The organism is Pseudoflavonifractor sp. (assembly GCF_050943825.1).
Taxonomy (GTDB): domain Bacteria; phylum Bacillota; class Clostridia; order Oscillospirales; family Oscillospiraceae; genus Pseudoflavonifractor.
The window spans coordinates 1-56,112 of sequence record NZ_JBMNPX010000013.1 but is presented as its reverse complement, the minus strand read 5'-3'; the positions used below and the strand labels follow the sequence as shown (position 1 = coordinate 56,112).

General features: G+C 62.0%; 55 protein-coding genes (1 of these 55 only partly in view). 14 read left to right on the top strand and 41 right to left on the bottom strand.

What is annotated here, in order from left to right; genetic code table 11:
- Window positions 1-50 carry the end of a hypothetical protein gene (locus ACOX7T_RS10975; RefSeq protein ID WP_433442683.1) on the top strand. Its footprint begins 835 nt before the window's first position, so 50 of the gene's 885 nt are visible here — the last part of the coding sequence; its start codon lies beyond the left edge, outside the window; it ends in the stop codon at window positions 48-50.
- A 188-nt stretch (window positions 51-238) separates the two neighbouring features.
- Here ACOX7T_RS10975 and ACOX7T_RS10970 read toward each other — a convergent pair whose 3' ends face one another.
- From ACOX7T_RS10970 to ACOX7T_RS10945, 6 genes are all read right to left on the bottom strand, one after another.
- Complete coding sequence (locus ACOX7T_RS10970) at window positions 239-1,597, bottom strand: uroporphyrinogen decarboxylase family protein (protein WP_433442681.1); 1,359 nt, start codon at window positions 1,595-1,597, stop codon at window positions 239-241.
- 69 nt (window positions 1,598-1,666) lie between these two features.
- A complete protein-coding gene (locus tag ACOX7T_RS10965) occupies window positions 1,667-3,202 on the bottom strand; it encodes a sodium:solute symporter family protein (protein WP_433442679.1) in 1,536 nt (511 codons plus the stop codon).
- 3 nt (window positions 3,203-3,205) lie between these two features.
- On the bottom strand, window positions 3,206-3,442 hold the full coding sequence (locus tag ACOX7T_RS10960) for a hypothetical protein (RefSeq protein WP_294519895.1): 237 nt from the start codon (window positions 3,440-3,442) through the stop codon (window positions 3,206-3,208).
- 129 nt (window positions 3,443-3,571) lie between these two features.
- Window positions 3,572-5,029, bottom strand: a complete 1,458-nt coding sequence (locus tag ACOX7T_RS10955; RefSeq protein ID WP_433442677.1) for a trimethylamine methyltransferase family protein — start codon at window positions 5,027-5,029, stop codon at window positions 3,572-3,574.
- A gap of 63 nt (window positions 5,030-5,092) precedes the next feature.
- Entirely contained in the window at window positions 5,093-5,734 is a 642-nt protein-coding gene (locus ACOX7T_RS10950) for a corrinoid protein (protein WP_433442675.1), read from the bottom strand.
- A gap of 84 nt (window positions 5,735-5,818) precedes the next feature.
- Window positions 5,819-6,478 (bottom strand): cobalamin-dependent protein, encoded by a 660-nt coding sequence (locus tag ACOX7T_RS10945; RefSeq protein ID WP_433442673.1) that lies wholly within the window; start codon window positions 6,476-6,478, stop codon window positions 5,819-5,821.
- Between the two features lie 273 nt (window positions 6,479-6,751).
- Between ACOX7T_RS10945 and ACOX7T_RS10940 the strand changes: the two genes are divergently transcribed.
- The 6 genes from ACOX7T_RS10940 to sigG all read left to right on the top strand — a co-directional run bounded on the left by ACOX7T_RS10940 (window position 6,752) and on the right by sigG (window position 13,554).
- A complete protein-coding gene (locus tag ACOX7T_RS10940; protein ID WP_433442671.1) occupies window positions 6,752-8,029 on the top strand; it encodes a helix-turn-helix domain-containing protein in 1,278 nt (425 codons plus the stop codon).
- Window positions 8,030-8,087: 58 nt separating this feature from the next.
- A complete protein-coding gene (locus ACOX7T_RS10935; RefSeq protein WP_433442669.1) occupies window positions 8,088-8,744 on the top strand; it encodes a hypothetical protein in 657 nt (218 codons plus the stop codon).
- A 38-nt stretch (window positions 8,745-8,782) separates the two neighbouring features.
- A complete protein-coding gene (locus ACOX7T_RS10930; RefSeq protein WP_433442667.1) occupies window positions 8,783-10,519 on the top strand; it encodes an ASKHA domain-containing protein in 1,737 nt (578 codons plus the stop codon).
- 21 nt (window positions 10,520-10,540) lie between these two features.
- Window positions 10,541-11,467, top strand: coding sequence for a CobW family GTP-binding protein (locus ACOX7T_RS10925; RefSeq protein WP_433442665.1), 927 nt, complete (start codon window positions 10,541-10,543; stop codon window positions 11,465-11,467).
- Between the two features lie 80 nt (window positions 11,468-11,547).
- Window positions 11,548-12,603: an LCP family protein gene (locus ACOX7T_RS10920; RefSeq protein WP_433442663.1), complete on the top strand. Its 1,056-nt coding sequence runs from the start codon at window positions 11,548-11,550 to the stop codon at window positions 12,601-12,603.
- A 180-nt stretch (window positions 12,604-12,783) separates the two neighbouring features.
- Window positions 12,784-13,554 carry an RNA polymerase sporulation sigma factor SigG gene (sigG, locus tag ACOX7T_RS10915; protein ID WP_433442661.1) on the top strand — a complete coding sequence of 257 codons (771 nt, stop codon included), beginning with the start codon at window positions 12,784-12,786 and terminating at the stop codon, window positions 13,552-13,554.
- A 36-nt stretch (window positions 13,555-13,590) separates the two neighbouring features.
- Here sigG and ACOX7T_RS10910 read toward each other — a convergent pair whose 3' ends face one another.
- Both ACOX7T_RS10910 and ACOX7T_RS10905 read right to left on the bottom strand, forming a co-directional pair.
- Window positions 13,591-14,376 (bottom strand): type III pantothenate kinase, encoded by a 786-nt coding sequence (locus ACOX7T_RS10910; protein WP_433442659.1) that lies wholly within the window; start codon window positions 14,374-14,376, stop codon window positions 13,591-13,593.
- Between the two features lie 4 nt (window positions 14,377-14,380).
- Window positions 14,381-14,854, bottom strand: coding sequence for a metallophosphoesterase family protein (locus ACOX7T_RS10905; protein ID WP_433442657.1), 474 nt, complete (start codon window positions 14,852-14,854; stop codon window positions 14,381-14,383).
- Window positions 14,855-14,940: 86 nt separating this feature from the next.
- Between ACOX7T_RS10905 and ACOX7T_RS10900 the strand changes: the two genes are divergently transcribed.
- From ACOX7T_RS10900 to ACOX7T_RS10890, 3 genes are read left to right on the top strand one after another with little or no spacing between them, the layout of a single operon-like run.
- On the top strand, window positions 14,941-15,222 hold the full coding sequence (locus ACOX7T_RS10900; protein ID WP_433442655.1) for a hypothetical protein: 282 nt from the start codon (window positions 14,941-14,943) through the stop codon (window positions 15,220-15,222).
- Between the two features lie 42 nt (window positions 15,223-15,264).
- Window positions 15,265-15,780: a hypothetical protein gene (locus ACOX7T_RS10895; protein WP_433442653.1), complete on the top strand. Its 516-nt coding sequence runs from the start codon at window positions 15,265-15,267 to the stop codon at window positions 15,778-15,780.
- A complete protein-coding gene (locus ACOX7T_RS10890) occupies window positions 15,773-16,081 on the top strand; it encodes a hypothetical protein (protein WP_433442651.1) in 309 nt (102 codons plus the stop codon). The genes ACOX7T_RS10895 and ACOX7T_RS10890 overlap by 8 nt, the downstream gene beginning before the upstream one ends.
- Before the next feature lie 8 nt (window positions 16,082-16,089).
- On the opposite strand, the gene ACOX7T_RS10885 is transcribed toward ACOX7T_RS10890, so the two are convergent.
- From ACOX7T_RS10885 to trpS, 4 genes are read right to left on the bottom strand one after another with little or no spacing between them, the layout of a single operon-like run.
- Window positions 16,090-16,866 (bottom strand): hypothetical protein, encoded by a 777-nt coding sequence (locus ACOX7T_RS10885; RefSeq protein WP_433442649.1) that lies wholly within the window; start codon window positions 16,864-16,866, stop codon window positions 16,090-16,092.
- A 39-nt stretch (window positions 16,867-16,905) separates the two neighbouring features.
- On the bottom strand, window positions 16,906-18,063 hold the full coding sequence (gene wecB, locus ACOX7T_RS10880) for a non-hydrolyzing UDP-N-acetylglucosamine 2-epimerase (protein WP_433442647.1): 1,158 nt from the start codon (window positions 18,061-18,063) through the stop codon (window positions 16,906-16,908).
- Entirely contained in the window at window positions 18,060-19,178 is a 1,119-nt protein-coding gene (locus ACOX7T_RS10875; protein WP_433442645.1) for an MraY family glycosyltransferase, read from the bottom strand. Before ACOX7T_RS10875 ends, wecB begins: the two co-directional genes overlap by 4 nt.
- 34 nt (window positions 19,179-19,212) lie before the next feature.
- Window positions 19,213-20,214, bottom strand: a complete 1,002-nt coding sequence (gene trpS / locus ACOX7T_RS10870; protein WP_433442643.1) for a tryptophan--tRNA ligase — start codon at window positions 20,212-20,214, stop codon at window positions 19,213-19,215.
- 192 nt (window positions 20,215-20,406) lie between these two features.
- Between trpS and gltX the strand changes: the two genes are divergently transcribed.
- On the top strand, window positions 20,407-21,891 hold the full coding sequence (gene gltX, locus ACOX7T_RS10865) for a glutamate--tRNA ligase (protein WP_433442641.1): 1,485 nt from the start codon (window positions 20,407-20,409) through the stop codon (window positions 21,889-21,891).
- Between the two features lie 86 nt (window positions 21,892-21,977).
- Here the strand turns inward: gltX and ACOX7T_RS10860 are convergent, their stop codons facing one another.
- The 3 genes from ACOX7T_RS10860 to ACOX7T_RS10850 form a co-directional block, all read right to left on the bottom strand.
- Window positions 21,978-22,121 (bottom strand): hypothetical protein, encoded by a 144-nt coding sequence (locus tag ACOX7T_RS10860; protein WP_433442639.1) that lies wholly within the window; start codon window positions 22,119-22,121, stop codon window positions 21,978-21,980.
- Between the two features lie 177 nt (window positions 22,122-22,298).
- Complete coding sequence (locus ACOX7T_RS10855; RefSeq protein WP_433442637.1) at window positions 22,299-23,450, bottom strand: hypothetical protein; 1,152 nt, start codon at window positions 23,448-23,450, stop codon at window positions 22,299-22,301.
- Between the two features lie 17 nt (window positions 23,451-23,467).
- Complete coding sequence (locus ACOX7T_RS10850) at window positions 23,468-24,103, bottom strand: redox-sensing transcriptional repressor Rex (protein ID WP_433442635.1); 636 nt, start codon at window positions 24,101-24,103, stop codon at window positions 23,468-23,470.
- 238 nt (window positions 24,104-24,341) lie between these two features.
- Here ACOX7T_RS10850 and ACOX7T_RS10845 point away from each other — a divergent pair, with 238 nt between their 5' ends.
- A complete protein-coding gene (locus ACOX7T_RS10845; protein ID WP_433442633.1) occupies window positions 24,342-24,845 on the top strand; it encodes a nitroreductase family protein in 504 nt (167 codons plus the stop codon).
- A gap of 45 nt (window positions 24,846-24,890) precedes the next feature.
- Here ACOX7T_RS10845 and ACOX7T_RS10840 read toward each other — a convergent pair whose 3' ends face one another.
- From ACOX7T_RS10840 to pyrH, 18 genes are all read right to left on the bottom strand, one after another.
- Window positions 24,891-26,072 carry an iron-containing alcohol dehydrogenase gene (locus ACOX7T_RS10840; RefSeq protein WP_433442631.1) on the bottom strand — a complete coding sequence of 394 codons (1,182 nt, stop codon included), beginning with the start codon at window positions 26,070-26,072 and terminating at the stop codon, window positions 24,891-24,893.
- 104 nt (window positions 26,073-26,176) lie between these two features.
- The gene (gene hisE, locus ACOX7T_RS10835; RefSeq protein WP_148316681.1) at window positions 26,177-26,506 is read right to left on the bottom strand and encodes a phosphoribosyl-ATP diphosphatase; all 330 of its coding nucleotides are present in this window, start codon (window positions 26,504-26,506) and stop codon (window positions 26,177-26,179) included.
- A 3-nt stretch (window positions 26,507-26,509) separates the two neighbouring features.
- On the bottom strand, window positions 26,510-26,836 hold the full coding sequence (gene hisI, locus ACOX7T_RS10830) for a phosphoribosyl-AMP cyclohydrolase (RefSeq protein ID WP_433442629.1): 327 nt from the start codon (window positions 26,834-26,836) through the stop codon (window positions 26,510-26,512).
- Window positions 26,829-27,626 (bottom strand): imidazole glycerol phosphate synthase subunit HisF, encoded by a 798-nt coding sequence (gene hisF / locus ACOX7T_RS10825; protein ID WP_433442627.1) that lies wholly within the window; start codon window positions 27,624-27,626, stop codon window positions 26,829-26,831. The genes hisI and hisF overlap by 8 nt, the downstream gene beginning before the upstream one ends.
- On the bottom strand, window positions 27,620-28,342 hold the full coding sequence (gene hisA / locus ACOX7T_RS10820; RefSeq protein ID WP_433442625.1) for a 1-(5-phosphoribosyl)-5-[(5-phosphoribosylamino)methylideneamino]imidazole-4-carboxamide isomerase: 723 nt from the start codon (window positions 28,340-28,342) through the stop codon (window positions 27,620-27,622). Before hisA ends, hisF begins: the two co-directional genes overlap by 7 nt.
- Window positions 28,339-28,947, bottom strand: a complete 609-nt coding sequence (gene hisH, locus ACOX7T_RS10815) for an imidazole glycerol phosphate synthase subunit HisH (RefSeq protein WP_433442623.1) — start codon at window positions 28,945-28,947, stop codon at window positions 28,339-28,341. The genes hisA and hisH overlap by 4 nt, the downstream gene beginning before the upstream one ends.
- The gene (gene hisB, locus ACOX7T_RS10810) at window positions 28,947-29,558 is read right to left on the bottom strand and encodes an imidazoleglycerol-phosphate dehydratase HisB (RefSeq protein WP_433442621.1); all 612 of its coding nucleotides are present in this window, start codon (window positions 29,556-29,558) and stop codon (window positions 28,947-28,949) included. The genes hisH and hisB overlap by 1 nt, the downstream gene beginning before the upstream one ends.
- On the bottom strand, window positions 29,558-30,856 hold the full coding sequence (gene hisD, locus ACOX7T_RS10805; RefSeq protein WP_433442619.1) for a histidinol dehydrogenase: 1,299 nt from the start codon (window positions 30,854-30,856) through the stop codon (window positions 29,558-29,560). Before hisD ends, hisB begins: the two co-directional genes overlap by 1 nt.
- The gene (hisG, locus tag ACOX7T_RS10800) at window positions 30,856-31,494 is read right to left on the bottom strand and encodes an ATP phosphoribosyltransferase (RefSeq protein ID WP_006574523.1); all 639 of its coding nucleotides are present in this window, start codon (window positions 31,492-31,494) and stop codon (window positions 30,856-30,858) included. The genes hisD and hisG overlap by 1 nt, the downstream gene beginning before the upstream one ends.
- A complete protein-coding gene (gene hisZ, locus ACOX7T_RS10795) occupies window positions 31,491-32,660 on the bottom strand; it encodes an ATP phosphoribosyltransferase regulatory subunit (RefSeq protein ID WP_433442617.1) in 1,170 nt (389 codons plus the stop codon). The genes hisG and hisZ overlap by 4 nt, the downstream gene beginning before the upstream one ends.
- A gap of 179 nt (window positions 32,661-32,839) precedes the next feature.
- Window positions 32,840-37,018 carry a PolC-type DNA polymerase III gene (locus tag ACOX7T_RS10790; RefSeq protein ID WP_433442615.1) on the bottom strand — a complete coding sequence of 1,393 codons (4,179 nt, stop codon included), beginning with the start codon at window positions 37,016-37,018 and terminating at the stop codon, window positions 32,840-32,842.
- 65 nt (window positions 37,019-37,083) lie between these two features.
- Window positions 37,084-38,121 carry a flavodoxin-dependent (E)-4-hydroxy-3-methylbut-2-enyl-diphosphate synthase gene (gene ispG, locus ACOX7T_RS10785; protein WP_433442613.1) on the bottom strand — a complete coding sequence of 346 codons (1,038 nt, stop codon included), beginning with the start codon at window positions 38,119-38,121 and terminating at the stop codon, window positions 37,084-37,086.
- Between the two features lie 94 nt (window positions 38,122-38,215).
- Window positions 38,216-39,334 (bottom strand): M50 family metallopeptidase, encoded by a 1,119-nt coding sequence (locus ACOX7T_RS10780; RefSeq protein ID WP_433442611.1) that lies wholly within the window; start codon window positions 39,332-39,334, stop codon window positions 38,216-38,218.
- A 12-nt stretch (window positions 39,335-39,346) separates the two neighbouring features.
- Window positions 39,347-40,498, bottom strand: coding sequence for a 1-deoxy-D-xylulose-5-phosphate reductoisomerase (dxr, locus tag ACOX7T_RS10775; protein ID WP_433442609.1), 1,152 nt, complete (start codon window positions 40,496-40,498; stop codon window positions 39,347-39,349).
- Between the two features lie 38 nt (window positions 40,499-40,536).
- The gene (locus tag ACOX7T_RS10770) at window positions 40,537-41,352 is read right to left on the bottom strand and encodes a phosphatidate cytidylyltransferase (RefSeq protein ID WP_433442607.1); all 816 of its coding nucleotides are present in this window, start codon (window positions 41,350-41,352) and stop codon (window positions 40,537-40,539) included.
- Entirely contained in the window at window positions 41,345-42,100 is a 756-nt protein-coding gene (locus ACOX7T_RS10765; protein WP_433442605.1) for an isoprenyl transferase, read from the bottom strand. Before ACOX7T_RS10765 ends, ACOX7T_RS10770 begins: the two co-directional genes overlap by 8 nt.
- A gap of 189 nt (window positions 42,101-42,289) precedes the next feature.
- Entirely contained in the window at window positions 42,290-42,844 is a 555-nt protein-coding gene (frr, locus tag ACOX7T_RS10760; protein WP_433442603.1) for a ribosome recycling factor, read from the bottom strand.
- Between the two features lies 1 nt (window position 42,845).
- Complete coding sequence (gene pyrH, locus ACOX7T_RS10755) at window positions 42,846-43,568, bottom strand: UMP kinase (RefSeq protein WP_433442601.1); 723 nt, start codon at window positions 43,566-43,568, stop codon at window positions 42,846-42,848.
- A gap of 292 nt (window positions 43,569-43,860) precedes the next feature.
- Here pyrH and ACOX7T_RS10750 point away from each other — a divergent pair, with 292 nt between their 5' ends.
- A complete protein-coding gene (locus ACOX7T_RS10750; RefSeq protein ID WP_433442599.1) occupies window positions 43,861-44,703 on the top strand; it encodes a DegV family protein in 843 nt (280 codons plus the stop codon).
- 56 nt (window positions 44,704-44,759) lie between these two features.
- Here ACOX7T_RS10750 and ACOX7T_RS10745 read toward each other — a convergent pair whose 3' ends face one another.
- On the bottom strand, window positions 44,760-46,073 hold the full coding sequence (locus ACOX7T_RS10745; protein ID WP_433442597.1) for a sensor histidine kinase: 1,314 nt from the start codon (window positions 46,071-46,073) through the stop codon (window positions 44,760-44,762).
- Window positions 46,066-46,746: a response regulator transcription factor gene (locus tag ACOX7T_RS10740; RefSeq protein ID WP_433442595.1), complete on the bottom strand. Its 681-nt coding sequence runs from the start codon at window positions 46,744-46,746 to the stop codon at window positions 46,066-46,068. The genes ACOX7T_RS10745 and ACOX7T_RS10740 overlap by 8 nt, the downstream gene beginning before the upstream one ends.
- A 174-nt stretch (window positions 46,747-46,920) precedes the next feature.
- Between ACOX7T_RS10740 and ACOX7T_RS10735 the strand changes: the two genes are divergently transcribed.
- On the top strand, window positions 46,921-49,155 hold the full coding sequence (locus ACOX7T_RS10735) for an extracellular solute-binding protein (RefSeq protein WP_433442593.1): 2,235 nt from the start codon (window positions 46,921-46,923) through the stop codon (window positions 49,153-49,155).
- 155 nt (window positions 49,156-49,310) lie between these two features.
- On the opposite strand, the gene argF is transcribed toward ACOX7T_RS10735, so the two are convergent.
- From argF to argH, 6 genes are read right to left on the bottom strand one after another with little or no spacing between them, the layout of a single operon-like run.
- Window positions 49,311-50,234, bottom strand: a complete 924-nt coding sequence (argF, locus tag ACOX7T_RS10730; protein ID WP_433442591.1) for an ornithine carbamoyltransferase — start codon at window positions 50,232-50,234, stop codon at window positions 49,311-49,313.
- A gap of 19 nt (window positions 50,235-50,253) precedes the next feature.
- Window positions 50,254-51,438, bottom strand: coding sequence for an aspartate aminotransferase family protein (locus ACOX7T_RS10725; RefSeq protein WP_433442589.1), 1,185 nt, complete (start codon window positions 51,436-51,438; stop codon window positions 50,254-50,256).
- A gap of 20 nt (window positions 51,439-51,458) precedes the next feature.
- Window positions 51,459-52,313, bottom strand: coding sequence for an acetylglutamate kinase (gene argB / locus ACOX7T_RS10720; RefSeq protein ID WP_433442587.1), 855 nt, complete (start codon window positions 52,311-52,313; stop codon window positions 51,459-51,461).
- Between the two features lie 27 nt (window positions 52,314-52,340).
- Window positions 52,341-53,606, bottom strand: a complete 1,266-nt coding sequence (argJ, locus tag ACOX7T_RS10715) for a bifunctional glutamate N-acetyltransferase/amino-acid acetyltransferase ArgJ (RefSeq protein ID WP_433442585.1) — start codon at window positions 53,604-53,606, stop codon at window positions 52,341-52,343.
- 49 nt (window positions 53,607-53,655) lie between these two features.
- Complete coding sequence (gene argC, locus ACOX7T_RS10710; protein ID WP_433442583.1) at window positions 53,656-54,597, bottom strand: N-acetyl-gamma-glutamyl-phosphate reductase; 942 nt, start codon at window positions 54,595-54,597, stop codon at window positions 53,656-53,658.
- Window positions 54,594-55,976 carry an argininosuccinate lyase gene (gene argH, locus ACOX7T_RS10705; protein ID WP_433442581.1) on the bottom strand — a complete coding sequence of 461 codons (1,383 nt, stop codon included), beginning with the start codon at window positions 55,974-55,976 and terminating at the stop codon, window positions 54,594-54,596. Before argH ends, argC begins: the two co-directional genes overlap by 4 nt.
- Window positions 55,977-56,112: the final 136 nt, after the last annotated feature.

The window sequence follows — 56,112 nt, the reverse complement described above, 5'->3', positions numbered from 1 at the left end:
TGGAGGTGGTCCAGATTTACGGCATTGACCCCGCCTCTCTACCTTTATAATATATAAAACACAGAGCGCCCGGCTCCCCAAGCCGGGCGCTCTGTGTTTCTTTTGAGGGAGATATTTAATGCGGCAAAATGAACTGACTGGCATCGATTCATCTCTTGAAGACTTGCGCAAATCTTCTGTCTGCCCGGCGCAGCCGTACACCGGGAGAGCTCCGCACTAAATCAAAGTGATTTGAGGCTTACAGCAGGGCCTCGATCTCCTCCCGGAGGGCCTTGCCGTCGGGAATCATGGAGACGTGGCGGATCTGGCCGTTGATGACCATGGTGGGCAGGTTGGTGATGCCCATCTTCTTGCAGCGGACCACGTTCTCGCGGATGGTGTACTTGTACTCGATGATGTCGATCTTGTCGCCAAAGTAGTCCTTGGCGGCCTGAGCGGCGGCCATCATGTAGGTACAGGCGGCGCACTGGGTGGAGTCCAGAGTAAAGACCTCGATGAAGGGCTTCTCCAGGTGCTCGTAGTCAGGCAGCTCGATGTGGATGCCGCTGTCGTCGGGACCGGTGTAGTCCTTGAGCATCTCGCGGCACTGGTCCGTGTTCTTCACCGCCTGGGAGCAGGCCACGGTGTTCTCCACGGGCACGTCGTAGGGCATGTCGCAGCCGGGGCTGACGATCATGTTGCGGTGATCCTCCACCTTGTCCAGCAGGTCCACCACGTACTTCATATTGTCCTTGGGGGTACCGTGGAGCATGACGGTGGTCAGGGGGATGTTGCCGCTAATGGCGATGTTGTACTTGTCGGACACGCTCTTGCCGTAGACAAAGTCCACGTTCTCGTCCACCGCGATGGAGTCGGGATTGGTCTTGCACATGACCTCCAGCTGAGGCGTGGCGTTGCCGCACACGAAGAAGGAGGAGTACACACCCTTGCTGCGGATGTAGTCAAACACGGCCTTGAAGGAGTCGGCCAGCATGGCGTCGAAGGATTCGGGGGCGATCTGGCTGACCAGGGGATCCACCACCGCGATGACATCCATGCCCGCCTTGATGTAGTAGTCGCACATCCGGATGGAGGCCTCGGCGCAGTAGCTCACCAGGTCCCGGACATACTGCTCGTCCATCAGCATATCCAGGAAGATCTCGCTGCCCCGCAGGTGGGAGGCCAGGGTGAAGGGGCCGCAGATCAGGCCGTAGAGGGCAATGTCGTCGCCCACGGAGGCCTTCAGCTTGGTCATGGCCTCCAGCATAATGGGAATACGGCCGGACTCGGGGGTGGGCAGCTTGCAGCGGCAGGGGATGCCCTTGTTGTCCCCCTCATAGGGGTGGGTGGCCACGGAGGGCGGATTGTCCTGGGCCCACATCAGCTCGCAGCCCAGAATCTCCGCCTCCAGCTGGAGGTCGAACATGATGGGCATACCGTCGGGACCGTAGAGCCGGGCCACCTCCATCAGGCACTCGTAGAGCTTCTGGCCGTCCTGGAGAATCTCCTGGGCGGTATAGCCCTTGAGCTTGCCGGAGTGGATACCGGCGAAGGGCACCCAGGGCACCCGCTCGGTGGGCTCATGGCGCATGGTCTTGAAAATCAGTTCTTTTCCCATTTCGCAAGATTCCTTTCCAGTTGGGCGCGGGAGAGACGCGCTCCCCCGCGCCGCGGCTGATGATTGAAGTTATTTATCCGCCTTCTTGTAGAACCGGTTCATGCCGGCCTCCAGCGTGGCATAGAAGGGGGCGGCGTCGCTCTCGGGCTGCTTGGTCACCAGACTGACCACAAACATGGTCACCGTGGAGCCCAGGAGGCCGAAGGCACCGTACCAGGTGTTGCCCACGTTCCACACAAAGTAGGTCATGAGGACCAGCACCGTACCCACGATGGAGGAGACGATGGCGGCCTGCTTGGTGGCCTTCTTCCAGTACAGGCCGAAGACCAGCACGGAGAACAGGGGCGTTACAATGGCGATGGAGAACATAATCAGAGTAAAGATCAGATCGGGCGGATTGATGGCCAGGACAGTGGACACCAGTCCGATGACCACGATAATGACCCGGTTGACCATGGTCTCCTTCTTCTCAGGCACCTTGATGTGGAAGGTATTCTTGATAAGGTCCGAGGATACAATGGCGGCGCTGACGCCCAGGAAGGCGTTGGCAGTGGACAGGCCCACGGCGGCGGAACCCACAAAGAAGCCGATCATCAGCACGGTGGCCAGCACGGGGCTGAAGTCCAGCACGAAGTTCTTCACCAGGTAGGGGATGATGAGCTCGGACTCGGAGGCGGTCATGTTGCTGACCAGAGCCAGGCCGATAAGGCCGATCATCATGGTGCCGGTCCATACCACAGCCTGGAGCACAGGAGTGAGGAAGGACAGCTTGCGCTGGGTCTTCATGTTGTCGCCAAAATAGCCGGAACGGACGAACACGTGGGGCAGCATGATGGTCCAGCCGATGGCGCAGGAGAAGGGATAGCCGAACCGGGCCGCGTAGGGCGTCCAGCCGGAGGGGCCGGGATAGGAGAAGAACGACTGCGTGTTCTCCCACAGGTTGCCCACCGCCGCAGGCAGGGATCCGCCAAAGCCCACGATAAGGCAGGCGATGACGATGACCCACAGCATGGCAATAAACAGCAGGCCCTGGACAGTATCCGCCATGGCGGCGGACTTCATGCCGCCGATGCACACAAAAACCGTCATGGTCAGGCCGATGACAATAACAGCCATGCGGTAGTTGATGGCGCCGTCGGTGGCGTACTGGGCCGCCTGAGCGATGGCCACCAGGGTGGAGGTGACGTAGGGCACGGCGGAGACCAGGAAGATGATGCCCAGGATAGTGCGCAGCGCATTGCTCTTGAAGCGCTCATAGTAGAAGTCTGCGGGGGTGACCAGGGTGCCGCCCTTTGCCTGATTGACGATCCACACCTTGTTCATGGTAAAGTGGGCGATAATGGGGAACAGGGCAATGTAGCTCATCTCAGACAGCCAGTAGCCCAGACCGCCGCGGTAGTAGGCGCCGGGGCCGGCGAAGAACACCCAAGTGCTCATCAGAGACGCGATGTAGGTCATTACCAGCACCGGCCAGGGCACGGAGGCGGTCAGCAGGCTTCCCTTGTTCTTCTGGCGGCGCTCCTTCAGCGTAACGTAGACTGCCACGCCGATGAGGAAGCACATGTACAGGCCAAATGCGATCCAGATAGTATTGGCGCTCAGCATCCGTTATCCCTCCTTTGTACTGGACGCGGGGGGCGCGTCCGCATCATCTCTCAGCTTGTAAATCCGGTAGACCCTTACCAGGCCCACATAGACGATGATCCAGATGGGTACGACCGTAAGCAGCGCGTGAATCAGCGTGGGAATGGCCTCGCCATAAGGCGGGACACCGGGGAGATTGTAGAGGATATAGAAGATTACCGTGAGAATCAGCCAGATTTTTTCCGTCTTCGTTACTTTCATCTCTAAACCGCCTTTCTCTCAAATTCCAGACACACATGCGGAATTTCGTCGCCGAAACCGCTTATGGGGCGGATCCATGATATGGCCCGCACGGAGATGCGGGCCATATCGCAGATGGCCGGAGTGCGCTTACTCCTTTACCAGCGCCTTGTGGGCCTCCCTGAGCACCTTCTCCACCTCGGCGGCCTTGTCGGCGGGCAGCTCGTACACGTCCTCGGCTGCCATGATGGCGTTGAACTTCTCCAGAGCCTTGTCCAGCAGGGTCTTGCTGCCGTTCATCTCCCAGTTCACCGGGCTGTCGCGGTTGAACATGTCGGGGCGGTGGGGCTCGGTGAAGTGGCGGAAGGTGTGCTCGCTGGTCAGGAAGCTGAAGCTGGGATCCTTGTCCAGGCCGGCAATCAGCTCGTCCCAGTCCAGGGTCTCGTCATCCACGGCCAGGCCGCGGCGGATGCGGCGGGCGATGCCGAAGATCTCATTGTCGATGATGAGCTGCAGGGGGCTGATGGTCTTGGCGGTCTCCAGCTGGCCGGCGCCGCCCAGGACGGAGGCCTCGCTCATGGCCATGGCGTCGATGAGGTTGGTGCGCTCGATGAAGTTCTGCTCGTCCATCACCACGCTGTCGGTGCCGGTGCCGTAGGAGTGGGCGCGGATGTTGTAGCCCCGCTCAAACAGCTCCATGCAGATCAGGCGGGCGATGGTGATCTCGGTGTTGGACTGGAGGGTGTAGGTGCTCTGCATGTCCATGGAGAACAGCAGCGTGGTGGCGATGACCGGCAGGCCGGGGCACATCAGCTCCAGCATGACGATCTGGGCAAACACCTCGGCGCAGGCGATGAAGGCGGTGCCCTGGGCGGTGACGGGGGTGTTGGCGCCGGCGGTGGGCAGAGAGCAGGGCTGCACGGGGATGCGGGACTTGGCGCAGCGGTAGAGCACCTCGGCGTCCATGTGCTTGAAGGTCAGGCTGGGCACGCCGCAGGAGATGAAGCTGACGATGGGCTTCTCCTGCAGGTTCTTCAGGCCGCCCACAGCGGCGGCAGACATGTCGATGAGCCACTGGACGTTGGCGGACTCATAGGGCTGAATCCAGATGTGCTTGGCGGAGTGCTTCAGGGCCTTCTCCAGGGTGTAGACATCCACGGCGTCGCCGGGCACATACTCACCGGAGGTGGAGGGCAGGGTGACGTAGTCCAGGTTCTCCATCACGTTGGTGATCTTGTACCACTCGTCCACCTCTTCCAGGGTGGTGTAGTGGGTGTCGCCCTTCACGGTGCGGTAGTTGGGCGCGCCGGTATTGGTGCGGGTGTAGAAGTTGCCGGTGGGGTTGGGGAACTCCAGGTCGTATTTGCCGCTGGGGGAATAAAGGGTGAACTTCTCAGGGACGGCGGCCACCGCCTTGTCGATGAGCTCCTTGGTGAACCGGACGTCCTTCTTCTCCATGTCCACCACGCAGCCCAGCGCGGCCAGCTCGGCGAGCATTTCCTCGTGGTCCAGGTGGATGCCCCGCTCGATGAGCAGCTGCTCCATGCGGCTCTTCATGTACTCCAGTTCCTGGTCGCTCAGCACGTTATATTTGACTCTTCCTACCATGGGAATTCATCCTCCATTTCATTCATGTCTGTCCGGCGCCCGGCCGGAACGGCGGTTGATACTTCAGCGGATGCTGGTCACGTACTCCTTGGCCCAGCGGGCGGCGGCGGCAGCGTCGGCGGTGAAGGCATCGGCGCCGATCTTGTCGGCCCAGGCCTGGGTGACGGGGGCGCCGCCGATCATGACCTTGACCTGGTCGCGGACGCCGGCCTGCTTGAGAACCTCAATGACGTGGCCCTGCTCGTTCATGGTGGTGGTCAGGAGGGCGGAGAGACCCACGATGTCGGGGTTGTGCTCCTTGATAGCCTCGACAAACTTCTCGGCGGGGACGTTGGCGCCCAGGTCGATGACCTTCAGGTTGGCGCTCTTCATCATCAGGCCCACCAGGTTCTTGCCGATGTCGTGGAGGTCGCCCTTCACGGTGGCAATGACAGCGGTGCCGATGGTGGTGTCGCCGCCAGCGGCCAGCAGGGGCTGAATCACTTCCACGCCGGTGTTCATGGCCTTGGCGGACATGAGCACGTTGGGCACGAAGATCTGGCCCTTGGCGAACCGCTCGCCGATCTCGTTGATGCCGGGCATCAGGCCGTTGTTCAGAATGTCGGTGGCCTCCAGCTTCTGCTCCACAGCCTCGGTAACCTTGGCCTTGGTACCCATGATGTCGCCCTTGATAACAAGCTCGGTGATCTCGTTGAGAATAGACATAAATTCCCGCTCCTTTTCAAATATTGTCCGTATGTCTGTTTCCTTCATATGTACTTGCTTTTTCTGACGTGTGTTAAGATGCGCTCAGCGCCCCGGCTTCTCCCGCCGCTCTGTGCTGATTTCAGTGGCCAGTCGGGCTGTGTCCATCATGGTGCCGGAGAACTCCACCCCTAACTCCCGGGCAAAGCTGGGTGTGATGGGCCCGCCTCCTACGATGATGTGGACGTGGTAGCCGAAGTCCTCCTGGCGAATCCGCTTCACGGTCTCCTTCATACTGGCCATGGAAGTGGTCAGCATGGCGGACATGGCCACGATGCGGGAGCCGTCCGCCCGCAGCTGGGCGATGAACCGTTCGGCGCTGACATTGGAACCCAGATCCGTCACATCGAACCCGGCGCTCTGGAGCATGATTCCCACCAGGCTTTTTCCGATGGTGTGGATGTCCCCGCGGACGGTTCCCACCACGACCTTCTCCCGGTGCTCTGCTCCATCGGCCTGCTCCAACAGCAGCGGCCGGATGATGGCCACCGCCTTCTGCATGGCTCTGGCCGAGAGCAGGATCTGCGGAATAAACCGCTCTTCCCTGCTCAGCATGATGCCCAGGCGGTCCATGGCCGGAATCATCCCTTTTTCCAGAATGTCAACCGGACGGCAGCCCTTTGCAAGCAGCTCTCGACACTGTGCTACGGTCTTTTCTTCGTCTCCGTCGATGATGCTCTGAAAAATTGTATTAAACCGATTCATTCTGCTGTTCCTTTCCGCTCCACGCTTGTAGTATATCGAACCAGCCCTTTAATTTCTAAGAAAAATACCATTTCTTTTTGTTTTATTCCGGCGCATTTGCCAAGGCTGCGGCATGTCTTTAAAGTTCTTTATTGCTTTTCATCCAAAAAAGGGGTATAGTGATTTAAAAATTACAAATTGGTAATCTTCATTTTACCAATTCCATAATCACCCCGCAACTTTTCCGCCCTGCCGCGGCGGGAAGGAAATCTGCCGAAACGGGAGGAATATGGTTTGCAAGCCATTGATCAAAAGCGTCTGCATGAATATTTGGACGCCTTCAGCGTCAGCACCGGCGTGCCGGTAACCCTCTTTGCCCCCGACGGCTCCATCATGGAGGAGTTCCAGACGGAGAAGAATTTTTGCCAGTTCTTCCCCATCTACCGCCAGCCCGACAGCGTGTGCGGCAGCACCATGCTCTTTTCTGCCAAATCCTCTTACCACCTGGGCGAACCCTACATATTCTCCTGTCCCTCGGGCCTGATCCACATCGCTGTCCCCGTTGTTGTGTCGGAAAAATTCTGCGGCTGCGCCGTGGCCGGTCCCCTGTCCATGGGCCCTGTCTCAGCGGAACTGCTCACCCAGGCCTTTGAGTTCAATCAGGTCTCCCCGGAGCTTCTGGCGAAAATTTCTCTTTTCATTTCCTCCATGCGGGTATATACTCCAGAACAAATACAGAAGTTCTCCCTGCTGCTGTACAGCGCGGTGGTACACAGCCACAAAAACTGGGATGACTACGAGCAGCTGCGCCTGCGCTACCAGCGCCAGCTCACTGTAGGCGACCACATCCAGAAGCGCAAGCAGAGCAAGCCCCAGAATACCTCCGCCGCCCTGTCCGCCCCCACCTGCTCAGACTTGGAGGACCGCCTTGCACGGGAAATCCAGGGCCGTAACCGGGAGGCCGCCCTCACCTGTCTGGATGACCTCTTTGAGGAGCTGGTGCTGGTGGAGGGCGGAAACTTCGACAGCATCAAGCTCCATTTCTTTGAGCTGTACATCTCCCTGGCCCGCATGTCCACCGAGCGGGGCGCCTCCCTGCGGAAGATCTTCGGGCTGGACTTCAAGTTCATCAACTCCCTCAACGAGCTCAACACCCTGGACAGCCTGGCCCAGTGGAGCCGGGAGCTGGTCATCCACTTTGTGGATGACATCTTTGCCGACCTGCCCCAGGTATCCTCCGCCACCACCCGGGCGGTGTCCTACATCAACGCCCACTACATGGACAAGCTGACCCTGCGGGATCTGGCCTCCGCCCTGTTTCTCAATGAGTCCTCCCTGTCCAAGCTGTTCCGGCAGGAGCTGGGCTCCAGCTTTACCGACTACCTCAACCGCATCCGCATCGAGCACAGCACCGAGCTGATGCGCAACACGGACAGAAGCCTGCTGGAGATCTCCGGTCTGGTGGGCTTTGACGACCAGAGCTACTTTACAAAAATCTTTAAAAAAGTGACGGGAACTACCCCCCGTCAGTATAAGAGCCAGCTAAACAGCGAAAAACACACCTCTGACTGAGCCTTCGCCCCGCTCCACAAGCAGACGATTTCAGACACGAGGAAAGGATGAGCCTTCCATGGTTTATTTTGCTGATATCACGCCCAAGTACGACCGCAGCCGCATTTTCCGCAGGCTCCATATCCAGCCGGACACCACCGCCTACCGGTATGCCGAGGCGGCCTTTCCCGCCCTGGAGCGCACCGCCCGGCAGCAGCTGTGTATGACTCACTGCTACGCCGTGGAAGAGGGCGCGCCGCCCATGGGCGTGCCCGAGGTAGACCGGTGCCGCTACCGCATCACCTGCCTGTCCACCTGCTCAGAATCGATTACCAAGGCCATCTCTCAGCTGATCGATCAGGGCGATTTTCTGGAGGGCTACCTCCTCAACGACCTGGTCAACGAGATGCTCTTTGACGGCTCCGAACAGATGAACCGCCAAATCGCCGCCGCCATGAAGGAGAGCAGCTGCCACCTGACCCGCCGCTTCTCCCCCGGCGAACAGGATCTGGATTTGGAATATCAGTCGGTGCTTCTGGACGCCTTTCACGGCATCCCGGCCCTGTCCCATGTACGTCTGACAGAGAGCTATATGCTCTATCCTGAAAAGTCCATGCTCTACCTCTTCGGTGCCGACTGCAGCAATCCGGAGATCTCCGTGGAGCATGACTGCGGCAAATGCCCCAATACATCCTGCTTCTTCCGTTCCACGGAAGGGCCTGCTGCCTGTCTCTGATTCCGCTCACAAGTCAAGACAAACGGAGGGTTTTATCTATGTATTGTATCAAACTGCCCAATCAGAACGCCGCCTTTGAGACCTCCGGCGGCGTCACCATCGCCCAGGCCTGCGCCGCCGCCGGTTTCCCCCTGGATCTGGTCTGCGGCGGACAGGGTACCTGCGGCAAGTGCGCCGTCCAGGTTGACCGCAACGGCACCTCCGAAACTGTCCTCGCCTGCCGGACAGTTGTGGACTGCGACATGACCGTCTACCTAGAGGAGCACCAGCTCACCCGTGACGCCTCCATCGTGACTGAGGGCCGCTCCGCCCACCGGGCCCGCCTCTCCCCCGCCGTCTCAAAGCGCTGCATGACCAGGGCTGAGCTGCTGCCCCCTCACTGCGGCGCCTACCTGGACCCCTTGTCTCCCAGCATCTTGCGCCCATTTTCCAAGCTGATGGCCGACGCTTCGGTGGACCGTGTCACCTTTGTCTCCTACCGCGGGCAGCCCGTTGCAGTTGAAGCGGGCGACACCACTGCTCTGCTCTACGGCGGAGCCATTGACATCGGCACCACCTCTGTAGTCCTCTACGCCTACGACCTGAACACCGGCACTCTGCTCAACACCGTGTCCGCGCTGAACGGACAGATTGTCAGAGGCGCCGACGTCATCTCCCGCATCCTCCACACCCGTGAAAGCGAGGGCGGACTGGATGAGCTGACCGGCTATATCCGCGGCACCATCCACGACCTTCTGGACCGGACGGAGGAGAAAATTCCCGGCTTCCGCAGCCATCTCTACCATCTGGTGCTCTGCGGCAACAGCACCATGCAGCACCTGTTCCTGGGCCTGGACCCCTATGGCCTCTCCCAGGATCCCTTTGTCAATATCACCGCCGGTTCCGTCCACTGCTCCGCCAAGGAGGCGGGAATTGAAATGCCCGCGGGCGGCGTAGTGGAGTTCCTCCCCCTGCTGGGCGGCTTTGTGGGCGCCGACACCACCGCTGTCATCCTCACCCTTCCCACCGACACAGGCCCCTGCCTGATGGTGGATCTGGGCACCAACGGCGAGATTGCCGTGGGCAGCGGTACCAAATATAAGGTCTCCTCCACTGCCTGCGGCCCTGCCCTGGAGGGCGGAAACATCGCCTGCGGTATGCGGGGCATGGAGGGCGCCATTGAGCGGGTCTCCCTCCAGGACGGCAAGCTCACCTACCGGGTCATCGGCGGCACAGAGCCTATCGGCCTGTGCGGCTCCGCCATCATCGACGCGGTGGCCGAGCTGTGCCGGGCGGGTATCATCGACGAGTCCGGCCGTCTCTTGCCCCGGGATGAATTCCTTGACGAACAGCCGGACAGCCCTCTGGCCGAATATCTGGGTGAAGTGGGTGAGCATAATACCGCCTTCTTCTTTACCCGGGGCGAACGGCCCGTCTATCTCTCCCAGCACGATGTGCGGCAGATTCAGCTGGCCAAGAGCTCTATCTTCTCCGGCTGCATGACCCTGCTGGAGGAGGCCGGTCTCTCCCCCGACCAGCTGGACGCCCTCTACCTGGCCGGCGCCTTCGGCAACTACATCGACATCGACCGTGCCCTGGAGATCGGTCTGCTGCCTCCTGTCCCCAGAGACCGGATCCGCTCCATCGGCAACGGCGCAGGACAGGGCGTGCAGATGTGCCTGCTGAACCAGGCTGAAATGGACCGCTGCAAGGCTCTGCCCGCCACCATTGAGCATTTGGAGCTGGCCACCAGCGCCAAGTTCATGGAGACTTACATCATGAATATGAACTTTTAACTGTCACGGAGGATGGATTTTATGAGCAAGCTTGTTCTTCTCACCGGCTTCCTGGGCGCGGGCAAGACCACCTTCCTCAACCACGTGCTCCAGGAGTTCTCCCAGGAGAAAATCGGCCTGATTGTCAACGAATTCAGCGGTACCGGCGTGGACGGCGCCCTCATCCGCCACGACATCCCCGGCGCCAGCATGATTGAGCTCAACAACGGCTCCATCTTCTGCGCCTGCATCAAGGACTCTTTTGTGGACTCCCTCATCGACCTGGCCGGGCGGGATCTGGACTATGTGTTTGTGGAGGCCTCCGGTCTGGCCGATCCCTCCAGCATCTCCTCCATTCTGGACCAGATTGCCACCCTCTCCGGCGCGGTCTATGACTACTGCGGTGCCATCTGCCTGGTGGACGCCCTCTACTTCCCCAAGTACCTCAAGCTCCTTCTGGCCCTCCGCCGTCAGGTGGAGTACAGCCGGGCCGTGATTCTCAACAAGGCGGATCTGGTGACTGAGGAACAGCTCTCCCAGGTGGAGCAGTCCATCCGGGAGATCAATCCCAAGGCCGCCCTCTACCGCACCACCTACGCCAACGTCTCCCTGCGGGAGATCCTCTCCGAAGGTCCCCAGGAGGAGGCCGCCCCCCAGGAGAGCTCCAATACCGAGAGCAGCCGCCCCGTCACCATCACCCTCTCCACCCAGGAGGCTGTCACGCCCCAGGCGCTCCGGCAGTTCCTGGAGGAGATTGCCCCCTCCACCTACCGGGTCAAGGGCTTCTGCCGCACCACCGAGGGCACCAAAAATGTCAGCATGGTGGGCACGATCTGCCAGATGGAGGACTGGGGAGACGCCCTGGGTCAGACCCAGCTGGTCATCATCTCCAACATTGGCGTGCGCATCTTCTCCGTCACCCTGGACGCCGCCAAGCGCTGCTTCCAGTCCCCTGTGGACCTGCGGTAACGCCGCAAACAGCGCCGCTTACCTGTCCTGTTGCCCACCGGAAGGCCTTCCTCTAAAGAGAGATATCCAGGAGGTAGCATATGAAGCCATCCCACAGCAGCCCCTCAAACAGCCCGCAGGCCATCGCCCGGAAGGTGCTGAAGATTCTCTACATCATTCTGGCTGTTATCGCTGCCATCATTGTAATCTTCTACTGCGCCTACAAGCTGCTGGCAAAGGAGCCCACGCCCGCCCCGCCTCCTTCGGCGGCATCTCAACCTGAGAGCAGCCTCCCGGCCAGCCAGAGTCCGGAGGCATCCAGCAGTCCCTCTCCGGATCAGCAGGTCAGCCGCACCCACGAGCGGAAGCCTTACTGCTACACCTTCCTTCTGGTGGCCACGGATCAGGTCAGCGGCAATACGGACACCATCATGGTTCTCACCTACGACACCGTCAACCAGACTGTCGGCCTGGTGTCCATCCCCCGGGACACCCTGGTGAACGCCGGTTCCCTGAGAATCAATTCCCTGTACTATAAAGGAATTGAGGAGCTGGAGAATTGCGTATCCGATCTGCTGGGTATTCCAATCGACTACCATGTCATCATTGACATCGAGGGCTTTGTGGAGCTGGTGGATCTGCTGGGCGGGGTGGAATTCGATATTCCCGTCCACATGAGCTACGATGCGCCGGACCAGGACCTGCATATCCACTTTGAGCCCGGTCTGCAGCACCTCACCGGCGAGGAGGCGCTGCTGGTCTGCCGCCTGCGCAAGAACAGTGACGGCACCATTCCCTATCCGGACTCCGACATTGGCCGGACCAGAACCCAGCAGCAGCTCCTGGCCGCCATTGCCAAAAAGGCCCTGGCAAATCCGCAGAACCTCCCCTCCTATGTGGAAATTATCGCCGACACAGTGGACACGAACCTGAGCTTCCGTGAGATGCTCTGGTTTGTGGAGCCCGCCCTGGGCTTTGACCTGGAAAACGGGCTGTCCACCGCCACGCTCCCGGGAAACGGTGAGGTCTCCTACAAGGGCCTGGACTGGCTCTATCAGCTCTATCCCGAAGAGGTTCTGGACATCGTAAACACCATGCTCAACCCCTATACCGAGCCCCTGGAGCTGGATGAACTGAATATTTTTGAGGTTGAATAAGAAGAACGGCTGAATTTCCAAACCGGGTTTGGAAATTCAGCCGTTCCTTTTCTCACCTGCCTGTTTGCCAAAAGCAAGGGAAAACCGTCCTACGATAAAAAATATACCCCTCTGCCGGCCCGTATGAATCCACTGGGCCGGGAGATACTGTAAACAGCGCATTCACAGGGGGGTATCGGCTTGCAGGGAAAGGTGGAAATCTGCGGGGTTAACACGTCCAAGCTCAAGGTGCTGAAAAACGAGGAGACCGTGGCGCTGCTCAAACGCACCAAGGAGGGGGATATGGCCGCCCGGGAGGAGCTGATTGCAGGCAACCTCCGGCTGGTTCTGTCCGTCATCCAGAAGTTCAGCAACCGGGGCGAAAACGTAGACGACCTGTTTCAGGTGGGCTGCATCGGCCTCATCAAGGCCATCGACAACTTCAACACCGACCTGGACGTCCGCTTCTCAACCTACGGCGTGCCCATGATTGTGGGAGAAATCCGGCGCTACCTCCGGGACAACAGCTCCATGCGCGTCTCCCGCTCCATGCGGGACACCGCCTACAAGGTCCTCCAGGCCAAGGAGAAATTCATGGCCGAGCACCAGCGGGAGCCCACCATGGAGGAGATCGCTAAAATGCTGGACCTGAAACGGGAGGATGTGGTCTTTGCCATGGACGCCATTATGGATCCGGTGTCCCTCTATGAGCCGGTCTACTCCGACGGCGGCGACGCCATCTGCGTCATGGACCAGGTGAAGGACAGCAAGAACACTGACGAGAGCTGGCTGGAACAGATCGCCCTGAAGGAGGCCATCTCCCACCTCTCCGACCGGGAGCGGCACATCCTGAGCCTCCGCTTTTTTGAGGGCAGGACCCAGATGGAGGTGTCGGCTGAAATCGGCATCTCCCAGGCCCAGGTGTCCCGGCTGGAGAAAAACGCCATCTGGAAAATCAGAAAAAGCCTGTAAACAGACACGGGGGAGCATCGCTCCCCCGTGTTGCTTTTATGCTTTTTCCCCTTGATAACGCCGGTAGATAATGCGCAGGCCGTCCAGAATCAGGTTCTCATCCACCAGGTCAATCAGGTCCGTGTTGTCCGCCACCATCCGGGACAATCCGCCGGTAGCCACCACCTTGATCTCCCCCTCCGGATACCCCATCTCCTGCTTGGTGCGGCGGATGAGATACTCCATGGCGCCGATATATCCCAGAACCGCTCCCGCCTGGATCTGGCCGACAGCTGTACAGTTCAGGACCTTGTCAGGTGCTGCCAGCTCTACGTTGGGGAGCATAGCAGCTTTCTGGAACAGGGCCTCCGTGGAGATGCGCACGCCAGCCGTGATGCAGCCGCCTAGGTAGGCGCCCTCCTGGCTGACCGCATCCACTGTGGTGGCGGTTCCGAAGTCCAGCACCACCAGCGGGGCGCCGTATTTCTCCAGGGCGGCCACACAGGCCACCGAGCGGTCAGCGCCCAGCCGTTCATTCCCGCCCACCGCGTAGGGCAGACCGGGGTCCACCCCGTTGTCGATGACAAGGGGCTTGCGGTTGAAATAGTGAACCATAGCGCTGGTAAGGGCATACATCACAGAGGGTACCACCGAGGCGATGATCACATCCTCCACCCTGTTGGCGTCCAGACCGAATTTCTCAAAATACTGGGTGGCCAGCAGGCCGATCTCATCCCCGGTCCGGCTGGCATCGGTCTTCAGGCGGAAGCTACCCGCCAGCTTGTCTCCCTCATAAATGCCGAACACCATATTGGTGTTGCCAACGTCAACCGCAAGCAGCATACCTTTACCCCCTCGGAATTTCAAGGATTTCGCAGGACGTACGCTCCCCCTCCAGGCGGATGATGCCGCAGGTCGGCACCAGACCGCCCCGGATGGTGCCGGGGTTCATGACCCACAGGCCGTCCTGCTCACAGCAGAAGGCCTCATGGGTGTGTCCGAAGAGAAGGACATCCACCTTGGCCTCCACAGCCGCCCTGACCGCCTGGCCTATCCCCAGCTTGACATGGTAGATGTGTCCGTGGGTCATGAGAATCCGGCGGCCCTCAAAATACAGAATCTTCTGGGCGGGCACGTCGGTGGCGTAGTCACAGTTGCCGGGCACCAGCTCCAGCGGGATATTCGGATAGGCCCGGGACAGCTCCGCCGCGTCCCGCATCACATCCCCCAGGTGGAGAATCTGATCCGGCCGCTCCTGCTCCACCGCCCGGCGCATATGCTCGATATTTCCATGGGAATCGGAAAAAACCAACAGTTTCATCAATGCACCATCTCCCCTGTCGGGCATAGAATGAGAGTGAAGTTCAATGGATGGCATACATACAATGTTGATTGGAGGGATACGCCATGGCAGCACCCAAATCCAACCTGAACGATCTGATGAAATCCCCGGAGGCCGCAGCGCTGCTGAAAAACAAGGAGGCGCTGGCCCGCATCATGAGCTCTCCGGACACCAAAGCCCTGATGGAGATGCTCAACCGCCAGGCGGGCAGCGGCCTCAAGGGCGCCGCCGACGCCGCCATGAAGGGCGATACCAAAGCCCTCACCGGTATTGTGGAGCGCCTGATGCAGAGCAAGGAGGGTGCCGAGGTTGTGGGGCGCATCAGCGGAGCCCTGCCCAAAAAGTAAGCCAACAGCCGCTGGATTTTCCCAGGGAACGGAGGGTGAGCCATGGCCGATCTGGAGGATAAACTGAATGCGATTCTGGGCAATCCGGAGGCTATGGGCCAGATTATGTCCATTGCCCGGTCCCTTTCGGACACCGGGGATACTGCCGCTTCCGATGGGCAGAACGACGGGCAGGACGACCGGGCGGCCGAGTCACCCTCCCACACGGACTCTGATGAGGATGCCGGAGGCCAGACGCCGAATTCAGAGGCTGTGGCCGCCCTGCTGGCCGGTCTAACCGGCCAGCCCCAGGCAGAGGACCAGAGCGCCGGCGGGGACAATCCCCTGTCCGCCCTGGGTAATCTGGACCCCAAGCTGATTCAGATCGGCCTCCAGCTCTTTTCCGCGTACAGCGCCGAGGACGACCGGCGCACCGCCCTCCTCAACGCCCTGAAACCCTTCCTGAAGGAGGAGCGCCAGGCCAAGCTGGAAAAGGCCATTCAGATCGCCAAGCTCTCCCGGGTCATCCGGGTCGCCTTCCAGGTCTTCAAAAAGGAAGGAGGCGGAGCGGATGTATAACCGCTACATCCCCGGCGCCGGAGGATACACCCGGATTCCGGAGGAGGACGCTCCCCCCACCCATCAGGCGGCCAGAGCCACCCACGGCCCGGAAGCCCACACCCCGCCTCAGGCCTCGGCGGCTTCCGGCACGGAAAAAACTGCCGGGGCCCTCGCCTCACTGCTCAAAAGCCTCAAGCTGGACCAGCTGGACAGCAGAGATGTGCTTCTCCTGCTCATTCTCCTCTTTCTCTTTATGGAGGGGGATGATGTGGAGCTGATGATCACACTGGGGCTGCTCCTGCTGCTGGGGCTGGAGTGATGATCCGTTCACCCCTCCACAGTATGGAGCACAGTGCCGTCGGGAAGGGTGAAGCTTGTGCCCGCGGGCACCGGCATCTCTACCGGCTCGGAGGACATCCGCATGACCAGCTCGTCGCCGCACCAGGTCTCCGCGCCAATCAGCAGGCCGTTGGATACCGACACCCAGTAGCGCTCCCGGTTGCCCAGCTCGTTCTCTGCCGTCTCCACGTAGACACAGGATTCTCCGCTCCGCTCCTCATATCCTGTGGAGGTAATTGACTTTACATTCAGCGCCAGCACATCCTCATAGGTAGGAATACGCTGGGCCATGTTGATGTCCCGCTCTCCCGCGTCCCAGGAGGTCCAGGTGCTGTCGCTGTCATACCAGCGGTAGACGGTCCCGTCCCCCACTATGGTATGTTCCACGGTTCCGCCAGGCCAGGCGGATTCCACCTGTGTCCACGCCCCGTCCTGCCAGACCCGGTTGACTGTGGCACCCATGGTCCCGTCTCCCAGAGAGGTTTCCACCGTAATGGTCCGGAAATAGCTCTCGGGCTGAAGAGGCACCATGGTCCGGATGACACTCTGTACCGTCTCCGGCGTCACTTCCACCCGGACATAGCGGTCTGTATCCGCCGGCTGGCCGCTCTGGCCCTGCTGGTCCTCCGCCGGATCGGTGACCGCCGGAAGGGTGATCTCGGGGGCGGCCGGCGCGAACAGATTGAGGCCAAAGCTGGAAAACACCGCCACTACAATCACAATGGCGATGAGCACCACGAAAATCGTCCTGTTCTTTCCTTCCACGCCTCCACCTCCTCGCCGGACCGGGCCGCTGCACTGATATTATTTGCCCAGTGTATTGAACGCTTCAGGCGCCTGCTCCCGCAGGCCGAATTTCCACTCAATGGCGTCGGCAATGCGGCGGCAGGCCTGGCCGTCGCCGTAGGGATTAACTGCGTGGGCCATCTCGCCGTAGGCCTTGGCATCGGTCAGCAGGGTGTGGGCCAGCTGGAACACATCCTCTTCCTCGGTGCCTGCAATCTTCACGGTGCCCGCCTCCACGGCCTCGGGCCGCTCGGTCTCCCGGCGCAAAACAAGCACCGGACGGCCCAGGGCGGGCGCCTCCTCCTGCAGTCCGCCCGAGTCGGTCATCACCAGATAGCACCGGGCCATCAGGTTGTGCATCTCCTCCACATCCAGAGGATCGATAAGGTGAATTCTGGGGTGGCCGGAGAGATACTTGGATGCCGCCTCCCGCACCACCGGGGACAGGTGCACCGGGTACACCAGCTCCACATCCTCGTGGGCGTCCGCTATGCGGCGCAGGGCGGTCATGATGTTGGTCATGGGCTGGCCGTAATTCTCCCGGCGATGGCAGGTCACCAGGATGATCTTTTTGCCCGCATAGTCCAGATGGTTGAGCAGGTCAGTCGCAAAGTGATAATCCTTTACAACCGTTGTCTGAAGGGCGTCGATGACGGTATTGCCGGTGATAAACACCCCGTCCTTGATTCCCTCGCCAGCCAGGTTGGCCCGGTTGGCGGGCGTGGGGCAGAAATGCAGGTCGGCAATGTCCCCCACCAGGGTGCGGTTCATCTCCTCCGGATAGGGGGAGTACTTGTCCCAGGTACGCAGACCGGCCTCCACGTGGCCCACCATAATCTGATGGTAGAAGGCGGCCAGGGCTCCGGCAAAGGTGGTGGAGGTATCGCCATGGACCAGCACCAGGTCGGGCTTGGCAGTCTGGAACACCTCCTCCAGGCCCAGAAGGCACTTGGTGGTGATGGTGGACAAGGTCTGACGGGGCTCCATAATATTCAGGTCATAGTCCGGCTTCAGACGGAAAATCTCCAGCACCGAGTCCAGCATCTGCCGGTGCTGAGCGGTAACGCAGCACAGGGACTCAATCCCCTCCCGGCGGCTCAGCTCCTGCACCAGGGGCGCCATCTTGATGGCCTCAGGCCGGGTGCCGAAAATGGTCATGACACGGATAGGCTTCATTTCTTTTCTTCCTCCTCCCCGGCTCCGGCCTCAGGCTCCGCCGGATTCTGGGACGGGTTGCCCCGGTTTTTCTTGTTGTTGTTGTGGATGAAAAGCTGACCGGCCACTGCACCCGCGGCGCACAGGGCCATCAGCAGCAGCATGGCCTTGACAGGGCCCTCGGTGGTCAGCACCACAGCGGACAGGCCCAAGATGGCGCTGATGATATAGAGCACGGCCACCGCCTGCTTCTGGGAGAAGCCCATGTCGATGAGCCGATGGTGCACATGGCTGCGGTCGGCGTGCATGGGGCTCTGGCCGTGGGCGATACGGCGGATAAAGGCAAAGCAGGTGTCAAAGATGGGCAGGCCCAGCATGAGGAAGGGCACCACAAAGGAGATGATGGTGTACAGCTTGAAGAGGCCCTGCACCGAGATCACCGCCAGGACAAAGCCCAGGAAGGTGGAGCCGGTGTCGCCCATGAAGATTTTGGCGGGGTTCAGGTTGTAGGGCAGGAAGCCCAGGCAGCCGCCGCACAGGGCCGCCACCATCAGGGCGATGGGCACCTCCCCCACCGACATGGCGATGACCAGCAGCGTCATGGAGCTGATGGTGGACACACCGCAGGCCAGGCCGTCCAGACCGTCGATCAGGTTGACGGCGTTGGTGATGGCCACAATCCAGATGACGGTGGCCGGATAGGCCAGCCAGCCCAGATCCCAGTAGAGGTTGGCAGAGAACACATTGGGATTGGAGATTGTGGCGATGACATTTCCCGAGCAGACCGCGATTACCGCGGCCACAATCTGAATCACAAACTTGAAGGATGCCTTCAAAGAGTAGATATCGTCAAAAATGCCCAGCACCACAATGATGACCGCGCCCAGCAGCATGCCCCGGATCTGGGTGGTCATCTCCACAAAGAACAGGGTGCTGGCAATAAAGCCGAAAAAGATGGCCAGGCCGCCCATGCGGGGGATGGGATGGTCGTGCATCCGGCGGTTGTCCTTGGGCACGTCCACCGCGCCCACCTTCTGAGCAAGAGATTTGACCACGGGGGTCAGAATAAGAGCGACAATCAGCGCCACGCCCAGGGCGGCCGCTACCATGCCGATCTCGCGAAGTTCTACATTCATGGTTCTTCTCCTTTAGACGGAATCAACTGCCGCTTCAGCGCTGCAGGAAGCCCACCTTTTTATAGACCTTGCGCAGGGTCTTCTCCGCCACATAGGAGGCCTTCTCCGCGCCGGCCCGGTAGACGCCCTCCAGGTAGGCCTTATCAGAGAGCAGCCGGCGGGTCTCCTCCTGGATGGGACGGAGCAGCTCCACCACGGCCTCGCCCACCACAGGCTTGAAGGCGCCGTAGCCCTTGCCGTCAAACTCGGCCTCGATCTCCTCAAAGGTCTTGCCGGTGACGGCGGAGTAGATGCTCATCAGATTGGCCACGCCGGGCTTGTTCTCCCGGTCATACCGGACGCAGCGCTCGGTGTCGCTGTCGGTGATGGCCCGCTTGAACTTGCGCATGATGTCCTCCGGCTTCTCCATGAGGAACACGCAGCCCTCAGGGATGGACTTGCTCATCTTGGTGTCGGGCTGGTTCAGGCTCATGACACGGGCGCCCATCTTGGGAATATAGGGCTCGGGCATCTTGAGCACGTCGCCGTAGACATGGTTGAACCGCTGGGCGATGTTGCGGGTCAGCTCCACGTGCTGCTTCTGGTCCTCGCCCACGGGCACAAAGTCGGGCTGGTAGAGCAGGATGTCCGCCGCCATCAGGCAGGGGTAGGTGAACAGACCGGCATTGATGTTGTCGGCGTGCTTGGCGGACTTGTCCTTGAACTGGGTCATGCGGGAGAGCTCGCCGAACATGGTGTAGCAGGACAGCACCCAGGCCAGCTCCGCGTGCTGGTGGACGTGGGACTGGACGAACAGGGTGTTCTTCTCCGGGTCCAGGCCGCAGGCGATGTACTGGGCCAGCTGCTCCAGGGTGCGGCGGCGCAGATCGGCAGGAGTCTGGCGGACGGTGATGGTGTGCATGTCGGCCATGAAATAGTAGCAGTCAAACTCGTCCGCCCGGGCGCCCCAGTTCTTGATGGCGCCAAGGTAGTTGCCCAGGTGCAGGTCGCCGCTGGGCTGGATGCCGGAGAGCATTACTTTCTTTGTCGTTTCCATTTCTGTTTTACACCTCGACTGCGCCTCCGGAGACTTTTTCCCTCTCTCGGGGCGCATATTTACATACCAGTTTATCATACCACATGGCGTACCGCTTGACAAGTTTTACCCTTACCTTTAGAATGGTAAAGATCAGAAGAACTTCCGCCTGTCGGCGTGATTCTCACAATTATTACCACTGGAGGCATCACCATGGATATGAAATGGTTTGACGACATGGAGGCCCGCATCCCCAAGGGCAAAGTCCGCACCCGCTTCGCCCCCTCCCCCACCGGCTATATGCACATCGGAAACCTGCGTACCGCCCTCTACACCTGGCTCATCGCCCGCCATCAGGGCGGCACTTTTATCCTGCGCATTGAGGACACTGACCAGGAGCGCCTGGTGGAAGGCGCCACCGAGGTCATCTACAAAACCCTCCGGGAGTGCGGCCTGACCTGGGACGAGGGTCCTGATATCGGCGGCCCTGTGGCCCCCTATATCCAGACCGAGCGCCGGGACACCTATGGCAAGTACGCTGAGCTGCTGGTGGAGCGGGGCCACGCTTACTACTGCTTCTGCGAGAAGACCGAGAGTGAGGAGGAGAGCGGCAACTTTGACCGGGCCGCTGACCCCTGCCGCTCCCTGAGCCTGGAGGAGGCCAAGGCCCGGATTGCCGCCGGTGCTTCCTACGTCATCCGCCAGAAAATCCCCGCCGGCGGAACCACCACCTTCTCCGACGCCGTGTTCGGCGACATCACCGTGGACAACGACACCCTGGACGACCAGGTGCTTATCAAGTCCGACGGTCTGCCCACCTACAACTTCGCCAACGTCATCGACGACCACCTGATGGGCATCACCCACGTGGTCCGGGGCAGCGAGTACCTCTCCTCCGCCCCCAAGTACAACCTGCTCTACCAGGCCTTCGGCTGGGAAGTGCCCACCTATATCCACTGCTCCCCCGTCATGCGGGACGCCCACAACAAGATGAGCAAGCGCCACGGCGACCCCTCCTACCAGGACCTCATCGCCCAGGGCTTCCTCTCCCAGGCTGTGGTCAACTACGTCACCCTGCTGGGCTGGTCCCCCCGGGGCGAGTACAGCGAGCAGGAGTTCTTCTCCCTGGAGGAGCTCTCCCGTGTGTTCGATATCGGCGGCATCTCCAAGTCCCCCGCCATCTTCGACATTGAGAAGCTGCGCTACTTCAACGCCAAGTACCTGCGGGAGCTCTCCGCCGAGGACTTCTACGCCCTGGCTGAGCCCTACCTCCAGGAGGCCGTCAAGACCCCCGGCATTGACCTGAAGCTCATCGCTCCCCTGGTCCAGCCCCGGTGCGACACCCTGCTGGATATCGCCCCCCAGGTGGACTTCTTTGACGCCCTGCCCGAGTACTCCAACGAGCTCTACTGCCACAAGAAGATGAAGACCAACGAGGCCAACTCCCTGGAGGCCCTCAATCAGGTGCTCCCCGTGCTGGAGGGGCTCACCGACTGGACCTACGACACCATCCACGACGCCCTCATCGGTCTGGCCGAGAAGCTGGAGCTGAAGAACGGCCGGATCATGTGGCCGGTGCGCACCGCCCTGTCCGGCAAGGCCGTCACCCCCGGCGGCGCTGTGGAACTGTGCCACATCCTGGGCCGGGACGAGGCCCTCGCCCGCATCCGCAAGGGTATCACCCAGCTGGGCGGCTGAGTCTCCCCTACTATTTCCGTGTTCTCATGACAGAGGGCCGGGCGCGCGTGCGCCCGGCCCTTCGTTCTTATGTTCAGTCTGCTCTCTCAGCAGCCGCAGTTATTGCCGCAGCCGTTGTTGCAGCCACCCATGCTCCCGCCGCCGCAGCAGCAGCACAGAATGATGATGAGGATGATGATCCACAGGCAGCCGCAGCCACCCCAGCCGGAACCGTTATTGCAGCACCCCATAATGAAGTACCTCCTGAAATGAAATGGAGACCGGCTGCCGGAGTCTGCCCTGCGGCTTCTCCTGCGCGGCCTCACTTCATACTATGCCCCACGCCCTGATTGGTGCGGGCCGCGGCATCACAGGCTGAGATGGAAAGAATAAATCCCCGGCAGTCCATTGGGCTGCCGGGGATTTCGTTATGCAATTCGCTCTGTCACCACGCTGTCCCGCACCTTCTTGACCTTGGCGGCATCCAGCGTACCCACCGAAGAGAGATGGCTGAGCAGGGTCCCGCCGGACTTCATCTTGGCGTCCAGCGCGTAGTAGGACACATAGGCCACCTGGGCCCGAAGGAAGGGCTCCTCCACCAGCAGCTTGTACTCCCCGTCGGTGATGCACCCCAGCTCCAGGCTGCGCAGCAGCGCCGAATCCCACTGGAAGTCCGGGTTGTCGCCGCTGTCCTGATAACCCAGTGCCCGGAGCACAAAGGTCATATACTCACCGGCAGTGATGGTCACATAGGGGGCAAAGTACAGTTCCGGGCTGTCCGCACCCACGCCCTTGGTATACCCCTTGGCATAGGCGTAGGTCACGTAGTTCTGACACCACTCAGGCACGTCCACAAAGGGACAGGGGTCTGTGACAGCCAGAGCCGCCTCTTCCTCTCCCAGCAGACGCAGGAACATGATCAGTCCCTCAATCCGAGTGGGGGCGTTCTCCAGCATCAGCCCATCGCCGTAGGCCGTATCGCCGCCCTTGAACAGTCCCATCTCCTTCAGGGCGTTGGCCAGCTCGTTGTAGTCCGTGGCATCGCTTTTAGTGACCGAATAAAACCCCTGAGGCGCCAGCACAGCGGTGTCTGAGGTAATGGTCAGCTGGCACATGGTATTCTCCGCGGCCAGATAGCGGTGCTGGGCCGTCATGGCCGTGCCGGAGGCCACGTCAGCGGCTGTGGTCATATCCACCACGCCGCCCGAGGTGTAAGAGATGGTGGCGGACCCGGCCAGCAGCATGCCGCTGGAGCCGGTGTCCAGCGTGATGACATCCCCCCGCTTGAACCGCTGCTCGGTAAAGGAGGCGGCATATCCCCCGCCCTCCCCGGCCAGCGCGTCCGCCCGGGCCTGGTACAGCTCAGCCTGCGTCTTGAGCTTGGTCAGCGCGTCATTGTAGACCCCATTGAGCCCGCTCTCGATCTCCTTGTCCGCCTGTGCCACGGTCTCGGGAATATAGGTATTGGTCAGATAGGACTGGGTCAGCAGCGGGTCAGATGCACTTCCGCCCGCCGCTACCGCCGCCACACAGCCGGCCAGCAGAAGCATAGCCAGCAGGGCTGCCGCAATTCGTCTCATATTTTACTCCCGGGGTCTCAGTCTGTCTCGGAAATCATATAGCTCAGCGCCAGCAGGCTGTCGGCAAAGTGCACGTCCTCAATGATCACATTGCCGGCGTCAGGCAGGTTCAGCTCAATATTGGTGAAGTTCCAGATGCCCTTCACGCCGGCGGCCACCAGACGCTCCGCCAGGCCATTGGCCACCCGGCCGGGAACGGTAAGCACGCCCACGCTGGTGGGATGCTCCTTCATATACTCCTCCAGCGTATCCGCATGGCGGATGGTCACGCCGCCGATGGTGCTGCCCACAATATCCGGGTTCACATCAAAGGCCGCCGTCAGCTGGAAGCCGTTCTTCTCAAAGTGGAAGTTCTCAATCAGTGCCCGGCCCAGGTTACCGGCGCCCAGGATCACCGCCGTATGAGAGCGGTTCATACCCAGAATGTCGGAGATCTCACCCCGCAGCTTCTCTACATTATAGCCGTAGCCCTGCTGGCCAAACTCGCCGAAGCAGGACAGGTCCTGCCGGATCTGAGATGCGGTCAGGCCCATGGAGCTGCCCAGGGCGTTGGAGGAAATCCGGACAGTACCGGCTTGAAAGAGATCGTTCAGATGGCGGTAATACCGCGGCAGACGCCGGATTACGGCGCTGGATACCTTCTGCTTTCTCATCGTTTCATCACACTCACTCTGTTTTCGTTGGCTGTATTTTTCCCGTGAGGCGGGTTTCGTACTTATTTTATTAGTTTACCCCAGTACCGTGCACTTGTCAATTTTTTTCACGCTCTTTCCCGCTGCACCCCTTTTGCCTTTCGCTTTTTTGCCGCGTATGCTATAATTATGGCGTCAAAAATCAGCTCTACCCCGCTTTTCTGTTTCACCATCCGCAATGCGTCAAGGAGGAACCTCTATGCTGAAAGAACTGTTTGACCGCCGCAGCATCCGCCGCTACACTGACCGCCCCATCCCGGAGGAGGTCATCACCGAGCTGCTCCGGGCCGCCATGAACGCCCCCTCTGCCCGCAACACCCAGAGCTGGCGTTTCCTGGTCATCACCGACCGGAAAACCCTGGACGACATCCCGTCCCTCCAGCCCTACACAGGCATGATGCGTCAGGCTCAGGCCGCCATCATGGTCATGGGCGACCGCAGCGCCGAGGCCAGCGAGGGGTATCTGTACGTCAACTGCGCCGCCGCCATTGAAAACCTGCTGGTGGAGGCGGTACACCAGGGACTGGGCGCATGCTGGTGCGCGGTGGCCCCCAAGCCGGAGCGGGTTGAGGGCTTCTCCCGCTACTTCCGGCTGGACGACACCCTGCTCCCCGTGGGCATCGTAGCCCTGGGCTGGCCCGCCGAGGAGCGGCCCAGAACAGACCAGTACGACCCGGACAAGGTCAGCTTCTGGAAGGGCTGACAATCAAGCCGCAGCGGCGCCCTTACGGGCGCCGCTGCGCTTTTCTCAGTGGTTGGCCAGCTGGTAGACCAGATAAATCTCGTCCTTCTCCATGGGGTGGAGCTGTCCCACCCGGCGGCCGCCGTAGTAGGTGGAACGCACAGCCAGGTCCCGGAGGGTAGCATCGTCCTGCACGCCCATGGCCTGGCTGAAGCAGATGGGCAGCTTCAGCACATGGCGGAAATACTGCTCGGTGGCCCGGATGGCCGCCAGAGCGGCCCGCTCCTCATCTCCATCCTGGATACCCCAGACATTCCGGCCAAAGCGGGCGAAGCGGCCGGGGGCATCCCGGTACACATACCGGGCCCAGGCAGGCCACATGATGGTCAAGCTCTCGCCATGGGGAATGTCGAACATGCCCGAGAGCTCGTGGCCCAGGGCGTGGGCAGAGAAGTCCTTGGGCTGGCCCAGACCGGTGAGGCCGTCATGGGACAAGCTGCCGCACCACATAATCTCGGACCGGGCCTTCAGGTCCTCCGGGTTGTCCATGGCCACCCGCCCGTACTCAATCACCGTGCGGAGCAGCGCCTCGGCAATACCGTCGGTGAGGGCGTTGTCGGTCTGGACGCTGAAATAGCGGTCCATGGTGTGCATCATGATGTCAGCCACGCCGCAGGCCGTCTGCCGGGGCGGCAGAGTGCATGTCAGAGCGGGATTCATAATGGCAAAATCCGGCTGGTTGAAGGGGGTGTTGATGCCCTTCTTCTGACCATTCCCCTCGTTGGTGAGCACGGCGGAGTCCGACGTCTCACTGCCCGCCGCCGCGATGGTGAGGACGGATCCTTTTTTCAGCGTGGCCGTCACCTTGGCCTTGCCGCTGTAATAGTCCCAGATGGGCACGTCGGGCCGGGCCAGACCGTGGGCCACCGCCTTGGCCGTGTCGATGACGCTGCCGCCGCCCACTGCCAGCACAAAGTCGATGCCCTTGTCCCGGAACTTGTCCACCGTCTCCTGAGCCAGGCCCAGGTGGGGATTGGGCTGTACGCCGCCCACCGCCTGCCAGGGCAGTCCGGCCGCCTCCAGCGAGGCGGTAACACGGTCCAGCAGGCCGCTGCGCACCGCGCTGCCGCCGCCGTAGATGACCAGCACGTTGCTGCCACCGGCGTCCCGGATCGCCTGTCCGGCCTGAGTCTCCGTATTCTCACCAAAAATAACCTTGGTCGGTACATGATAGGTAAAGGCATTCATTTCAAAATTCCTCCTTGCGGCAGAACTGATATCCGGCAACCAGTATACTACAAATCCAGACAAAAGGCCATATCCGTAAGACTGCGGATATGGCCTTTTTGTATTCAGGTGTTGTGGTCGGTAACCCGCATCTGCTTCAGGTTGCCGATTTTGGCGCTGCGGCGGTCCAGCTCGGCCAGAACCGCGTCCAGTGGGATGTTCTGGGCTGCCAGCAGGACCATCAGGTGGTAGAGCAGGTCGGAGCACTCGTTCACCGTGTCCTCCTCCACGCCGTTCTTGGCGGCAATGATGGTCTCGGCGCACTCCTCACCCACCTTCTTGAGAATCTTGTCCACGCCCTTGTCAAAGAGATAGCAGGTGTAGGACCCCTCCTGAGGATTGGCCTTCCGATCCAGCACCACCTGGTAGAGTCTCTTCAAAACTTCATCGTTCATGTGTCATTCCTCCATTGCGATTTCCCGGAAAAAGCAGCTCTTGGCCCCGGTGTGGCAGGTGGGGCCCACGGGATGGCAGAAGTAGAGCAGGGTGTCGGTGTCGCAGTCGGTGACCATCCGCTCCACGTGGAGGAAATGGCCCGAGCTCTCCCCCTTGTTCCACAGCTTCTGCCTGCTGCGGCTCCAGAACCAGGCGGTCTTGGTTTTGATGGTCAGTTCCACCGCCTCCTTGTTGGTGAAGCCCAGCATCAGCACCTCCAGGGTGTCCGCGTCCTGGATGATCACCGGAATCAGCTCCGACTTCTGAAACAGCGCTTCCAAATCAAACATGCAGCCGGCCTCCTATCCACTGGCTCTTCTCCGACCGGCGAACCGGGATGCCCCGGCCCCGCAGGTATTCCTTGACTTCCTCCACGGTCAGCTCACCGAAGTGGAAGAGGGACGCCGCCAAAGCCGCGTCGCAGTCCGTCTTCTCAAAGACCTGGGCAAAGTGCTCCAGACTGCCGCAGCCCCCCGAGGCGATGACCGGGATGCTCACCGCCTGGGTGACAGCCCTGGTCATGGGCAGGTCAAAGCCGGCCTTGGTGCCGTCGGCGTCCATGGAGGTGAGGAGGATCTCCCCCGCTCCCAGCCGCTGGCCCTCTCTGGCCCATTCCACCGCGTCCAGCCCGGTGGGGTTGCGGCCTCCGGCGGTCACCACCTCCCAGGTGCCGTCCCCCCTGCTGCGGGCGTCGATGGCCAGCACCACGCACTGGGAGCCGAACCGCTCCGCCGCACGGGAGATGAGGGTGGGGTCCTTCACCGCCGCAGAGTTCACCGAGATCTTGTCCGCCCCGGCCCGGAGCAGCAGCTGGAAGTCCTCCAGGGTGCGGATGCCCCCTCCCACGGTCAGTGGCACAAAGACCTGCTCCGCCGTCCGCTCCACCACGTCGGCCACCGTGTTCCGGTTGTCGCTGGTGGCGGTGATATCCAGAAAGACAATCTCGTCCGCGCCCGCGTCCGAGTAGTACTTGGCAAGTTCCACCGGGTCGCCTGCGTCCCGAATGTTGACAAAGTTGACCCCCTTGACCACCCGGCCGTCCCGGACGTCCAGGCAGGGGATAATCCGTTTGGCTAGCACTGGTCCCCAGCCTCCTTTACCGCCTCCGCCAGGTCGATGGTCCCGGCGTAGTAGGCCTTGCCGATGATGGCGCCGTAGAGCCCCATGTCCCGCAGGCGCTTGATATCGTCCAGGCAGGACACACCGCCCGAGGCGGTGATGTTACAGGACACCGTCTTCTGGAGCTGCGCCAGCTGCTCATAGGAGGGGCCGGACAGCATACCATCTGTCGCAATATCTGTAAAGATAATATTCTTTACACCAAGCGACTCCATCTGAGCGGCAAACTCCAGGTAGTCCAGGCCGGAGTTCTCCTCCCAGCCGGCGGTGCGTACCTTTCCGCTGAGGCTGTCGATGCCCACGGCCACCCGGTCCCCGTAGAGCCCCAGGGCGTAGGACACCAAGCCCGGGTTGGTGACTGCCGCAGAGCCGATGACCAGCCGGTCCACGCCCGACTCGCCCACAGTGATCACGTCCAGCTCGGTCTTGATGCCGCCCCCCAGCTCCACCTTGAGGCCGGAGTTCTGGATGACCTGATAGATCATGGGGAAGTTGACCCGCACGCCGCTGCGGGCGCCGTCCAGGTCCACCATGTGGATGTGGCGGGCGCCGGCGTCGTAGAAGGCACGGGCCACGGTGAGGGGATCGTCGGCGACCTGGTGGACCGTTGCAAAATCCCCCTTGTAAAGCCTTACGACCTTACTATCTTTCATGTCAATGGCAGGAAAAAGTTTCATCGGTTCAGCTCCCCAAAGTTTTTCAGGATTTGCAGGCCGGTCTCCCCGCTCTTCTCCGGGTGGAACTGGCAGCCGTACACATTGCCGCTGCGCACCGCCGCCACCACCGACACGCCGTACTCCGTGCGGGCAATCACGTCCTCCTCCGAGGCCGCCACGCCGCAGTAGGAGTGGACGAAGTAGACCCACGCGCCATCCTCCAGCCCCCGGAAGATGGGAGCGTTGTTCTGGAAGGTCAGGCTATTCCAGCCGATGTGGGGCAGCTTGCGATCGGTCTCAATCCGCTTGACACGGCCATGGACAAGTCCAAGCCCTTTACAGTCTCTCACCTCTTCGCCCATGTCGAAGAGCAGCTGCATCCCCAGGCAGATACCCAGGATGGGCTTCTGCTCCGCCTGGGTGACCACCACCTTGTCCAGCCCGGACCGGCGCAGCCGCTCCGCTGCGTCAGGAAAGGCTCCCACGCCGGGCAGGATGATGGCGTCGGCCCGCTCCAGAGTCCCGGCGTCGTCGGTGACCTGGGTGGGCAGGCCCAGATAATCCATGGCGTTGGCGATGCTCTTCAGGTTGCCCACGCCGTAATCCACGATTGCGGTATAGCCCATCACAGCACCCCCTTGGTGGAGGTGACACCGCTCCCCTCTACCTTCACCGCGTCCTTCAGGGCCAGGCCCAGGGACTTGAACAGAGCCTCGGTAATGTGGTGGGAATTACGGCCGTAGAGGGCCTTCATGTGGAGGGTCAGACCCCCGTTGACCGCCAAGGCCCGCATGAACTCCTCGGTAAGGCAGGCGTCATACTCCCCCATCCGCTCCTGGGGCATCTCCGCCTCGTAGACCAGGAAGGGCCGGTTGGAGATGTCCAGGGCGGTGAAACCCAGGGCCTCGTCCATGGGCACATAGGCGCTGGCAAAGCGGCGGATGCCCTTCCGGTCGCCGATGGCCTGCCGGAAGGCCTGGCCAAGGACAATGCCGGTATCCTCCACTGTGTGGTGGCCGTCCACCTCCAGGTCGCCCCTGGCCTCCAGCTCCAGGCCGAACCCGGCGTAGAAGGCCAGGGCATGGAGCATATGGTCAAAAAAGCCGATGCCGGTGGACACCTTCACCTCTCCCCCGTCCAGGCAGAGGTTCACGCTGATGTGGGTCTCCTTGGTCTTGCGCTCTATGGTATAGGCCCGGACGGGGGCGTCCCCCGCCCTGTACACATGGGTCTCCATCAACATTCCTCCTTGGACGGTGCCTCTTCAAAGCGCACCCGGATGGCGTTGGCGTGGGCGGTGAGCCGCTCCGCCTCGGCCAGAGCGATGATCCGGTCCTTCACCGGCGCCAGCTGCTCCTTCTCGTAGGCGATGACGCTCATGGTCTTGAGGAAGCTGTCCACGCTCAGAGGCGAGAAGAAACGGGCGGTGCCGCTGGTGGGCAGCACGTGATCCGGTCCCGCCATATAGTCCCCCAGAGGCTCCGGGGACCAGGCGCCCAGGAACACTGCGCCGGCGTTGCGGATGGCGGGCAGCAGGGCCCTGGGATTCTCAGTCACAATCTCCAGGTGCTCGGGAGCAATCTCGTTGGCCAGGGCGGCACAGTCGTCCAGGGTATCGCAGACAATAGCGCAGCCGAAGTCCCGGAGAGATGCCTCCATAATCTCGCTGCGACTCAGATACCCGGTCTGGCGGATAATCTCTTTGTCCACCACCTGAGCCAGCTCCATGCTGGTGGTGAGCAGCACGGCAGAGGCCAGCCGGTCGTGTTCAGCCTGGCTGAGAAGGTCGGCGGCCACATACACCGGGTTGGCACTGCCGTCGGCAATGACCAGCACCTCCGAGGGGCCAGCCACCATGTCGATGTCCAGCTTGCCGTAGGCCATCCGCTTGGCCGCCGCCACAAAGGCGTTGCCCGGCCCCACTAGCTTATCCACTCTGGGAATAAAACCAGCCCCGTAGGTCAGGGCCGCCACCGCCTGAGCGCCGCCCACGGCGATGACCCGGTCCACCCCGGCGATTTTTGCCGCGGCCAGCACGGCGCTGTTCAGGTTCTCGGTGGGGGGTGTGACCATCACAATCTCTTCCACCCCCGCCACCTTGGCGGGCACCGCGTTCATCAGCACCGAGGAGGGATAGGCCGCCGTACCGCCGGGCACGTAGATACCCACCCGGGTCAATCCACGGACCACCCGGCCCACCACGCCGCCGTCGGGCGAGCGCCACTCCATGGTGCGGGAGAGCAGATGCTCGTTATAGTCCCGGATGTTGGCGGCGGACCGCTCCATGGCGGCGATCAGCTCCGGGGAGCAGGCGGCGTAGGCCGCGTCCAGCTCTTCCCGGGAGATCTCCCGGGGCTCCGCCTTGTCAAACCGGAGGGAGTACTCCTTTACAGCTGCAAAGCCGTTCTCCCTTACATTGCTTAGGATATCAGCCACCGCGCGGTCCACGTCCGCACTCACTTCGGCCGCTCTGGCCCGCATGGCGGCGATTTTATTTTTTTCCGCCGTTCCGTCGGCACGGATAATCTCCAGCATCACTTTTTCTCCAATTCCCGCTCACATCTGGCGATAAAATCCTGAATCTCCGCCTTGCGGAGCTTCATACTGGCTGTGTTCACAATCAGCCGGGCGCTCACCGGCGCCACGGTCTCGATGGGCACCAGGCCGTTCTCTTTCAGAGTAGCACCCGTCTCCACAATGTCCACGATGGCATCGGCCAGGCCCAGGATGGGGGCCAGCTCCACGCTGCCCTCAATCTTGATGATATCCACGTCCATGCCCTTCTTGGCAAAGAAGGCACGGGCCACGTTGGGGTACTTGCTGGCGATGCGCCGGGTCTTATAGGTGCCGTAGAAGTCGCTGCCCTCCTTCACCGCCAGGGCGAAGCGGCACTTGCCGAAGCCCAGGTCCAGCACCTCGTAGAAGGCGCCGCCCTGCTCCAGAATGGTGTCCTTCCCGGCGATGCCCAGGTCACAGACGCCGTGCTCCACGTAGGTGATGACGTCGGGCGCCTTGGCCAGCACCCCGTCCAGCGGATAGTTGGGGATGGTGTGGATGAGACGGCGGCCCGGATTCTTGATGGGGGTACAGTCCAGTCCCATGGCCTCAAAGAGGGACACGGCCTTGTCCTGCAGGCGGCCCTTGGTCAGGGCAATTCTCAGATTCTGACTCATACCTCCACCAACCTCTCTCCGCCGTTTTCCAGCACCAGCACCACGGACGCCCCCTTCTCCCGGGCCAGGCTGAGGGTGGACTCCAGAGCCCGGCAGGGGGACAGCTCGCAGGAGCCCGGCTCCCGGACATCCAGCACCGCCAGGGCCTTGGCAAACTCCCCGTCTCCGTAGTGAATCAGCATCTCCAGCCCGGCGGGCACCGCTGCGGGCAGGCAGGCTGCCACTGCGTCCACGTCCACGGCAAAGCCGGTGGCCTGGGCAGGCCGCCCGAAGGCGCCTACCAGCTTGTCGTACCGGCCGCCGGAGAGGACGGCGTCCCCCGCCCCCTCCACATAGCCACGGAAGACCACGCCGGTGTAATAGTCAATCTGATGGACCAGCCCCAGGTCAAAGCGGATGTGGTCCCCGTACCCCGCGTGCTTCAGCTCGCCGTACAGGTCTCGCAGGTAGTCCAGGGCGTCGCTGCCGCCCGAGAGGGTCTCCGCCTCATCCAGCACCTCTGCCCCGCCGAAGAGGTAGGGCAGGCGGCGGAGAGGGCGGACAGCGGGCTGGCCGTCATAGGGCTCCAGCAGGTCGTTGAGGGCGGCGAAATTCTTGCCCTCGATGAGGGATCGCATCTGCTCCGCCGCCGCAGCGGGCATATCCACCCGGGCGGTCAGCTCCCGGAAGAAGCCCACGTGGCCCAACTCCACATGGAACTGCTCCAGACCAGCGGCCTTTAGGGCGTCCACGGCCAGAGCCACCATCTCCAGGTCGGCCTTCTTCCCTGCCGCGCCGATGAGCTCCACGCCGCACTGGGCAATCTCGCTGCTGCCGCCCCGGTGGGCGTCACCGGAACGGAACACGGTCTGGTCATAGTAGAGCCGCTGGGGCAGGGGCACGGTGCGCAGCTTGGTGGCCGCCACCCGGGCGATGGGGGTGGTGCAGTCAGGCCGCATGACCATAATCTTGCCGGAGCGGTCGATAATCTTCAGCATGGCCTCCTGGGGCAAGGGGTTGCCCGACTGGAGGAAGAGGTCGTAAAACTCCACCTCGGGGGTGATGATCTCCGCATAGCTACGGCGGCGGAAGAGCGCCGTCAGCGCCCGCTGGACCTGGCGCCGCTCCCTGCACTCGGCAAACAGCCGGTCCCGGGTGCCCTCGGGGGTATGTACCGTGTAATTCACCCTAAATGCCTCCTATGCCCGATTTTTGCTTTTTCATAGTAGCACATTACTACGCTAAAGTCAACAATTTTTTACCAGTTCCCTCTGACCGTTCCTGCGCTGTCCGCCCGGAAAAAGCAGAACTGCGCAGGCGGCCGGATCACTCCGGTCACCTGCGCAGCCACAGAGAAAACACCGCCTCAGAACAGAGTCATCTGGCTGGTATCCGGCATTCCATCCATGGCGCCGGCGGCTTTGAGCAGCTCGATATGGGTCTTGGACACCTTGGGGCAGGCGGCGGAGAACTCCTCTACCGAGATGAACTCCTTGCCCTCCCTCTGTTCCATGATGGACCAGGCCGCCGTCTCGCCCAGGCCGGGGATGGCCGAGAAGGGCGGAATCAGCGCCTTGTCGTTGGTCTGGCTGAAGATGAAGTTGATGGCGTGAGACTTGTACAGGTCCACATGCTCAAAGGTGAAGCCACGGAGATAGAACTCATAGCACACCTCCAGGGTGGTGAGCATGTCCTGCTCCACAGCGGTGGCCTCCTTGTCCTTGGCCCTGATCTCCTTCATCTTGGCCTTCACCACATCCATGCCCCGGCACATGTAGGTCTCGTCAAAGGCCTTGGCGCGGATGGAGAAATAGGCCGCGTAGAAGGCCAGAGGTCGGTGGACCTTGAACCAGGCGATACGGAAGGCCATCATCACGTAGGCCACGGCGTGGGCCTTGGGGAACAGATACTTAATCTTCTTACAGGAGCCGATGTACCAGTCGGGCACGCCGGCGGCCTTCATCTCGTCCTCCGCGCCCTCGGGCAGGCCTCTTCCCTTTCGGACCGACTCCATGATCTTAAAGGAACGCTTCTCCGGCATGCCGCAGGAGATGAGGAAGAGCATGATATCGTCGCGGCAGCCGATGGCCTGGCCGACCGGGATACCCTGGTTGACGATGAGGTCCTTGGCGTTGCCCAGCCACACGTCGGTGCCGTGGGAGAAGCCGGACAGACGGATGAGAATATCAAACTCGCTGGGGCTGGTATCCTCCAGCATGCCCCGGACAAAGGAGGTGCCAAACTCGGGGATGGCCACCGCGCCGGTGGGGCCCAGCACCGGGTCGTCCACAAAGCCCAGCTCCTCCGAAGAGGTGAAGAGGGACATGGTCTTCTTGTCATCCAGAGGGATGTCCGTCCGGGCGTTGACGCCGGTCAGGTCCTCCAGCATGCGGATCATGGTGGGGTCATCGTGTCCCAGCATGTCCAGCTTCAGCAGGTTGGACTCCATGGAGTGATATTCGAAATGGGTGGTGACAATGTCAGTGTTGGGGTCGTCAGCGGGGTGCTGGACCGGGCAGAAATCGTAGATCTCCCGGTTCTGGGGGATGACCACCATGCCGCCGGGGTGCTGGCCGGTGGTACGCTTGACGCCGGTACAGCCGTGGGCCAGCCGGTTCTCCTCCGCACGGGGCACGTGGATGCCCCGCTTCTCCAGGTACTTCTTTACGTAGCCGAAGGCGGTCTTCTCCGCCACCGTGCCGATGGTGCCGGCCCGGAACACGTGGGTCTCGCCGAAGAGTTCGAAGGTGTACCGGTGGGCCTTGGCCTGGTACTCGCCGGAGAAGTTCAGGTCGATATCGGGCACCTTGTCGCCGCCGAAGCCCAGGAAGGTCTCGAAGGGGATGTTAAATCCGTCCTTGGCGTACTGGGCGCCACAGACCGGGCACACCGCGTCGGGCATGTCCGCGCCGCAGCCAGCCCCCAGCTCCTTGGCGATTTCAAAGTCGGAGTGCTTGCAGTTGGGACAGCGGTAATGGGGCGGCAGGGAGTTTACCTCCGTGATGCCCGACATGAAGGCCACCAGAGAGGAGCCCACGCTGCCACGGGATCCCACCAGATAGCCGTGCTCCAGAGAGTTCTGCACCAGCTTCTGGGCGGACATGTAGATCACGTCGTAGTGCCGCTTCAGAATGTCTCCCAGCTCGGCATTGATACGGTCGGACACAATCTGGGGCACCTCTTCGCCGTAGAGGGACTTGGCCTTCCCCCACACCAGCCGGGACAGCTCTCCGGCAGAGTCCTCCAGCTTGGGGGCGAACAGGCCCTTGGGCAGAGGATTGATGCGGTCGCACCAATCGGCCACCAGGTTGGTGTTGCGGACCACCACGTTGTAGCAGTCCTCCTTGCCCAGGTAGGAGAACTCCTCCAGCATCTCCTCGGTGGTCTTGAAGTACAGGGGCAGCGGCGCGTCACAGTCCTCAAAGCCCTTGGTGTCCAGCAGGATATGGCGGTAAATCTCGTCCTCCGGGTCCAGGAAGTGGACGTCGCCGGTGGCGCACACCGGCTTGTCCAGCGCCTTGCCCAGGGCCACGATAGTGCGGTTGAAGTCCCGCAGCTCCTCCTCGCTCTGGACCATGCCCTTGCGGAGCATGAAGGCGTTGTTGCACAGGGGCTGGATCTCCAGGAAGTCGTACCAGGAGGCGATGCGCTTGAGCTCATTGAAGTCCTTGTGCTTGACCACCGCCTCAAAGAGCTCGCCCGCCTCGCAGGCGGAGCCCAGAATCAGGCCCTCCCGGTACTCATTGATCAGGCTCTTGGGCATGATGGGGTACCGCTTGAAGTGCTCCAGGTGGGCCTTGGAGATGAGGGTGTACAGGTTCCGCAGGCCCATGTTGTTCTTGGCCAGCACAATCAGGTGCTTGGGCTGGCGGCGGGCCTTGCCCTTGACCCGCAGTCGAGTCATCTCCGGGTTGATGGACTGGAGCGTGTGGATGCCCAGGTCCTGGAGCATCTTAAAGAAGGGTACCAGCATGTAGGCCACCATGCCGGCGTCCGCGTCGGCCCGGTGGTGCTTGAAGGGCGGCAGCCGCAGGTGCTCCGCCACAATGTCCAGCTTGTACTTGCCCAGGTCGGGCAGCAGATTCTGGGCCAGAATCAGGGTGTCGATGGAGGTCTTTTCAAAAGGGATGCCGTACCGGCGGCAGCCCTCAGCGATGAAGCCCATATCGAACTCGGCATTGTGGGCGGCCAGTGGGCGGTCTCCGGCGAACTCCAGGAAAGCCCGGATGGCCTCCTCCTGGGAGGGAGCCCCCTCCAGCATCTTGTCGGTGATGCTGGTCAGCTCCACGATCTCACGGCTCAGAGGACGGCCGGGCGAGACAAAGGTATCGAAGGTCTCGGCGATCTCGCCATTGCGCAGGATGACCGCGCCGATCTCGATGATCACGTCCCGCCGGTTGTCCAGGCCAGTGGTCTCAATATCGAAGCAGACCACCTCGCCGGTGAAGTCCTGCTCCTGCTCCCCGTGGACCACCACCCGGTCATCCACGTCGTTGATGTAATAGGCCTCCACACCGTAGAGCACCTTGATGTTCTTGGCGGCGTGCCAGGCGTCCGGGAAGGACTGGGCCACGCCGTGGTCGGTGATGGCGATGGCCCGGTGGCCCCAGCCCTCCGCACGCTTGACCACCGCCTTGGTGGGGGTCAGGGCGTCCATGGAGGACATGGTGGTGTGGAGGTGAAGCTCCACTCGCTTCTCCGGGGCGTTGTCCTGTTTGCTCTCCTTTTTCCCCTCCATGATGGCGTAGGGCTCCAGCACCATCTCGCCGGAGAACCGGTCCACCGTCAGCTTGCCCTGGACCAGGAGGTGCATGCCCTCCTTCACGCTGTCCACGATGGGCTTGCCCTCGTCGCCGGGGCAGAACTTGTTGATATGGATGGAGCCGGTGTAGTCGGTCATGTCAAAGCCGATGACCCAGGCGCCACGCTTCTTCAGCTCCTTGTGCTCCACGGCAAAGACGTCGCCCTTGACGATGACTGTGCCCATGTCCAGGTCCAGCGTCTTCATCTCCGTGGCCTCGCCCTTGATCTCCCGGCGGCCGAAGATGAGCTTGCCCGTGCTCTTTTTGCTGTCCGGCTTCCTGGCGGACGGGCGGCACACCTTCAGCTTCTGGAGGGCTTCACGGCGGATCTCCTCGGTGCGGCGGAAGGCGGCCTCGGCCTCGGTCTCCTGGTGGACAGGCTCCTGAGGTACGGGTACCGGCTCCGCAGCGGGAGGTGCCTGCTCCACGGGCGGCGCCTGGACAGGCTCTGGCTGGGGCTCCGCTGCAATGGGGACCTCAGGCGCGGCCGCCGCCTCGCTCTGGGGGCACAGCAGCTCCAACATCACCCGGCCCACCTGATAGGCGTCGGCCAGGGAGTGCTCCCACCGCTGCCGCAGGTCATCGGCAGGCTGAGACGGGCACTCCACCCGGGCGGAGATGGATCGGGTCGCCCGGTCGATGACCGCCCCGGTCACATTGCACCCGGCGGCCAGAGCCGCCAGCTCCCCCTCCGGCTGCCAGGCGGAAAACAGTTTTAAAAAAGGTATCTTTTGCTCAGGCATAGCACCAACGCTCCCACACACGGTTTCACTCAGAGCCGTGGAATTCTCTCCCCGGCCCGCTCTCTTTACAGCTCGTCAATCATCTGGAACAGCTCGTCCACCAGCTGCTCCTGGGGCACCTTCTTCACAATCTCGCCCCGGCGGAATAGCAGGCCCACGCCGTCGCCGCCGGCGATGCCCACGTCTGCGGCGGAGGCCTCACCGGGGCCGTTGACCACGCACCCCATCACCGCCACGGTGATGGGCTTGGTCACGGTCTGGAGTCGCTCCTCCACCTGCTGGGCCAGGCCGATGAGGTCGATGCGGGTGCGGCCGCAGGTGGGGCAGGAGATGAGCTCCGGCCCCTCCTTCCGCACGCCGGACACCTTCAGGATGTCCCGGGCGGCATACACCTCTTCGATGGGGTCGGCGGACAGGGACACCCGGATGGTGTCGCCGATGCCCATGGCCAACAGGCCGCCGATGCCCACCGCAGATTTCAGCACACCCATACGCGGGGTGCCCGTCTCGGTGACACCAAGGTGTAAAGGATAATTGCTTTTCTCGCTCATCAGCCGGTAGGCCGCCATGGTGATGGGCACGCTGGAGGACTTGAGTGAGACGCAGATATCGTCAAAATCGTACCGGTTCAGCAGGGCGATGTGGCCAAAGGCGGATTCCACCAGGGCCTCGGCGGTGACGCCGCCGTATTTGGCCAGCAGCGGCTTTTCCAGAGAACCGCCGTTGACGCCGATTCTGATAGGAAGTCCTTTTGCTTTACAGGCATTGGCCACAGCCTTCACCCGGTCTTCCCCGCCGATGTTGCCCGGGTTGATGCGCACCGCGTCGCACCCGGCGGCCACGCACTCCAGGGCCAGCTTGTAGTCAAAGTGGATGTCCACCACCAGGGGGATGTGAATCTTCTCCCGGATGGCGCCCACCGCTCTGGCCGCCGCCATGTCGGGTACAGCCACCCGGATGATCTCGCAGCCCGCGGCCTCCAGGCGGAAAATCTGCTCCACCGTGGCCGTCACGTCGTCGGTACGGGTGTTGCACATGGACTGGATGGTCACCGGAGCGCCGCCGCCCACAGGTACGCCGCCCACCATAATCTGCTTTGTCATAGGTATCTCCCCCGTTCACCATATGTGTAGGGACAGGCACCTCCCCTCCCATACAGGAGGAGAGGTGCCTGCCGGGAGACTGCCGTCTCCCCTTTTATTTTCCGAACAGCTTGAGTACATCGGAGCAGGCCACCAGAATCATCAGACCGATGAGGAAGATGAAGCCGGCCGCGTTGATGTAGCCCAGATACTTCTGAGGGATGTGCCGCTTGGAAAAGAGGTTGTAGATTTTATCCACGATGAGGAACAGAATCTGTCCGCCGTCCAGGGCGGGAATGGGCAGCAGGTTCATCACCGCCAGGTTGATGGCGATGAAGGCCACAAAATAGGCGATGCTGCTGGCCACAGCGGCCACCCAGTTCTGTCCGGTGGCCTGGGCCGCCTCCTGGGCCTGGGTGCCCACATCGCTCATCATGGTCACGATGCCCACCGCGCCGGACATATCCCGGAGGCCCACTGTGCCGGTGAACAGGTCGCCCAGGCTGACCCACACCAGCCGGATGGTATCAATGGAATTATACCAGGCCAGCCGCAGCCGGTCAAATACATTGGCTTCCTTTATGGTGAAATTGATGCCCCGCTTGAGGACCTGGTTGCCGTTCCCGTCCAGCACCGGATTTCCGTTCTCGTCCACCATGGCCAGCCAGGGCATGGACAGGTCCTCCAGCTCCACCCGCTCTCCATCCCGCACCACGGTGATATCCATCACCTCGCCGGCGCGGTTGAAGAACAGGCTGATGTCCTCCTGGAGGTAGATGGCGTGGCCGTCCACCTCCACAATCCGGTCGCCTGCCATCAGGCCATCCTCGCCCTGGGCGGCAAAGCCGTCCATAAAGCCGGCGATGACCGGGCTGACATAGCTGGTGGTGCCGGAAAAAAGAATGACGAAAATCACCACGCCGCTGACAAAGTTCATGAACGCACCGGCAGCCAGCACAATCAGCCGCTGCCAGGTGTGCTTGTTGCCGAAGGCGCGGGGGTCGCCTGAGTCCTCCTCCTCCCCCTCCATGGCGCAGAAGCCGCCGATGGGAAAGAGGCGGATGGTATACTCTGTCTCCCCTTTCTGCCGGTGGAGGATGCGAGGGCCCATGCCGATGGCGAACTCGTTGACCTTGACGCCCACGGCCTTGGCCGCCACAAAGTGGCCCAGCTCATGGACCGCAATGAGCAGCCCAAACATGAGAATTGCGATGAGGATATAGACGATGATCATAGAATGCTTCTCCTAGCGTTGGGTTGCGGCGGACAGTACTGCGTCCCGGGCTGCCCTGTCGGCGTCGAGAATCTCCGCCAGGCCGCCGCCGTACACCGGCGACACCTGGCTGAGCGCCCGCTCCACCAGACGGGGAATGTCCATAAAGCCAATCTTCCGCTCCAGGAACAGCCCCACCGCCGCCTCATTGGCGCCGTTGAGTACCGCTGTGGCGGTACCTCCCGTCCGGGCCGCGCCGATGGCCAGCCCCAGGCAGGGGAAGACCTCCATATCCGGCAGCGCGAAGTGGAGGGGCGGACAGGTCAGCAGATCCAGCGGCTTTGCCACCGCCTGAGTCCGTGCGGGCCAGGTGAGGGCGTACTGGATCGGCAGGCGCATATCCGCGCTGCCCAGCTGGGCGATCATGGCATTATCACAGTATTCCACCAGGGAGTGAACTATACTCTCCCGGTGCACCACCACGGAAATTTTCTCCGGCGGCATGTGGTAGAGCCGCATGGCCTCGATAAACTCCAGGCCCTTGTTCATCAGGGTGGCGGAGTCCACGGTGATCTTGGCGCCCATGGACCAGTTGGGGTGCTTGAGGGCCTGGTCCAGGGTGACGTGCTCCAGCTGCTCCCGGGTGTACCCGAAGAAGGGGCCGCCCGAGGCGGTGAGAATCAGCCTGCGGACCTCTCCCCTGTCCCGGCAGCCCTGGAGGGACTGGAACAGGGCGGAGTGCTCCGAGTCTACGGGGACAATCTCCGCGCCGCAGCGCTCCGCCTCCGACATGACCAGCTCGCCGCCGCAGACCAGGGTCTCCTTGTTGGCCAGCGCGATGCGCTTGCCCTGGGCGATGGCCGCCAGGGTGGGCTTCAGGCCCACCATACCCACTACGGCGGTGATCACCGTGTCGGCGGAGGGCAGGGCGGCGGCCTCCGTCAGCCCTTCAGGACCAGAGACCACCCGGATTCCCGTGTCCGCCAGCCGCACCCGCAGATCGGCGGCTGCGGCCGGGGCCATCATCACCGCCAGCTCGGGCTTGAACCGCCGGGCCTGCTCCTCCATCCGCTCCACATCCCGGTTGGCGGTCAGCGCCGCCACGGTCATGCCGCAGGCGGAGATCACATCCAGGGACTGTGTTCCGATGGAGCCGGTGGAGCCCAGGAGGGAAATTCTTCTCATATACAATCCGCTCCTTATCTGTTCTCCCCTGTCCGCTGTTACGCGCTGATGGCGGGCATCCAGTAGATGAGAATCTCAATCAGGGGGGCGCAGAAGATAACACTGTCAAACCGGTCCAGCACGCCGCCGTGGCCGGGGAAGATGTTGCCGAAGTCCTTCAGGCCGTACTGCCGCTTGATATAGGAGAAGGACAGGTCGCCCAGCTGGGATACCAGGCTGCCCAGCAGGCCGTAGATAGCCAGGAAGACGTAGTTCACCTTCAGCTGGAAGCCGAACTGCATCACCACGCCGTAGATCAGGCAGCAGATCACCGCGCCCGCCAGGCCGCCCACGGCACCCTCCACCGTCTTCTTGGGGGAGAGCTCAGGGGCCAGCTTGTGCTTGCCGAAGGCCATGCCCGCAAAGAGGGCAAAGGCGTCGCTGGTGAAGGCCGCCACCAGGGGCAGGAGGATCAGGTAGTCCGCCATGGGCATCTGGTCGATCCGCACGAAGGTGGACAGGAAGTAAGGGATGAGCATGGCAAAGAAGAAGGAGCCGCCCATCTTCTCCAGGGTCACCGTATAGTGGCTGGAGATGGCCACCACGAAGATGCAGACAAAGTAGATGAAGATACCGCACAACGCCGAGCGCATGCCCTGGCCGATATACACCCAGAAGGGTACCACACCGGACAGCGCAATGGACAGCCCGGAAATCCAGGCGTTCTTCACAAAGCCCGTGGACCACAGCACCTCATGGAGGGCTACCATGGACAGGGCGGAGATCATGATGGGAATGAAAATCTCAGGGAGAACAAAAAACACCACGAACAGGAGCGGGATGCATACCACCGCCACCGCGACTCGTTTAACCATTGATGACACCTCCGAATCTCCTCTGGCGGTGCTGGTAGGCGGCCAGCGCCCGGTGGAGCTCGTCTTGATTGAAGTCCGGCCAGAGCACGTCTGTAAAATAGTATTCCGCATAGGCCGACTGCCAAAGCAGGAAATTGGAGATTCGCTCCTCCCCGCTGGGCCGGATCACAAGGTCGGGGTCGGGCACCCCGGCGGAGAAGAGATAGTTGCCGAACTGGGCTTCCGTCAGGTGGTTGGGATCGGCTTTTCCGGCGGCGCAGTCCAGCGCGAAGGCCTTGGCCGCCCGCACCAGCTCATCCCGTCCGCCGTAATTCAGGCAGATGTTGACCTGCACGCCCTCGTAGTGCTTGGAGATTTCCCGGGTCTGCTCGCACAGGTCCTGGAGCTCCTGGGGCAGCGGGGACAGATCTCCGAAAAAGCACATCTTGACCCGGTCCCGCTCCATCTTGCCGATGGCCTCAATCAGGTACTTCTTCAGCAGACCCATGATGGCGGAGACCTCTTCGGCGGGGCGCTTCCAGTTCTCAGTGGAGAAGGCGTAGACCGTCAGGTACTCCAGGCCGATCTCCTTGCAGTAGGTTGCGATGGTGCGGAAATTTTCCGCGCCGGCGGCATGACCCGCCGTACGGGGCAGGCCCCGCTTCTTGGCCCAGCGGCCGTTGCCGTCCATGATGATGGCCACGTGCCGGGGCAGGTGCCCGAAGTCCACCAGAGCGGCGGTGTCTTCCTTTGGCTTAAAAAATGGCATGATATCCTCTATCCTTTTATCCTTTCACTGACGCAGAGACAGGAGACGCGGATTGCCACGCCGGCACAGGCGCGGACTCTCCTCCGGCGGCGCCGGAACGCGCCCACGACATGCTGGCGTGGCAATCTGCTGCACAGAGCCCGGGCGACCGGACTCCGTGCGTATGCGTTCACTGGGCCGGGCAGGCCGTTACACGGCCATCAGCTCAGCTTCCTTCTTTTCGGTCAGCTCGTCAATCTGCTTGCAGCGCTTGTCGGTCAGGTCCTGGAGCTCCTTCTCCAGCTCCTTCCGGTCATCCTCGGTGATCTCGGACTTCTTCTCCATGGCCTTGAACTTGTCCATGGCGTCCCGGCGGATGTTGCGGATGGCCACCTTGCCCGCCTCGGCGTACTTGCGGACCTGCTTGGTCAGGTCCTTACGGCGCTCCTCGGTGAGCTGGGGGAAGTTCAGACGGATCACACGGCCGTCGTTCTGGGGATTGATGCCCAGATCGGAGGTCTGGATGGCCTTCTCAATGGCCTTGAGCAGCTTGGCGTCCCAGGGCTGGATGACCAGGCTGCGGGGATCGGGGGAGGAAATGCCGCCCACCTGGTTCAGGGGAGTGGGCACGCCGTAATAGTCCACAGTGATCTTGTCCAGTACGGCGGCATTGGCGCGGCCGGCGCGGACACTGGCGAAGTCGCTCTTCACCACGTCCACCGTCTTCTGCATCTTTGCGTCAAATTCCTTGTTGGCTTCGTTCATCTCACTGTGCCTCCTTGACAATTGTTCCGATTTTTTCTCCCATAACCACCCGGTAGATGTTCTCCGGGTCCTTGAGGGCGAAGAGAATAACGGGGATCTTGTTATCCATGGAGAGAGAAGTGGCGGTGGAATCCATCACCTGCAGGTGACGGGCCAGAATCTCATCATAGGTGATGGAGTCGTACTTCACGGCGGTGGGGTCCTTATTGGGGTCGGCGGAGTAGACGCCGTCGATATTCTTGGCCAGTAGGATGGCGTCGGCGTCAATCTCGGCGGCCCGGAGCACCGCGGCGGTGTCGGTGGAGAAGAAGGGGTTGCCGGTGCCGCAGCCGAAGATGACCACGCGGCCCTTCTCCAGGTGCCGGATGGCACGGGAGCGGATATAGGGCTCGGCAATGGAGCGCATCTCAATGGCGGTCTGCACCCGGACCTCCACTCCCATCTGCTCCAGCACGTCGGCCAGCGCCAGGCAGTTGAGGGTGGTGGCCAGCATGCCCATATGGTCAGCGCGGGTGCGCTCCATCTTGCCGCCGCCGTCCTTCACGCCCCGCCAGAAGTTGCCGCCGCCCACGACAACGCCCACTTGGACGCCCGTGTCGCTGCACTTCTTGATGACGCTGCACACACTGTTGATTACGTCAAAGTTAAGGCCCCGGGAGGCGTCTCCCGCCAGTGCCTCACCGCTGATCTTGATGAGTACCCGCTTATACTGAGGTTCCGTCATAAACTCGACCCTTTCGTTGTCATATTGGTTCCCCCGCAGGGGAGCATTGTAATTCACTTTATTTTAATATAACTTTCCTCTTTTGCATAGGGGGTTCAAGTAAGATTTTTCAATTTGTTCTTATTTTGTTTTCTGCCCCGTTCCGGTGGATTGACAATCCAATTTTTGACGCTTAAAATAATCATATCGGGTGCGATATAGTTTCCCTTGAATTTCCATCTGCCCGATTCTATTTTACTGACAGCGCATTCACCGCCGCTCCGCCTTGTCTTGCCGCTGGAAAGGAGTCGTTATGTCCATCAAAATTACGTCCGACAGCACCTGTGATCTCTCCCCTGAACTGGTCAGCCGCTATCAGGTTGAAATCGTCCCTCTCACCATCGTCAAGGACGGCAAGCCCTACCGGGATGGCCTGGAGATCACCCCCGACGATATCTTCCGCCATGTGGACGCTGGCGGGGACATCACCTCCACCACCGCGGTCAGCGTGGGCGAGTACCGGGATGTGTTCGCCCGCCTCTCCCCCGCTCACGACGCTGTCATCCACATCAACATCAGCGCTGAATTCTCCTCCTGCTATCAGAACGCCTGCATTGCGGCGGAGGAGTTTGACAATGTCTATGTGGTGGACTCCCGCAATCTGTCCACCGGACACGGCCTGGTGGTCATTGAGGCCGCCCTGGCCGCAGAGCGCGGCATGTCCCCCCAGGAGATCGTCTCCTATCTGAAGGACCTGACCGGCCGGGTAGAGGCCAGCTTCATTCTCAACCGGCTGGACTACATGGTCAAGGGCGGCCGCTGCTCCGCCGTGGCCATGCTGGGCGCCAACCTGCTCCGGCTCAAGCCCTGCATTGAGGTCAAGGATGGCAAGATGGGCGTAGCCAAGAAGTACCGGGGCACCTTTGAAAAGTGTGTGCTGGACTACGTAAAGGACCGGCTCCAGGGCCGGACCGACCTGGAGACCGATCGGATTTTCATCACCTACTCCACCGCTCCCAAGGAAACCGTAGACCAGGTGCGGGCCGCCATCGCCCAATACGCTCCCTTTCAAGAAATCCTGGAGACCAGGGCGGGCTGCACCGTGTCCACCCACTGCGGCCCCAACACCCTGGGCATCCTCTTTATCCGCAAGTAAAACAATCCGTCCATACAGAAAGGAGCAGGACCGGAACCCCCGGTCCTGCTCCTTTTTTACTCTGCCGGCAGCCATACGGAGAACACCGCACCGCCTGTCTCGCCGTCCTCCACCGTAATTTCCCCGCTGTGGAGCTGCACAATCTCCAGGGCGATGCACAGCCCGAGGCCATAATGCTCCCGGCCTGTCCGGGCCTGATCCGCCCGGTAAAAACGGGTAAACACCCGGGCCTTCTCTTCGTCCGGGATGCCCGGACCGGTATCCGCCACCCGGAGCCTGATCCAGTCCCCCTCCTGCCGGGCGCTGAGGCGGATGACGCCGCCCGGAGGCGTATAGGACACCGCATTATCCAGCAGAATGGAGAGAAGCTGGGAAATCCGCTGCCGGTCCCACTGACAGCGGGGCAGCGGCTCCTCCGGCAGCTCCGCCAGCAGGCGGATGCCCTTCTCCCCCGCCCTGCCCTCAAAATGCTCGGCGCTGTCCAGCAGCAGGGTCTCCGGCTCCGTCTCCTCCCGGCATATACTCCAGCTGCCGCTGTCCGCATTGGCCAAGCTCAGCATATCCCCTACCAGACGGGACATCCGCATGCATTCGCCGTCCGCAAGGGACAGGAAGTGCCGCCGCTTTTCGTCAGGCGCATCCCCGGCGGCGGAAAGGCTGGCGTGAATGACCGCCAGGGGCGAGCGCAGCTCATGGGACGCCGCGGCAATAAACTCCGTCTGCCGCCTTCTGCTCTCCTCCAGAGGGCGCATGGCCCGGCGGGTAAAGAGCCAGGCGAACACCGCCAGCATCACCAGAGCCAGAGCCGCAAAGGAAAACACCGCCGCGCACTGTATCAGCACCTCCCGCTCCTCTCCCGCCATGGAGCGGAGCACCAGCAGTCCAATCCACCCCTGCTCCTGGGGAATCCGCACCGCCGCCGCCCGGAACCGCTGTCCTGCCCCGTCCTGAAACTGGAACATCTGCCGCTCCTGCTGAAACGCGCCATCCGGCGGCACGGAAAGGTCAAAGGCAAAGGCCTCCAGCGCCTTCTCCCGGGCCAGTGCCACCAGAGCAGCGCGCTCCGGGTCTGTCTGCCCCGGCGGATAGAGCACCGGTGCTCCGGAGAGCTCCAGGTACAGCGTCAGCCCGCCCGCCTCTGTCTGGGCAATCCAGGTGTGGTCCACCACGGTCTGGCCTCGGAGATGGTAGCATATGGCGTTCACCTCGCTCTCAAAGGCCGCCTCCGCCCTGGCCGTCAGCTGGGCCCGCCCCACCGCAAGGGCGGCGCAGGCCATGGCCAGGAGAATCAATCCGGTCACCGCTGTACACACCACGGTCAGCCGCAGGCGGAGCCGCCGAAACAGCGCCCGCTCCCCCCGTTCAGCCATCTGTCCGCTCCAGGCGGTAGCCCACGCCCCGCACGGTCTTCAGCTCCAGCCCTCCGCCCACCTGGCGGAGCCGGCGGCGGAGGAAATAGACATAGTTGTCCAGATTTCCGTCCTCCACCGGCGCGTCCGGCCCCCACACCCGGGAGAGCAGCACCCCTCTGGGCAGGGTCTGGCCCGGGTTGCGGAGCAGCACCTCCAGAAGGTCCCCCTCCCGGTGGGACAGGGAGCATGCCCCCTGGGGGCCGGTGAGAATCCGCTCCTCGCTGTCATACAGCACCTGGCCCAGCTGGAGCCGTGCGGCGCTCTCCCACCGTCTGGGCCGGCGGCCCATGGCGCGGATGCGGGCAATCAGCTCCTCCATGGCAAAGGGCTTGACCAGATAATCGTCCGCACCGGCCTCCAGCCCCTCTACCCGGTTGGCCACAGTGTCCAGCGCGGTGACCACCAGAACCGGCGTGGAGATGCCGTCCGCCCGCATCCGCTCCAGGACCGTGGTGCCGCTGAGCGTGGGCAGCATCCGGTCCAGAAGAATGACGTCGTGGGCCTGCTGGCGAATCCAGCGCAGGCCGTCGTCCCCATCGCTGCACACATCCACGGCGAAGCCCTCCCGCTCCAGCCGCCAGCACACCGCCTCGCACAGCTTTTTGTCGTCCTCTACCATCAGTATCCGCATGCGGTCTCTCTCCATTCCGGTTTTCCCTGTGTTGTGATATAGTTTATCACGTCTTTCTCTAAGTTCTCTAAAATTTTTGCGAAACTCCTTTCTCCTCTTCTTTCCCTCTTTGGAGAAAGCCTTAGAGATTGCCCTGCTATGCTTTCTCCACCCTGTTTTCGGAGGCGAACTGTTATGAAACGATGGAACACACTTTTGGCCGCCCTGCTGGCGGCCCTTCTGCTTCTGCCGTCCGGCTGCACCGGGCAGAGCGGCGGCACGGCCGCTATGGGCCGTTACGTAGAGGCGGAGCGGCCGCTTCCCGGTACGGCGCTGTTCGAGGTTCTGGGCTTCCGCGTCTGCGATGACGGCGCGCTTGAGCTGCTGGCCTATACCGCAAAGGATACCAGCGGCCAGGTATATCTGACATTGTCCCGTTCAGAGGATGGCGGCGGCTCCTGGACAGACATTACCCCCGGCGCGCTCACAGCACTGGATGATAAGGACAGCGATGTCATAGTGAGCTGTGCCGCCTGGGATAAAAACGGCAGTCTGTGGCTGTGTTACAGCCATCAGGAGGCCGAGCTGCCCGCCGAATGCCTGCTCCGCCTGGACGGGGACGGGACCAGCACAGAGCTGCCCTGGAGCATCCCCGCTGTGGAGGAAGACGGCAGCAGCGTGCGCTCCTTCCAGATTGCGGACAACGGGGATTTCCTGTTTGAGCGCTGGTTCTCCCTGATTCAGGTGGACGGCGAAAGCGGCGAGCTGCTCCGCACCCTCTCTTCCGACACCTCTCCCATGGCCGGATATACGGTCAGCGGAAGCTCTGCCGTTGTCTCAACGGGGAGCGATCTGGTCTGGTACGACCTGGAGAGCGGGCAGGAGACCGCACGGGTCACCTGTCCCACCACGGTCAGCCTGGAGAACGGCTCCGACAGGCTCCGGCTGCTGAGCACCAATGGTGAAGATGGGCTCTTCTTTGCCGACGCCGGCGGAATCTGCCGTGCTCAGCCGGAGAACAGCGCGGTGGAACAGCTGGCCGACGGCAGCCTGCTCACCCTCAGTTCGCCGTCTCTGATGCTGATTTCCATGGCCGTCCACGAGCAGCAGTTCTATGTGCTGGGTTATCGGAGCAGTTCCGGCAGCTACGTCCTTTTCTCCTACGTCTATGACCCCGACGTACCCACCATCCCCGCCCAGGAGCTGTCGGTCTGGTCCCTCAGCGAGTCCCCCGACATTCTCCAGACCATCGAGGTCTTTCAGAAGAATCACCCGGACGTCCAGGTGAACTATCAGGTGGGCATTCCGGAGGAGAGCGGCATCACCCGGGACGACGCTCTCCGCACCCTCAACACCCAGCTCACAGCCGGAAAGGGGCCGGATGTGCTCATGCTGGATGATGTCAGCCTGGAGGCCTATGCGGAAAAGGGCGTGCTGGCCGATCTCGGCAGCCTGCTGGACAGCCTGACCGGCGACGGCACCGTGCTCCCTAACCAGGCGGGCGCCTACCGCCGGGAGGACGGAAGCTGCCCCGCCATTTCCGCCCGTTTCCTGGTGCCTATGATGCAGGGCTCCGAGGCGTGTCTGGCGGCCTGCGGCAGCCTGACCGAGCTGGCCGGCTGGCTGAGCGACAACCAGAGCAGCTACGCCCATCCCCTCTGCTACACCAACCCGGCCACCCTGCTGCGGTTCTTCTTCCCTCTTTTCTATGAACAGCTCTTTTCCTCCGACGGCACAGCCGATCTCCAGGCCCTCTCCCAATTTCTCTCTGATTTGAAGCAGATCCGCGACCTGGACAGTGCTGTTCCCTCCTACGACGACGGCAGCAGCGACTTTGATTTTATATTCGGTTCGCTGAACTGGATGGTGGGCGCCGCCGGAATCAACATCGGCTCTCTCACCGCGTACAGCGATTTCTATCCCGCCTACCAGGCCTCCGCTGACGCGGAAAACGGCGGAACTATTGACCTTTTGTTCCACAATAACGTATTCCTGCCCAGTACTGTACTGGGCATCAACGCCAGGAGCACCCGGCAGACCCTGGCGGAGGAGTTCCTTCGCACGGCACTGTCCGAGGAGGTGCAGGGCAACAGCTTCGGCACCGGGCTTCCCGTCAACACCGCGGCGCTGGACGCCTCCGCCCAGCAGGACCCCGCTCGGTTCGACGACAGCTTCGGCATGTACGGCACCACCCTGACAGACGCCGAGGGAGCTTCCGTCCCGGTGGAGCTGTATGTCTACTATCCGCCCGAGGACGTCCGGCAGGAGATGCTCCAGCGGCTGAAGGCACTGGACACCCCCTGCCGCTGGGACAGCGCCGTGCTCCAGCTGCTGCTGGACAACACGGGCGATTACTTCTCCGGCGAGGCCTCGCTGGATGAGACGCTTCAGGTCCTGTCAGAGAAGCTGGCACTCTATCAGGCGGAATAACCCGCCGGACACACAGACACCCCCGCCGGACGGCATATGCGGTCCGGCGGGGGTGTTTCAGTCTGTCGAAAAAGCCGTTTCGCCAGGCTGCCCCATTTTTAACCTCTGACAGTTTGAAAAACGGTTTGATTGCACAGGAGCGACAGCACTGCTGCTCAGGCGTGCTCGCCGCCCATGAGCAGGAACATGACCGCCTTCTGGGCGTGGAGACGGTTCTCCGCCTCGTCGAAGATCTCGTTGGCGTGGGCCTCGAAGACCTCCGCCGTGATCTCCTCGCCCCGGTGAGCGGGCAGGCAGTGCTGCACCATGCAGCCCTCGTGGGCCAGCGCCATGAGGGCGTCGTTGACCTGGAAGCCGGCAAAGGCCTTCTCACGGGCGGCCTTCTCCCCTTCCTGGCCCATGGAGGCCCACACGTCGGTGATCATCACGTCGGCGTCCACGGCGGCCTCCTCCGGCGTCCGGCAGAGCTGGAACTTGCAGTCCGTGACAGTCTTGGCGAAATCCAGCACCTTCTGGTCCGGGTCGTACCCCTCGGGACAGGCCACAGACACGTCCATGCCGCACTTCAGACCGCCCACGATGAGGGAGTTGGCCATGTTGTTGCCGTCGCCGATGAAGCACAGCTTCAGCCCCTCCAGCCGGGCCTTGTGCTCCCGGATGGTCATCAGGTCGGCCAGCACCTGGCAGGGGTGGGCGAAGTCGGTCAGACCGTTGATGACCGGGATGGAGGCGTACTTGGCCAGGGTCTCCACCTCGTCCTGGCCAAAGGTGCGGATCATAATGCCGTCGCAGTACCGGCTCAGCACCCGGGCGGTGTCCTCAATGGGCTCACCACGGCCGATCTGGCTCTCCTTGCCGGAAAGGAACAGGGCGTGGCCGCCCAGCTGGAACATGCCGGTCTCAAAGGAGACGCGGGTGCGGGTGGAGTTCTTCTCAAAAATCATGGCCAGGGTCTTGCCCTGGAGGTAGTTGTGGGTCAGTCCGTGCTTCTGGTTGTACTTCATCTGGTCGGCCACGTTGAGGATTTTAATGATGTCCTCCTTGGTCAGATCCAGCAGCTTCAGCAGGTCCTTCTGCATCTTTACTATACTCCTTCCGTTACAGTTCCTTGAGGGTCTTCTCCATAATCTCCAGACCCTTGTCCATCTCCTCGCGGGTGATGACCAGCGGGGGCAGCAGGCGCAGGGCCTTGCCCGCCGTCAGCACCAGCAGGCCGTTCTCAATCAGCTTGGCGGCGATCTCCTTGTTGGTGTGGCCGCCGGTTACCTCCACGCCGATCATCATGCCCAGGCCCCGGGTGGCGCCCAGGCAGTCCAGGCCCATCCCCTCGATCCGGGTCCGGAGGTAATTTCCCTTCTCCTTGACCTGGGCCAGAGTGTCCTCGTCCAGGATGTCCAGCACCGCCAGCGCGGCGGCTGCACAGATGGGATTGCCGCCGAAGGTGGTGGCGTGGGTGCCCGGCCCCAGCACGTCCCGGCACTTCTCCCCCGCCAGGAAGCCGCCCATGGGCAGGCCGCCGGCGATGCCCTTGGCGAAGGACACCGCGTCGGGCAGGATGCCGTACTGCTGGAAGGCGAAGAGGGTGCCCGTCCGGCCCACGCCGGTCTGGACCTCGTCCACCAGCAGCAGCCAGTCCCGCTCGGCGCAGAGCACCGCCAGCTCGTGGACGAACTCCTGGTCCATGGGCAGCACGCCGCCCTCCCCCTGGACCAGCTCCAGCATGACGGCGCACACGTCGTGCCCCGCCACCTCGGCCACGCTCTCCATGTTGTTGGCCTCAGCGTACCGGAAGCCGTCGATGAAGGGGAAGAAATAGTTGTGGAACACGTCCTGACCGGTGGCGGTCAGGGTGGTGATGGTGCGGCCGTGGAAGGAGTTTTTCAGGGTGATAATGGTGCCCCTGCCCTTCCCGTACTTGTCAAAGCTGTACTTGCGGGCCAGCTTGATGATGCCCTCGTTGGCCTCCGCGCCCGAGTTGGCAAAAAAGGCGTCCGCCATGCCCGCCCGGCGGCAGAGCTGCTCGGCCAGCTTGGCGTAGGGCTGGGAGTAGAACAGGTTGGAAATATGTGCCAGCTTGCCGGCCTGGTCGGCCACCGCCTTCACCCACTTGGGGTGGGCATAGCCCACCGAGTTGACGCCGATGCCGCTGGAAAAATCGATGTACTCCCGGCCCGCCAGGTCGTACAGCGTGGCGCCGCTGCCGTGGTCCAGATCCACGTCAAAGCGGCCGTAGGTCTGCATCACATACTGGCGGTCCAGCGTTTTCAGTTCCTCATGTGTCATAGACTGTCTCCTCCCGCTTGTCAAAGCAGCATGGTGCCCACGCCCTCGTCGCTCAGCAGCTCGATGAGGATGGAGTGGGGAATGCGCCCGTCCAGAATGATGGTGCTCTTCACGCCGGAGCGCACCGCCTCCACGCAGCAGTCCACCTTGGGGATCATGCCGCCGGTGATGACCCCGTCCTTCACCAGACCGGGCACCTGGGACAGCTCCACCACAGGCAGCAGGGTGTCCTCGTCGTGGGGGTCCCGCAGAAGGCCCCGCACGTCGGTGAGCAGGATGAGCTTCTCGGCCTTGAGGGCCACCGCCAGCTTGGCCGCCGCCGTATCCGCGTTGATGTTGTAGGCTGTCTCGGCGTCCTCCCCCTGGGCCACCGTGGAGATGACCGGGATGTAGCCGTCGTTCAGGCTGTCGTTTACAATGGCGGGGTTGACGTGGGTGATCTCACCCACCAGGCCGTACTTCTCGTCCAGCTGCCGGGCCATGAACAGGCCCGCATCCAGGCCGCACAGGCCCACGGCGTGGCCGCCCATGTGGTTGATCATGGCGGTCAGGTTCTTGTTCACCTTGCCGCAGAGCACCTGCTGGACCACGTCCATGGTCTCCCGGTCGGTATACCGCAGGCCGTCCACAAAGTGGGACTCCTTGCCGATCTTCTTCAGCATGTCGCTGATCTCCGGCCCGCCGCCGTGGACCACCACCACGTGGACGCCCACCAGGTGGAGCAGGATGATATCGGAGATGACCGCGTGGCGCAGCTCGTCGGAGATCATGGCGTTTCCGCCGTACTTCACCACCACGGTCTTGCCGTAGTACTTCTGAATATAGGGCAGGGCCTCGGCCAGAACCTTGGCCCGCTCCACATGGGAATCGGACATTGCCTTCGCCTCCATGGGGTCACCTTCTCAGGTTCTGTAATCCCCGTTGATTTTTACATAGTCATAGGTCAGGTCGCAGCCCCAGCAGGAAGCCTCGCTCTCTCCCTCGTGGAGGCACACGTCGATGACCACGCTGTCCCGGGAGAGGATGTTCTTGGCCTTCTCCTCGTCGAAGTCCACCCCGGCGCCCTTCTGGCACACCAGGATTTCCCCCAGGTCGGAGGCGAACTTCACATCCACGTACTCGGGCCGGAAGGGAGCCTTGGAGTAGCCCATGGCGCACAGCACACGGCCCCAGTTGGCGTCGGCGCCGAACATGGCCGCCTTCACCAGGGGGGAACCCACCACCGCCTTGGCCAGGCGCTCGGCGCTCTCCTCGCTGCGGGCCTGCCACACCCGGCAGGTCACCAGACGGGTGGCACCCTCGCCGTCTCCGGCGATGCACTTGGCCAGGTACTCGCAGACATGGTGCAGAGCCTGGACAAAGAGGGTATAGCTGTCGTCCTTCCACTCGATGAGGGGGTTGCCCGCCATGCCATTGGCCAGCACCACGCACATGTCGTTGGTGGAGGTGTCTCCGTCCACGGTGACCCGGTTGAAGGTGCGGGGCACAATCTCGTGGAGGGCGTCCTGGAGCATCTCGTGGGTGATGGCACAGTCGGTGGTGACAAAGCAGAGCATGGTGCCCATGTTGGGGTGGATCATGCCCGAGCCCTTGGCGATGGCGCCGATGGTCACGGTCTTGCCGCCGATGACGGTGGTGACTGCAATCTCCTTCTTCTCCGTGTCGGTGGTCATGATGGCGTGGGCCGCGTCGTCAGAGCCGCCCTCCTTCTTCAGCTGTCCCGCCAGCACGGGCACCCCCGCCTCAATGGCGGCGATGTTCAGGGTCTGGCCGATGACGCCGGTGGAGGCCACCACAAAGTCGGAGGGCTTGAGGCCGGTGGCAGCTGCCGCCGCCTCACACATCTTCTTGGCGTTCTCATGGCCCTGAGGGGCGCAGGCATTGGCATTGCCAGAGTTGGCGATGATGCCCTTGGCCACGCCGTCCTCCAGGTGCTCCATGGTGATGTACAGAGGCGCGGCCTTCACCCGGTTCATGGTGTACATGGCCGCCGCCGTACACTCCTGCTCGGACAGGATCATGGCCAGGTCCTTCTTGCCGGAGAGATAGTCGGTCATGGAGGAGACCACGGGCTGGTTGCCGTCCGCCAGGCCCTTCTTTACGCCGCAGCGGATGCCGCCCGCTGTAAAGCCGATGGGCGCGGTGACGCCGCCGGAAATCTGCTTCATTGTTCACACTTCCCTTTCGGTACCGGCGCAGGCACGCCGGTCTGTTCCTTTATTTTACAGCAAGGCCGGTGGTTTCGTCCAGCCCCAGCATGAGATTCATATTCTGTACCGCAGCGCCGCTGGCTCCTTTGCCCAGGTTGTCAAAGCGGGAGACAATCAGGGTCTGCTCCCCGGTGCCGGTGACGGAGATCTCCAGGTTGTCGTACCCGGAGAAAGCGTTGGCCGCCAGCATGCCGGTCTCGCTCCCCCAGGGGGCCACCCGCACCATGGTCTGGTCCTCGTAGTAGCGGCCCAGCAGCTCACAGATGTCCTGGGCTGTGGGCTTCCCCTTCAGCAGGGCGTTGTGGAGCTGAATTCCCGTGGCCATACCTTTATAATAGTCGTCCACGATGGGGCTGAACACGGGCGGATATTTCAGGCCGGACAGGGCCTGCATCTCGGGCAGATGCTTGTGCTTGAGACCAGTTCCGTAGATTCTGGGGCTGTAAAGTCCTTCTGCCTTCCCCTCTCCCTCGTACTCGGCGATCATCTTCTTCCCGCCGCCGGAGTAGCCGGTGAGGGAAAAGCAGGTGACGGGATAGTCCGCCGGGAGGATGTCCAAGGCCACCAGGGGCGCGGCGATGCTGAGAAAGCCGGTGGCGTGGCAGCCCGGGTTGGCCACCCGCTTGGCGAATTTAATCCGCTGCCGCTGGCCCGCCAGCAGCTCGGGGAAGCCGTACACCCACCCAGCCGCCGTGCGGTGGGCGGTGGACGCGTCAATTACCCGGGTGTTGGGGTTGTCGATAAGCCCCACCGCCTCCACTGCCGCCGCGTCGGGCAGGCAGAGAAAGACGATGTCCGCACCGTTCAGGTACTTCTTCCGCTCTGTAAGGTCTTTCCGCTTGTCATCATCTATCAGCAGAAGGTTGATGTCCTCCCGGCCGGACAGGCGGTCGTAGATCTGCAGGCCGGTGGTACCCTCCCTGCCGTCAATATACACATTGGCTTTCATGCTTCTCTCGCCTCGATAAACGCCTGAATATTGGCAATCTGCTGCTCCACGGCCTCCTTGGCCGGACCGCCGTAGACCTTTCTTCCGTTGACGCAGGTCTTGAGCTCCAGGGCGTGGTACACGTCCTCATCAAAGACGGCGGAGATAGACCGGAAGTCCTTCAGGGGCAGGGTGTCCAGAGTCTCCCCGGTCTTGATACACATGTTCACCAGCCGGCCCACGATCATATAGGCCTCCCGGAAGGGCATGCCCTTCTTCACCAGGTAGTCGGCACAGTCGGTGGCGTTGATGAAGCCGCCGGAGGCCGCCTTGCGCATGTTGTTGGGCAGCGCGGTCAGGGTATCCAGCATGGCGGTGAACACGGGCAGGCACATCTCCACCGTGTCAATGGCGTCGAACACCGGCTCCTTGTCCTCCTGCATGTCCTTGTTGTAGGCCAGGGGCAGGCCCTTCATGACGGTGAGCAGGGTGATGAGGGAGCCGTACACCCGGCCGGTCTTGCCCCGGACCAGCTCGGCCACGTCCGGGTTCTTCTTCTGGGGCATGATGGAGGAGCCGGTGGAGTAGGCGTCGTCCAGCTCCACGAACTTGAACTCCCAGGAGCACCAGAGGATGATCTCCTCGGAGAACCGGGACAGGTGCATCATCAGGATGGAGCAGGCGGACAGGAATTCAATGGCAAAGTCCCGGTCGGACACCGAGTCCATGGAGTTGTCGGTGGGCTTGGCGAAGCCCAGAGCGGCGGCGGTCTGGAACCGGTCCACCGGATAGGTGGAGGTGGCCAGGGCGCCCGCTCCCAAGGGGCACTCGTCCATCCGCTCCAGGCAGTCCTCCAGCCGGGTCACGTCCCGGCGGAACATATTGGCATAGGCCATCATGTAGTGGGCAAAGGTGGTGGGCTGGGCACGCTGGAGGTGGGTATAGCCGGGCATGACGGTCTCCAGGTTGGCCTGGGCCTTCTTCACCAGCACCTTCTCCAGGTCCAGGCACATGCGGATGATGGTGGGGATTTCCCGCTTGACGAAGAGGCGGAAGTCCACCGCCACCTGGTCGTTCCGGCTGCGGGCGGTGTGGAGCCGCTTGCCCGTCTCCCCCAGGCGTCCGGTGAGCAGGGACTCCACGTTCATGTGGATGTCCTCGTTGTCGGTGGTCAGCTCCACCCGCTCGGCCTTGATGTCCTCCAGAATGGCCTTCAGGCCGTCGATGATCTTCTCTGCCTCGTGCTCCTCGATGATGCCCTGCCTGCCCAGCATGGCGGCGTGGGCCATGGAGCCCTCGATGTCCTCCTGATAGAGCCGGGCATCAAAGGTGATGGAGGAGTTGAAGTCGTTTACCAGGGTGTCGGTCTCCTTCTGGAACCGGCCTGCCCACAGTTTCATAAGCCATTACCTCACTATTACAATAAATTTGGACAGGAAAGCCGGGCAGCCAGTCCGGCTTTCTTTCCATCTCGTGCCTAAGCTACAATAAGAGGAGCAACTGGCTGACGATACCTCACTTGGGCTAACAAGTCCG

Bases quoted from the DNA above. Each gene is read 5' to 3' on its own strand.
- hisA (WP_433442625.1), bottom strand. From the start codon at position 28,342: ATGAAACTTTTTCCTGCCATTGACATGAAAGATAGTAAGGTCGTAAGG.
- frr (WP_433442603.1), bottom strand. From the start codon at position 42,844: ATGAACGAAGCCAACAAGGAATTTGACGCAAAGATGCAGAAGACGGTG.
- ACOX7T_RS10895 (WP_433442653.1), top strand. From the start codon at position 15,265: ATGGCCGATCTGGAGGATAAACTGAATGCGATTCTGGGCAATCCGGAG.
- argB (WP_433442587.1), bottom strand. From the start codon at position 52,313: ATGTCCGATTCCCATGTGGAGCGGGCCAAGGTTCTGGCCGAGGCCCTG.
- hisB (WP_433442621.1), bottom strand. From the start codon at position 29,558: ATGGAGACCCATGTGTACAGGGCGGGGGACGCCCCCGTCCGGGCCTAT.
- ACOX7T_RS10905 (WP_433442657.1), bottom strand. From the start codon at position 14,854: ATGAAACTGTTGGTTTTTTCCGATTCCCATGGAAATATCGAGCATATG.
- hisD (WP_433442619.1), bottom strand. From the start codon at position 30,856: ATGCTGGAGATTATCCGTGCCGACGGAACGGCGGAAAAAAATAAAATC.
- hisH (WP_433442623.1), bottom strand. From the start codon at position 28,947: ATGGGCTATACCGCAATCGTGGATTACGGCGTGGGCAACCTGAAGAGC.
- ACOX7T_RS10735 (WP_433442593.1), top strand. From the start codon at position 46,921: ATGAAACGATGGAACACACTTTTGGCCGCCCTGCTGGCGGCCCTTCTG.
- ACOX7T_RS10875 (WP_433442645.1), bottom strand. From the start codon at position 19,178: ATGAATGTAGAACTTCGCGAGATCGGCATGGTAGCGGCCGCCCTGGGC.
- argF (WP_433442591.1), bottom strand. From the start codon at position 50,234: ATGCAGAAGGACCTGCTGAAGCTGCTGGATCTGACCAAGGAGGACATC.
- ACOX7T_RS10960 (WP_294519895.1), bottom strand. From the start codon at position 3,442: ATGAAAGTAACGAAGACGGAAAAAATCTGGCTGATTCTCACGGTAATC.
- ACOX7T_RS10745 (WP_433442597.1), bottom strand. From the start codon at position 46,073: ATGGCTGAACGGGGGGAGCGGGCGCTGTTTCGGCGGCTCCGCCTGCGG.
- ACOX7T_RS10935 (WP_433442669.1), top strand. From the start codon at position 8,088: ATGGTTTATTTTGCTGATATCACGCCCAAGTACGACCGCAGCCGCATT.
- ACOX7T_RS10840 (WP_433442631.1), bottom strand. From the start codon at position 26,072: ATGAATGCCTTTACCTATCATGTACCGACCAAGGTTATTTTTGGTGAG.
- dxr (WP_433442609.1), bottom strand. From the start codon at position 40,498: ATGAGAAGAATTTCCCTCCTGGGCTCCACCGGCTCCATCGGAACACAG.
- ACOX7T_RS10900 (WP_433442655.1), top strand. From the start codon at position 14,941: ATGGCAGCACCCAAATCCAACCTGAACGATCTGATGAAATCCCCGGAG.
- ACOX7T_RS10725 (WP_433442589.1), bottom strand. From the start codon at position 51,438: ATGACACATGAGGAACTGAAAACGCTGGACCGCCAGTATGTGATGCAG.
- hisI (WP_433442629.1), bottom strand. From the start codon at position 26,836: ATGTTTGATTTGGAAGCGCTGTTTCAGAAGTCGGAGCTGATTCCGGTG.
- ACOX7T_RS10950 (WP_433442675.1), bottom strand. From the start codon at position 5,734: ATGTCTATTCTCAACGAGATCACCGAGCTTGTTATCAAGGGCGACATC.
- ACOX7T_RS10740 (WP_433442595.1), bottom strand. From the start codon at position 46,746: ATGCGGATACTGATGGTAGAGGACGACAAAAAGCTGTGCGAGGCGGTG.
- ACOX7T_RS10845 (WP_433442633.1), top strand. From the start codon at position 24,342: ATGCTGAAAGAACTGTTTGACCGCCGCAGCATCCGCCGCTACACTGAC.
- argJ (WP_433442585.1), bottom strand. From the start codon at position 53,606: ATGAAGCAGATTTCCGGCGGCGTCACCGCGCCCATCGGCTTTACAGCG.
- trpS (WP_433442643.1), bottom strand. From the start codon at position 20,214: ATGGAAACGACAAAGAAAGTAATGCTCTCCGGCATCCAGCCCAGCGGC.
- wecB (WP_433442647.1), bottom strand. From the start codon at position 18,063: ATGAAGCCTATCCGTGTCATGACCATTTTCGGCACCCGGCCTGAGGCC.
- ACOX7T_RS10780 (WP_433442611.1), bottom strand. From the start codon at position 39,334: ATGATCATCGTCTATATCCTCATCGCAATTCTCATGTTTGGGCTGCTC.
- hisG (WP_006574523.1), bottom strand. From the start codon at position 31,494: ATGAGTCAGAATCTGAGAATTGCCCTGACCAAGGGCCGCCTGCAGGAC.
- ACOX7T_RS10955 (WP_433442677.1), bottom strand. From the start codon at position 5,029: ATGGTAGGAAGAGTCAAATATAACGTGCTGAGCGACCAGGAACTGGAG.
- argH (WP_433442581.1), bottom strand. From the start codon at position 55,976: ATGAAACTGTGGGCAGGCCGGTTCCAGAAGGAGACCGACACCCTGGTA.
- ACOX7T_RS10920 (WP_433442663.1), top strand. From the start codon at position 11,548: ATGAAGCCATCCCACAGCAGCCCCTCAAACAGCCCGCAGGCCATCGCC.
- gltX (WP_433442641.1), top strand. From the start codon at position 20,407: ATGGATATGAAATGGTTTGACGACATGGAGGCCCGCATCCCCAAGGGC.
- argC (WP_433442583.1), bottom strand. From the start codon at position 54,597: ATGAAAGCCAATGTGTATATTGACGGCAGGGAGGGTACCACCGGCCTG.
- ACOX7T_RS10910 (WP_433442659.1), bottom strand. From the start codon at position 14,376: ATGCTGCTTGCGGTTGACGTTGGCAACACCAATATGGTGTTCGGCATT.
- ACOX7T_RS10790 (WP_433442615.1), bottom strand. From the start codon at position 37,018: ATGCCTGAGCAAAAGATACCTTTTTTAAAACTGTTTTCCGCCTGGCAG.
- ACOX7T_RS10925 (WP_433442665.1), top strand. From the start codon at position 10,541: ATGAGCAAGCTTGTTCTTCTCACCGGCTTCCTGGGCGCGGGCAAGACC.
- ACOX7T_RS10945 (WP_433442673.1), bottom strand. From the start codon at position 6,478: ATGAATCGGTTTAATACAATTTTTCAGAGCATCATCGACGGAGACGAA.
- hisE (WP_148316681.1), bottom strand. From the start codon at position 26,506: ATGAACGATGAAGTTTTGAAGAGACTCTACCAGGTGGTGCTGGATCGG.
- ACOX7T_RS10855 (WP_433442637.1), bottom strand. From the start codon at position 23,450: ATGAGACGAATTGCGGCAGCCCTGCTGGCTATGCTTCTGCTGGCCGGC.
- ACOX7T_RS10890 (WP_433442651.1), top strand. From the start codon at position 15,773: ATGTATAACCGCTACATCCCCGGCGCCGGAGGATACACCCGGATTCCG.
- ACOX7T_RS10970 (WP_433442681.1), bottom strand. From the start codon at position 1,597: ATGGGAAAAGAACTGATTTTCAAGACCATGCGCCATGAGCCCACCGAG.
- ACOX7T_RS10765 (WP_433442605.1), bottom strand. From the start codon at position 42,100: ATGCCATTTTTTAAGCCAAAGGAAGACACCGCCGCTCTGGTGGACTTC.
- pyrH (WP_433442601.1), bottom strand. From the start codon at position 43,568: ATGACGGAACCTCAGTATAAGCGGGTACTCATCAAGATCAGCGGTGAG.
- ACOX7T_RS10965 (WP_433442679.1), bottom strand. From the start codon at position 3,202: ATGCTGAGCGCCAATACTATCTGGATCGCATTTGGCCTGTACATGTGC.
- ACOX7T_RS10750 (WP_433442599.1), top strand. From the start codon at position 43,861: ATGTCCATCAAAATTACGTCCGACAGCACCTGTGATCTCTCCCCTGAA.
- ACOX7T_RS10860 (WP_433442639.1), bottom strand. From the start codon at position 22,121: ATGGGGTGCTGCAATAACGGTTCCGGCTGGGGTGGCTGCGGCTGCCTG.
- ACOX7T_RS10850 (WP_433442635.1), bottom strand. From the start codon at position 24,103: ATGAGAAAGCAGAAGGTATCCAGCGCCGTAATCCGGCGTCTGCCGCGG.
- ACOX7T_RS10930 (WP_433442667.1), top strand. From the start codon at position 8,783: ATGTATTGTATCAAACTGCCCAATCAGAACGCCGCCTTTGAGACCTCC.
- ACOX7T_RS10770 (WP_433442607.1), bottom strand. From the start codon at position 41,352: ATGGTTAAACGAGTCGCGGTGGCGGTGGTATGCATCCCGCTCCTGTTC.
- ispG (WP_433442613.1), bottom strand. From the start codon at position 38,121: ATGACAAAGCAGATTATGGTGGGCGGCGTACCTGTGGGCGGCGGCGCT.